At 69.7% G+C, this 57671-nt stretch carries 48 protein-coding genes (1 of these 48 only partly in view); 20 read left to right on the plus strand and 28 right to left on the minus strand.

Annotated elements, in window-relative coordinates; all coding sequences use genetic code 11:
• Window positions 1–109: 109 nt before the first annotated feature.
• The gene (locus tag GA0115234_RS25240) at window positions 110–676 is read left to right on the plus strand and encodes a hypothetical protein (RefSeq protein ID WP_093545830.1); all 567 of its coding nucleotides are present in this window, start codon (window positions 110–112) and stop codon (window positions 674–676) included.
• A 275-nt stretch (window positions 677–951) separates the two neighbouring features.
• Here GA0115234_RS25240 and GA0115234_RS25245 read toward each other — a convergent pair whose 3' ends face one another.
• From GA0115234_RS25245 to GA0115234_RS25255, 3 genes are all read right to left on the minus strand, one after another.
• Entirely contained in the window at window positions 952–2325 is a 1374-nt protein-coding gene (locus GA0115234_RS25245; RefSeq protein ID WP_093545833.1) for an FtsW/RodA/SpoVE family cell cycle protein, read from the minus strand.
• 182 nt (window positions 2326–2507) lie between these two features.
• Window positions 2508–2786, minus strand: a complete 279-nt coding sequence (locus tag GA0115234_RS25250) for a hypothetical protein (protein WP_093545836.1) — start codon at window positions 2784–2786, stop codon at window positions 2508–2510.
• 110 nt (window positions 2787–2896) lie between these two features.
• Window positions 2897–3172: a hypothetical protein gene (locus tag GA0115234_RS25255; RefSeq protein WP_093545839.1), complete on the minus strand. Its 276-nt coding sequence runs from the start codon at window positions 3170–3172 to the stop codon at window positions 2897–2899.
• A gap of 151 nt (window positions 3173–3323) precedes the next feature.
• Between GA0115234_RS25255 and GA0115234_RS25260 the strand changes: the two genes are divergently transcribed.
• The 3 genes from GA0115234_RS25260 (at window position 3324) to GA0115234_RS25270 (ending at window position 8113) form a co-directional block, all read left to right on the plus strand.
• The gene (locus GA0115234_RS25260; RefSeq protein ID WP_093546096.1) at window positions 3324–4205 is read left to right on the plus strand and encodes an aminoglycoside phosphotransferase family protein; all 882 of its coding nucleotides are present in this window, start codon (window positions 3324–3326) and stop codon (window positions 4203–4205) included.
• A 542-nt stretch (window positions 4206–4747) separates the two neighbouring features.
• Window positions 4748–6691, plus strand: coding sequence for a hypothetical protein (locus GA0115234_RS25265; protein ID WP_141718474.1), 1944 nt, complete (start codon window positions 4748–4750; stop codon window positions 6689–6691).
• 84 nt (window positions 6692–6775) lie between these two features.
• The gene (locus GA0115234_RS25270; RefSeq protein ID WP_093545845.1) at window positions 6776–8113 is read left to right on the plus strand and encodes a cytochrome P450; all 1338 of its coding nucleotides are present in this window, start codon (window positions 6776–6778) and stop codon (window positions 8111–8113) included.
• A gap of 138 nt (window positions 8114–8251) precedes the next feature.
• Here GA0115234_RS25270 and GA0115234_RS25275 read toward each other — a convergent pair whose 3' ends face one another.
• Both GA0115234_RS25275 and GA0115234_RS25285 read right to left on the minus strand, forming a co-directional pair.
• On the minus strand, window positions 8252–8794 hold the full coding sequence (locus GA0115234_RS25275; protein ID WP_093545848.1) for a DUF4232 domain-containing protein: 543 nt from the start codon (window positions 8792–8794) through the stop codon (window positions 8252–8254).
• Between the two features lie 428 nt (window positions 8795–9222).
• On the minus strand, window positions 9223–10152 hold the full coding sequence (locus GA0115234_RS25285; protein WP_093545851.1) for an ADP-ribosylglycohydrolase family protein: 930 nt from the start codon (window positions 10150–10152) through the stop codon (window positions 9223–9225).
• Window positions 10153–10338: 186 nt separating this feature from the next.
• Here GA0115234_RS25285 and GA0115234_RS25290 point away from each other — a divergent pair, with 186 nt between their 5' ends.
• Complete coding sequence (locus GA0115234_RS25290; RefSeq protein WP_093545854.1) at window positions 10339–10590, plus strand: hypothetical protein; 252 nt, start codon at window positions 10339–10341, stop codon at window positions 10588–10590.
• A gap of 114 nt (window positions 10591–10704) precedes the next feature.
• Here GA0115234_RS25290 and GA0115234_RS25295 read toward each other — a convergent pair whose 3' ends face one another.
• Window positions 10705–11838 (minus strand): glutathione-independent formaldehyde dehydrogenase, encoded by a 1134-nt coding sequence (locus GA0115234_RS25295; RefSeq protein WP_093546098.1) that lies wholly within the window; start codon window positions 11836–11838, stop codon window positions 10705–10707.
• A gap of 213 nt (window positions 11839–12051) precedes the next feature.
• On the opposite strand from GA0115234_RS25295, the gene GA0115234_RS25300 reads away from it, so the two are divergent.
• Window positions 12052–12243: a hypothetical protein gene (locus tag GA0115234_RS25300; protein WP_093545857.1), complete on the plus strand. Its 192-nt coding sequence runs from the start codon at window positions 12052–12054 to the stop codon at window positions 12241–12243.
• Window positions 12244–12287: 44 nt separating this feature from the next.
• Here the strand turns inward: GA0115234_RS25300 and GA0115234_RS25305 are convergent, their stop codons facing one another.
• The 4 genes from GA0115234_RS25305 to GA0115234_RS25320 form a co-directional block, all read right to left on the minus strand.
• Window positions 12288–13148 (minus strand): carbohydrate ABC transporter permease, encoded by an 861-nt coding sequence (locus GA0115234_RS25305; protein WP_093545860.1) that lies wholly within the window; start codon window positions 13146–13148, stop codon window positions 12288–12290.
• A gap of 42 nt (window positions 13149–13190) precedes the next feature.
• On the minus strand, window positions 13191–14105 hold the full coding sequence (locus tag GA0115234_RS25310; RefSeq protein WP_093546101.1) for a carbohydrate ABC transporter permease: 915 nt from the start codon (window positions 14103–14105) through the stop codon (window positions 13191–13193).
• Between the two features lie 32 nt (window positions 14106–14137).
• On the minus strand, window positions 14138–15403 hold the full coding sequence (locus GA0115234_RS25315; protein ID WP_093545862.1) for an ABC transporter substrate-binding protein: 1266 nt from the start codon (window positions 15401–15403) through the stop codon (window positions 14138–14140).
• 345 nt (window positions 15404–15748) lie between these two features.
• On the minus strand, window positions 15749–16741 hold the full coding sequence (locus tag GA0115234_RS25320; protein WP_256088809.1) for an Lrp/AsnC family transcriptional regulator: 993 nt from the start codon (window positions 16739–16741) through the stop codon (window positions 15749–15751).
• A gap of 275 nt (window positions 16742–17016) precedes the next feature.
• Between GA0115234_RS25320 and GA0115234_RS25325 the strand changes: the two genes are divergently transcribed.
• The 4 genes from GA0115234_RS25325 (at window position 17017) to GA0115234_RS25340 (ending at window position 22054) form a co-directional block, all read left to right on the plus strand.
• Window positions 17017–18417, plus strand: a complete 1401-nt coding sequence (locus GA0115234_RS25325) for a UbiD family decarboxylase (RefSeq protein WP_202554155.1) — start codon at window positions 17017–17019, stop codon at window positions 18415–18417.
• Between the two features lie 149 nt (window positions 18418–18566).
• Complete coding sequence (locus GA0115234_RS25330; RefSeq protein WP_093545868.1) at window positions 18567–19241, plus strand: UbiX family flavin prenyltransferase; 675 nt, start codon at window positions 18567–18569, stop codon at window positions 19239–19241.
• A 249-nt stretch (window positions 19242–19490) separates the two neighbouring features.
• Entirely contained in the window at window positions 19491–20954 is a 1464-nt protein-coding gene (locus GA0115234_RS25335; protein ID WP_093545871.1) for a phenylacetate--CoA ligase family protein, read from the plus strand.
• Window positions 20951–22054 carry a hypothetical protein gene (locus tag GA0115234_RS25340; protein WP_237541718.1) on the plus strand — a complete coding sequence of 368 codons (1104 nt, stop codon included), beginning with the start codon at window positions 20951–20953 and terminating at the stop codon, window positions 22052–22054. Before GA0115234_RS25335 ends, GA0115234_RS25340 begins: the two co-directional genes overlap by 4 nt.
• 105 nt (window positions 22055–22159) lie before the next feature.
• Here GA0115234_RS25340 and GA0115234_RS25345 read toward each other — a convergent pair whose 3' ends face one another.
• Both GA0115234_RS25345 and GA0115234_RS25350 read right to left on the minus strand, forming a co-directional pair.
• Entirely contained in the window at window positions 22160–23704 is a 1545-nt protein-coding gene (locus GA0115234_RS25345; protein WP_093545874.1) for an FMN-binding glutamate synthase family protein, read from the minus strand.
• Between the two features lie 171 nt (window positions 23705–23875).
• Complete coding sequence (locus GA0115234_RS25350; RefSeq protein WP_093545876.1) at window positions 23876–24508, minus strand: GOLPH3/VPS74 family protein; 633 nt, start codon at window positions 24506–24508, stop codon at window positions 23876–23878.
• A 470-nt stretch (window positions 24509–24978) separates the two neighbouring features.
• Between GA0115234_RS25350 and GA0115234_RS25355 the strand changes: the two genes are divergently transcribed.
• Complete coding sequence (locus GA0115234_RS25355; RefSeq protein ID WP_093545879.1) at window positions 24979–26877, plus strand: LamG-like jellyroll fold domain-containing protein; 1899 nt, start codon at window positions 24979–24981, stop codon at window positions 26875–26877.
• Between the two features lie 65 nt (window positions 26878–26942).
• Here GA0115234_RS25355 and GA0115234_RS25360 read toward each other — a convergent pair whose 3' ends face one another.
• The gene (locus GA0115234_RS25360) at window positions 26943–27467 is read right to left on the minus strand and encodes a MarR family winged helix-turn-helix transcriptional regulator (protein WP_093545882.1); all 525 of its coding nucleotides are present in this window, start codon (window positions 27465–27467) and stop codon (window positions 26943–26945) included.
• Window positions 27468–27507: 40 nt separating this feature from the next.
• Between GA0115234_RS25360 and GA0115234_RS25365 the strand changes: the two genes are divergently transcribed.
• Together GA0115234_RS25365 and GA0115234_RS25370 are read left to right on the plus strand one after the other, a co-directional pair.
• Window positions 27508–28422 (plus strand): EamA family transporter, encoded by a 915-nt coding sequence (locus GA0115234_RS25365; RefSeq protein ID WP_237541719.1) that lies wholly within the window; start codon window positions 27508–27510, stop codon window positions 28420–28422.
• Between the two features lie 49 nt (window positions 28423–28471).
• Window positions 28472–29305 (plus strand): NAD(P)H-binding protein, encoded by an 834-nt coding sequence (locus tag GA0115234_RS25370; RefSeq protein WP_093545888.1) that lies wholly within the window; start codon window positions 28472–28474, stop codon window positions 29303–29305.
• A gap of 82 nt (window positions 29306–29387) precedes the next feature.
• Here the strand turns inward: GA0115234_RS25370 and GA0115234_RS25375 are convergent, their stop codons facing one another.
• The 4 genes from GA0115234_RS25375 to GA0115234_RS41915 all read right to left on the minus strand — a co-directional run bounded on the left by GA0115234_RS25375 (window position 29388) and on the right by GA0115234_RS41915 (window position 36005).
• The gene (locus GA0115234_RS25375; RefSeq protein WP_256088810.1) at window positions 29388–30674 is read right to left on the minus strand and encodes a hypothetical protein; all 1287 of its coding nucleotides are present in this window, start codon (window positions 30672–30674) and stop codon (window positions 29388–29390) included.
• Window positions 30675–30689: 15 nt separating this feature from the next.
• Entirely contained in the window at window positions 30690–34055 is a 3366-nt protein-coding gene (locus GA0115234_RS25380; RefSeq protein ID WP_237541721.1) for an outer membrane protein assembly factor BamB family protein, read from the minus strand.
• A gap of 245 nt (window positions 34056–34300) precedes the next feature.
• Window positions 34301–35215, minus strand: coding sequence for a S1 family peptidase (locus tag GA0115234_RS25385; protein ID WP_093545891.1), 915 nt, complete (start codon window positions 35213–35215; stop codon window positions 34301–34303).
• A 358-nt stretch (window positions 35216–35573) separates the two neighbouring features.
• Window positions 35574–36005 (minus strand): hypothetical protein, encoded by a 432-nt coding sequence (locus tag GA0115234_RS41915; protein ID WP_141718475.1) that lies wholly within the window; start codon window positions 36003–36005, stop codon window positions 35574–35576.
• A 311-nt stretch (window positions 36006–36316) separates the two neighbouring features.
• Here GA0115234_RS41915 and GA0115234_RS25395 point away from each other — a divergent pair, with 311 nt between their 5' ends.
• Together GA0115234_RS25395 and GA0115234_RS25400 are read left to right on the plus strand one after the other, a co-directional pair.
• On the plus strand, window positions 36317–37888 hold the full coding sequence (locus GA0115234_RS25395) for a flavin monoamine oxidase family protein (RefSeq protein ID WP_202554156.1): 1572 nt from the start codon (window positions 36317–36319) through the stop codon (window positions 37886–37888).
• Window positions 37885–39270 (plus strand): glutamate-cysteine ligase family protein, encoded by a 1386-nt coding sequence (locus tag GA0115234_RS25400; RefSeq protein WP_093545900.1) that lies wholly within the window; start codon window positions 37885–37887, stop codon window positions 39268–39270. The genes GA0115234_RS25395 and GA0115234_RS25400 overlap by 4 nt, the downstream gene beginning before the upstream one ends.
• A 51-nt stretch (window positions 39271–39321) precedes the next feature.
• On the opposite strand, the gene GA0115234_RS25405 is transcribed toward GA0115234_RS25400, so the two are convergent.
• The 5 genes from GA0115234_RS25405 to GA0115234_RS25425 all read right to left on the minus strand — a co-directional run bounded on the left by GA0115234_RS25405 (window position 39322) and on the right by GA0115234_RS25425 (window position 44569).
• Window positions 39322–40149, minus strand: coding sequence for an aldo/keto reductase (locus GA0115234_RS25405; protein ID WP_093545903.1), 828 nt, complete (start codon window positions 40147–40149; stop codon window positions 39322–39324).
• Window positions 40150–40207: 58 nt separating this feature from the next.
• Window positions 40208–41410: a cytochrome P450 gene (locus tag GA0115234_RS25410; RefSeq protein ID WP_141718476.1), complete on the minus strand. Its 1203-nt coding sequence runs from the start codon at window positions 41408–41410 to the stop codon at window positions 40208–40210.
• An 81-nt stretch (window positions 41411–41491) separates the two neighbouring features.
• A complete protein-coding gene (locus tag GA0115234_RS25415) occupies window positions 41492–42310 on the minus strand; it encodes a class I SAM-dependent DNA methyltransferase (RefSeq protein WP_161275660.1) in 819 nt (272 codons plus the stop codon).
• A gap of 97 nt (window positions 42311–42407) precedes the next feature.
• Window positions 42408–43598 carry a YcaO-like family protein gene (locus tag GA0115234_RS25420; RefSeq protein WP_093545912.1) on the minus strand — a complete coding sequence of 397 codons (1191 nt, stop codon included), beginning with the start codon at window positions 43596–43598 and terminating at the stop codon, window positions 42408–42410.
• Window positions 43595–44569 carry an aKG-HExxH-type peptide beta-hydroxylase gene (locus tag GA0115234_RS25425; RefSeq protein ID WP_141718477.1) on the minus strand — a complete coding sequence of 325 codons (975 nt, stop codon included), beginning with the start codon at window positions 44567–44569 and terminating at the stop codon, window positions 43595–43597. Before GA0115234_RS25425 ends, GA0115234_RS25420 begins: the two co-directional genes overlap by 4 nt.
• Before the next feature lie 1015 nt (window positions 44570–45584).
• Here GA0115234_RS25425 and GA0115234_RS25430 point away from each other — a divergent pair.
• From GA0115234_RS25430 to GA0115234_RS25450, 5 genes are all read left to right on the plus strand, one after another.
• Entirely contained in the window at window positions 45585–46733 is a 1149-nt protein-coding gene (locus GA0115234_RS25430) for a glycosyltransferase family 4 protein (protein ID WP_093545918.1), read from the plus strand.
• 23 nt (window positions 46734–46756) lie between these two features.
• Entirely contained in the window at window positions 46757–48265 is a 1509-nt protein-coding gene (locus GA0115234_RS25435; RefSeq protein ID WP_343335954.1) for a N,N-dimethylformamidase beta subunit family domain-containing protein, read from the plus strand.
• A 343-nt stretch (window positions 48266–48608) separates the two neighbouring features.
• Window positions 48609–49871 (plus strand): nucleotide sugar dehydrogenase, encoded by a 1263-nt coding sequence (locus tag GA0115234_RS25440; protein ID WP_256088811.1) that lies wholly within the window; start codon window positions 48609–48611, stop codon window positions 49869–49871.
• A gap of 30 nt (window positions 49872–49901) precedes the next feature.
• Window positions 49902–50828: an NAD-dependent epimerase/dehydratase family protein gene (locus GA0115234_RS25445; RefSeq protein WP_343335955.1), complete on the plus strand. Its 927-nt coding sequence runs from the start codon at window positions 49902–49904 to the stop codon at window positions 50826–50828.
• Between the two features lie 155 nt (window positions 50829–50983).
• On the plus strand, window positions 50984–52126 hold the full coding sequence (locus tag GA0115234_RS25450; RefSeq protein WP_093545927.1) for a glycosyltransferase family 4 protein: 1143 nt from the start codon (window positions 50984–50986) through the stop codon (window positions 52124–52126).
• A 108-nt stretch (window positions 52127–52234) separates the two neighbouring features.
• Here GA0115234_RS25450 and GA0115234_RS25455 read toward each other — a convergent pair whose 3' ends face one another.
• The 6 genes from GA0115234_RS25455 to GA0115234_RS25480 form a co-directional block, all read right to left on the minus strand.
• Window positions 52235–53449 carry a cytochrome P450 gene (locus GA0115234_RS25455; RefSeq protein WP_093545931.1) on the minus strand — a complete coding sequence of 405 codons (1215 nt, stop codon included), beginning with the start codon at window positions 53447–53449 and terminating at the stop codon, window positions 52235–52237.
• Window positions 53446–54696 (minus strand): NAD(P)-binding domain-containing protein, encoded by a 1251-nt coding sequence (locus GA0115234_RS25460; protein WP_093545934.1) that lies wholly within the window; start codon window positions 54694–54696, stop codon window positions 53446–53448. Before GA0115234_RS25460 ends, GA0115234_RS25455 begins: the two co-directional genes overlap by 4 nt.
• Window positions 54693–55913, minus strand: a complete 1221-nt coding sequence (locus GA0115234_RS25465) for an NAD(P)/FAD-dependent oxidoreductase (RefSeq protein ID WP_256088812.1) — start codon at window positions 55911–55913, stop codon at window positions 54693–54695. Before GA0115234_RS25465 ends, GA0115234_RS25460 begins: the two co-directional genes overlap by 4 nt.
• Window positions 55910–56104 carry a ferredoxin gene (locus GA0115234_RS25470; RefSeq protein WP_093546115.1) on the minus strand — a complete coding sequence of 65 codons (195 nt, stop codon included), beginning with the start codon at window positions 56102–56104 and terminating at the stop codon, window positions 55910–55912. The genes GA0115234_RS25465 and GA0115234_RS25470 overlap by 4 nt, the downstream gene beginning before the upstream one ends.
• Before the next feature lie 219 nt (window positions 56105–56323).
• Window positions 56324–57061 carry a TetR/AcrR family transcriptional regulator gene (locus tag GA0115234_RS25475; RefSeq protein WP_093545937.1) on the minus strand — a complete coding sequence of 246 codons (738 nt, stop codon included), beginning with the start codon at window positions 57059–57061 and terminating at the stop codon, window positions 56324–56326.
• Between the two features lie 212 nt (window positions 57062–57273).
• Window positions 57274–57671, minus strand: the 3' portion of a protein-coding gene (locus GA0115234_RS25480; protein ID WP_093546121.1) for a MarR family winged helix-turn-helix transcriptional regulator. Its footprint extends 76 nt past the window's final position; the window shows 398 of its 474 coding nt (coding positions 77–474); its start codon lies off the right edge, out of view; its stop codon occupies window positions 57274–57276.

Below are 57671 nucleotides of genomic sequence, written 5' to 3' on the forward strand. Positions count from 1 at the left end.
TCTCATGGTTGTTCCCCCACACGAAAAGAGACGCATGCCACGCCGCCTGGCGTGGCTGCGTCAAGGTCAGTCAAGATCGTATGACCACTACTGGCACGGGGAAGCACATATGATCCACTTCACACGTTCGTCCATCCGCTGCGGACTTGCCGCGATTTCCCTGCCGTTGATGCTGCTCGGGCAGGCCGGAGCGGCCCACGCCGATCAGCTCCCCTTCCCCGAGCAGGGGTACGGCTCCGTCGGTGGCCCCGCGGCGCCGGGCGCGGTAGTGGACCTCACGGTCAAGGAACGCCCCGGCAACCCGCACCCGACGGCAGTCGAGGTCTCAAGCCCTGCGCTGACCGACGACACCGCCCTCGGTGACACCAAGAGAGCCTGGGTGGGCGCGGGCCGGATCAAGAAGTCGGTGAAGCCCGGAACATATCCGGTGAAATTCACGCTACGACACAAGGACGTCGACTGCGTGACGGAGAAGGACCGCGACTATGTGTGCGACTACCCCGCGATCATCCTCCGCTCGAAAGTGACGGTCTCGGGTCAGGACGAGACCGCCGCATCGAACGAAGGGCCGGGCTTCGGTGGCGGATTGGCCATCGGTGTCGCGTCGGGCGCCGTGGCGACACTGGCGGTGGGCGGCGTACTGCTGCGCCTTCGCCGCCGCCAGGTTCCGTCCTGACCCTCGAAACGCCGCGCCTCCCTCACCGCATCTGCACACCCTGCCGGGTCGGACTTCGCGCTGCTCGGAGACTTCCCACTGCACGGAGACTTTGCACTGTTCGGATCGAACGGTGCGGGTCTGACCCTGAGATCCGGACCTGCTGCCGCCGGCCGTGCGGCAGTTCGGCCGTTCGGCCCGATGCACCGTTCCGGGCCGCAGCCGACGCCTCCGAAGCACCTCGCCTTCCTTTCCACCGGAACCGGCGGTACGTACGTGAACGTCGTGGGTGCACGCTACGGCGCGGGGCGGCGTGCGGTGTCGCTGATGCGGATCAGGATGCCGATGAGGACCCAGTTGGCGATGACGGAGGAACCGCCGTACGCCAGGAACGGCATCGTCATACCGGTCAGCGGGATCAGGCCCATCACGCCGCCGGCAACGACGAAGACCTGCAGGGCACATGCGCCTGACAGGCCGATGGCGAGGAGTTTGCCGAAGGGGTCGCGGGCGGCGAGGGCGGTGCGTATGCCGCGCTCCACGATCAGGCCGTAGATCAGCAGGATGGCCATGATGCCCGCCAGGCCCAGTTCCTCGCCGAAGGTGGCGAGGACGAAGTCGGAGTTGGCGGCGAACCGGATGAGTTCGGAGTGGCCCTGGCCGAGGCCGGTGCCGAGGGTGCCGCCGGAGCCGAACGCCCACAGTGCCTGCATCGACTGCTCCGAGTGACCGCCCACGCCCTCCCGGCTGAGCATGTATTCGTGCATGGGGTCGAGCCAGGCCTGGACACGCTGCTGGACATGCGGCTCGAAGGAGGCGACGCCGACGGCGCCGGCCGCGGACATCAGCAGACCGAAGACGATCCAGCTGGTCCGTTCGGTGGCGACGTACAGCATGATGACGAACATTCCGAAGAACAGCAGTGATGTACCGAGGTCGGTCTCGAAGACCAGGATCAGGATCGAGAGGAACCAGATGACCAGGATCGGGCCGAGGTCGCGGCCGCGCGGCAGGTACAGGCCCATGAAGCGGCGGCTGGCCAGGGCCAGCGCGTCGCGCTTGACCATCAGATAGCCGGCGAAGAAGACCGCGAGCACGATTTTCGCGAACTCACCCGGCTGGATGCTGAAGCTGCCGACGTGGATCCAGATCTTGGCGCCGTAGACGTCGGCGCCCAGGCCCGGGACCAGCGGCAGCAGTAGAAGGACCAGGGCGCCCACCATGGAGATGTAGGTGTAGCGCTGCAGGACGCGGTGGTCCTTGAGGAAGATCAGGACGACGATGAAGAGGGCGATGCCCATCGTCGTGTACATCAGCTGCCGTGGCGCGGCTGTTCCCGCCTGCTTGATCGACTGCAGCAGCTTGGACTGGTCCAGCCGCCAGATGACGACCAGGCCGAGTCCGTTCAGCAGCGTGGCCAGCGGCAGCAGCAGCGGGTCCGCGTACGGCGCGGCCTTCCGTACGACGAGATGGGCGACGCCGGCCAGCAGGCCCAGGCCCAGGCTGTAGCTCAGCAGGCCCGTCGGCACCTGGCCGTCGATGGCCAGGCCCACGTTGGCGTAGGCGAACGCTGTGATGGCGACGGCGAACACCAGCAGCGCCAACTCGGTGTTGCGCCGGCTCGGTGCGCCGGTCGTGTGGTGCGTCGACGTGCTTGTGGTATGGCTCATCGTGTGACGGGGCCTCTCACGGCTTGCGTGCTGCTGACCGCACAGCAAGGAGGCAATCTTCTGCTCTCCTCCAAAAGGCCGGGCCGGAGCCGGGGCTGAGAGTGGGTGCGGTAGCGGTAGTGGTCTGGAACGGCGGCTCCGAAGCCGCCATGGCCGGAGGCGCTGTTGCCTTGGCTATCGCCTTAGACGTGAAGAAAGCGTGTGCGGTTCCTGTGGTACTGCCGTCCGGTCGAAGGCCGGCCGGTGGTCGGCTCGGTCCGGTCGGTGGCGGCCTTGCGCAGCGCGTACGTGACGTCCGCGGCCTGCCTGCCGGGCAGGGCCGGCCGGCTCGGGGGGACCAGGACCTTGAGGCGGATGTGGGGAACGGTGATGGCCGCCCGGGTGTCGTGGGATCTCGTCCGGGCCTCCAGTTGGTGCTCGGTGGCTGCCTCGGTCAGGGCCGGACACTCCCGATGGAACATCGCCGAGCGGTGCGCGTCCAGGGCGGCCGCAAGTCGGTGACGGCGCCGGACTGGTGAGCTGGTCCTGGCGGTGGCTGTTACCTCGGTGCTCGAATGCGCTCGTTGATCGGCTACTCAAGGGCTCGGTAGTCAGCTGACGGATGAACAAGCTCGGGGTGTTCCCTTACGTACCGCTCGCCGTGGATCGCCAGCATCGCCCAGTGCCACGCCTCGTCGTGAAAGACCAGCCCGCGGTACGGCGCCTCGGCCGGTTGGTACGGGTATCGCTCCAGGGCGGCCTCCTCGGCCTCCTTCGGCGCCAGCCCGCCATGATGCTGCATCACCCATGCGTAATCACGCCGCTCGGACAGCAGGCAGTCGAGATACTCGGCTTCGTTCCATGTCACGGCTCAACGGTAGACCGGTCGACGAAGGGGGGGCGTGTCACTGAAGCACGATCATTTCTCGGAGCAGCTCGAATCCGGCTCGCCCGTAGTTCAGGAGGCCGACGGCCCGGTTGTGTGTGCGTGGCGGCAGTTCGGGGTGCAAGCTACCGGGGTGAATAGGGAAGAGGTTGACGCGCGGTTGGTGGCTCGATTCGGCCCCGAGGCCGAGGGTTGGCTCGCTGAGGTTCCGAGCCTCGCTGCGCGGCTGGCCGCGCAGTGGGGTTTCGTGCTCGGTGAGCTGTTCGAGAGTGGAGCCTCCTCTGTCGTCTTCCGCTGTCAATGGCGGGACGGAACGCCAGCGGTTCTCAAACTCAGCCCGGATCGGGCGCTGTTGACCAAGCAGGTGGAGATGTTGCGCGTGTTCGCGCCGTCGGGCCGGGTGCCGGCCGTACTGTCTGCCGACGCGGAGGCCGGGGCGATGGTGCTGGAGGAGGTTCTGCCCGGCACCGAGGCCGAGGTCATGCCGCAGACGTCGTTGCCGCAGCAGTGGGGAGAGTTGCTTGCCGCACTGCACGCCGTGGCCCCACCCGCGCACTGGCCACTGGATCTGCGCGGTCGGTGTGACGAGGCCTTCGTCCGGATCGGCCGGCGACTGTCCGAGCCGGCCATCGGCGCACGGATCGACCAGGCCGCGTGGCAGCGGGCGATACGGCGCTGCGAGACGTTGCTGGACAGTCAGGCCAGGCGCGTGTTGCTGCACGGCGATCTGCACCTCGGCAACGTCCTGGACGGCGGCCCGTCGCGCGGTCTGATCGCGATCGACCCCAAGGCATGCATGGGCGACCCGTGTTTCGACGCCGTCGACTACGTGGTGGCCGGCGCCGGACAAGAGGGGGTCGAGGCCCGTTGCCAGCGGGTGGCGACCGCGTGCGGGCTCGATGGGGACCGGTTGTATGCCTGGAGCCGAGTGATCGCACCAATGGCAGCCATCGCGCATCTCACCTATGACGGTCCAGAGCCGGTGATCGACGAACTGCTCGCCCTGTCCTGCTGATCCCACGCGCATATCCGTTCCTGACGGTCAGAGTGGCCTCTGTTCTCGTCAGCCCACATGTCGTGCCGCCCGGCGGGTCGCTCCCAGACACCCTGCTTCGGCGTAGGGCTCGGATTTCACGCGCTGACCGAAGTCGGGCGCGTCGGTCATGAGACCGCCACCGAGGTAGGGCCCGATTGGTCACAAGCGCTCATTCGGCGGCTTTTCCGTCACCAGAAACGAAGATCGGCAGTCCCCGGTTCTCTGGGGCGATTCCATAAAGGAATGGCCAGTACATCAGCGGCGCCCGCAATCAGGTCGAGGACATGATCGGGACCGGTCACCGGCAGGCCCAGAGCGCCCTCGACAACACTGCCGTCCCCCGACCGGTACACCGGTACGCACCCGACCGCACCGGCTCACCCAGCACGCCGGCTGCCATCGGACGCTCTCTCATCGCATACGCATACGCATACGCCTACGCATACGCATACGAACCCTGACTGCGATCAGAACAACATGTCCAGTCACGTATGGAACCACAACACTTCTGGAGGGTGATCATGGGTGTTCAGGAAGAGGCGCGGGTGTGGGCGGATCGGTTCCCTGACCCTGTTGTGGTCCGGCAGCGACGGGGCCCGGTGCCGGACAGCCTCGTACGGCTGGCCGACGGCCTCGCCGACCAGGCGTGCCGGCAGAGGCTGGCGCGGCTGACCATGGGACCGCCCGGACACCCCGGCCTGGACGGGGCACAGGTCGTGACCGCCACCGATTACCGGCCGTACGAGTCACCGGGGATCCCCAGCTCGCCGGAGGGCGACCGTCTCTGCGCGGAGTTCATGGACGCGCTGTTCAGCGACGAGGTCACCAAGAGCGTTCAGGAGAGCGGCCCGATGGCGATCCTGGCCGCCACGGACGCCGTCCGGCAGATTCTGGCCCGCCCCGGCAATCCCGTGGGGAACCGGCTGGCCGCGCTCGCCGCCGCCATTCCCGCCAAGGGCGGCGAGGCCGGGCCGGTCATCGCCGAGTACGTCGCGCGGCACGCCATGGACGCCACCCAGGCCGCGTTGATGGCGGTTCGTGACTATTGGGGCAGCATCAACACGTTCTGGCTCCCCCGGGGAGCCGGTGAGTTCCTGGACCTGTTCGGCGCCGTGTTCATCCTCGCCAGCGCCATCGACTACGCCGGTGCCTCCGACGACTCCGGGGCGGGCGGGCGCGACCTGCATGTCAAGGCCGCTGGCGAGGGGACCGTTGCCGTGGCCGGCCGCGCCGCCGACCTCGCGTTCCAGGAGACCGTCCTGACGTGTGGGGTGATGCTCGCCAAGGACGCCCTGCGCGATGTCGCCGACCCGCTCCCCGACCCCCACCGGTATCTGGCCGACGCGGGCGGTGCGCCGACCCCGCACGAGTACCGGTGGGCCCGGTGGTGGGACGCGGCCATGCTGCCCTATTTCCGTCTGGGCTTCGGCTCACCGTCGTACCGGATGCTCGACGACGACGGCACCGGAACCTTCGACGCCGCTTTCCGCTGCCACCGGATCCGCCGTGCGATCGACAACTCCTACCGTTACAACGAGATCATCGGCATCCTCACCGACTACGCCCAGGAGGAAACCTGCAACGAGGCGTTGCTGGCCGTCGCCGCGGGAGGAGTCCGGGCGCTCACCGGATACGCCACGGCGTGCGCCCGAGTCGTCGATGACGTCCTGGTGTGCGACTGCGGCGAAGACGGTCACGAGGAGGTGGCCGAGACGGCCATGGGCGCGCTGGCCTGGTATCTGGTGACCCCGCGCTACGGCGTCCGCGCCCAGCTGAGCGCGCTGTCCACCGCCGGAGGCGACTTTCAGCGGGCGTTCTCCCTGAACACGGCAGGGTCACAGTTCGGCTCGATCGCGCGGACCAGGCTGGCCGACGGAGACATGCTCCACGGCCCCGGCTGGGAACCGCTGTGGCACGAAGACGGCACACCCGAAACGCACTGGGCCGATCAACTTGCCGAACGTGCCGCACGCCGCGTCGTCACCACCGGCACCGGCACCGCACGCGCCTGTGCCACCGCGGCGCACAAGGCCATCAGTGCCTGTGCCACGACCACGCCCGACAGGCTGCCGCAACTGGCATCCCTTTGGCGTGAGCTGTTCCTGACCGCTGCCGCCCTCACCGTCGACACCACCACCGACACCACCACCGACGATGTCGTCACCCGACTCGCCGACCTGACGGCCCGCATCTGGGAGCACGTCATCACCGGCCCCGGAATCGCTCCCAGCCCGCCCGGCAACGCCGACGCCGTCCTGTCGATCGACACCTACCAGGCTGTCTGGGACAGCTACTCCCTGCCGCCCCGGCAGGGAATCCGCATCCGCCGAGCGTTCATCGGCACGCTGACCAGCAGCGTGGAACTCAGTGGAATCGGCCCGTGCAGCCGGCTGATCGACGGAATCGTCACCGTCCTGACACCGCAGGACCGGGACCACGCCCCCAGCCGACGCCGCCTGCCGTGACCAAGAAGGATGCCGGCCGTTCCACGGAGGACATGTGCCATGAACGAAGACCATCCCCAAGGGCAGCGTCCGGAGAACAAACGGATGTCTGATCTGCGGCCGGTCCCCCCGGCCCCCCGCGCGTGGCCTCTGATGGGCCACCTTGTGCCTTTGGTACGGGACCCGTTGGCCTTCCTGAAGTCGCTTCCCGTGCACGGGGCGTTGGTCCGCGTCCGCATGGGCCCTGTGCCGCTGGTCGTGATCTGTGATCCGGAGCTGACCCGTCAGGCCCTGGTGGACGACCGCGTCTTCGACAAGGGCGGCCCGGTGTTCGACCGCTTCCGGGACGTCTTGGGCGACGGCCTCAGCAGCTGTCCGCACCATGCTCACCGTCGACTGCGCCGACTGGCCCAGCCTGCCTTTCATCCTGACCGTCTTCCCCGCTACGCACGGACCATGACCGCCTGCATCCAGGAGGTGACCGGTTCCTGGACGCCCGGACGGACCCTGGACGTGCCCACCGAGATGATGTCGATCACCTCCCGGGTCACGGCCGCCACCCTGTTCTCCGAATCCCTGCCCGCAGCCGAGCTCGGACAGCTCATCGGCGACGTCAAGACCATCGCGGGCGGGGTCTTCCGGCGCATGCTCCTGGTCCCGCCGCTGGACCGGCTCCCCACTCCGGGCAACCGTGCCCATCTGCGCGCACGCAGGCGCCTGCGTCACACCTGTGACCTGATCATCGCCGAGCGGCGCGCCGACGGCACCGACCGCGGCGACCTGCTCTCCGCCCTGGTCGCAGCGCGCGATCTTGAGGACGGCGGCCGCGGCATGACGGACGCGGAAGTCAGCGACACGATCCTCACCGTCTTCCTGGCCGGGACGGAGACGACGGCCTGCACCCTCGCCTGGGCACTGGACCTGCTGGCCCGCCACCCCGAGATCGAACAGAGACTGCACAACGAGGTCGACACCGTCCTGCGCGGAAACCCTGCCGCGCACGCCGATCTGCCCCGCCTGCAACTGACCGAACGCATCATCACCGAAACCCTCCGGCTGTACCCCCAGGCCTGGTTCCTCACCCGCACGGTCACGCACGACACCCACCTGGGCAGGCACCCGCTCCCCACCGGCACCAGCCTCGTCTACAGCCCCTACCTCATCCACCACCGCCCCGACCTCTACACCGATCCCGAAACCTTCGACCCCGACCGGTGGGACCCCAGGCGCCCCCAACCTCCCCGCAGCGCCTTCATCCCCTTCGCCACCGGCGCCCGCAAGTGCATCGGCGACACCTTCGCCATCACCGAGGCCGCCCTCGCCCTCGCCACCATCACCGCCCGCTGGAGCCTGAAGCACCTGCCCGGCCGGCAACAGGTCCGCCCCGTCCTGGGAGCGTCATTCGGACCGGGCGAACTCCGGATGCGGGCAACACCTCGGTAGCGGCTTCGGAGCGCGGTTCGGGGCGAAGACGGAGTCGATCCGATGTGGCCACCACGCCTCCCTGAGGCTTCAGCTCATTCCGGGAGTCCTGCGGTGGCCACCAGCGAGCCGAAGGGAAGCCAGTGGCTGTCCGGTCGGTCAGAGCCCGACCGGGTTGAGGTAGGTGGCCGGGTGGGTGGCGCCGTCCTGCTTGAGGATCTGGCCGCCGAACGGCCACTTCAGGGTGAAGTGCTTCGTCTCGTTCGGCGGGGTGACCAGGAACTTCGCCGGAACGAACTTCTCCTTCTGCGGCGTGGACCTGGCCACCGGGAGCAGGGTGATGCTGAAGTCCACCGTGTCCCCCTGCTCCAGGATCATCTTCACGGGCTTCTTGGAGGAGCGTGCCAGCGACCAGGTGCCGTCGGTCTTCTGAGCGCCGATCATGTCGACACCGGCGAAGCCGGACAGGGTGCAGGTGCGCTTGCTCCGGTTGGTGAACCAGATGTACGCCTGGGTCTGCTTCTCGGTCTGCTCCATCTCCGGCTTCGCGTCATCCCCCATGGCGAAGCCGGCCTTCAGGTCGGCGGTGTGGCAGCGGGTCGGCCCGGCTTTGGCGGAAGCGGCCGAGGCCGGGATGGCGGTAGCGGCAGTACCGGCGACGACGACGGCCGCAAGGGCCACAGCAGTCAGCTTGCTCTTCATGAAGTTTCGCGTTCCCCTCGCATACGAATCGGCGCGCGAAGTCAGCGCGCGCCTACGCACCTGAAGATGCGCAACGCCCCAGGGAGGTTCGGTGTGCCGGAGAACCTTTTTCCGACAGCCAGGCTCCTCGCTGCGCCCGCGTACGGGCGTCGCGTCCACGTGCACCGCCATGGCGTCGCAGCCTCGTCCCCGGCACGGGCACCCGTCCATGCGGACAGGGAGGAATGGACGCCATGGAAGGCAACCGGGGGCCGCTCACCCACGCGGCCCGCCTTGCGCAGGGCACGGCACGTGTCATGGCTCCACAAGACAGTGGAGGCATCAGGCATGCCGTGATCCTGTGGACGGGGACTGCCATCAGCCTTCCGCGGTGACTGCGGCTGAGGGACGGAGTTCGGGAAGGGCGCCCTCGCGGAGCAGGACCTGGTTCAGCTTCCGAGGCGGTGTGCGAGGTGGAGGAGATCTGCCAGGTGCAGCACGCGTCCGTCGAAGCCCGGGAGGGGGACATGGAGCGGCTGGGTCCAGTGGGCGGGTATGGCGTCCAGCCCGTAGTACGCCCCCGCGAGGCCTCCGGTCACCGCGGCGACTGTGTCCGTGTCACCGCCGAGGTCGATTGCCGCGCGTATCGCGTCTTCGAAGCTGGTAGTGGTGCGCAGGGCCCAGACGGCGGAGCCCAGGCAGGGCCAGACGGCACCGTTGAACTCGGTCGCCCGATCGGGATGCCAGTCGGGCGCGAGGACGGTGGCGTAGCGGGCGCGGTGCTCGGGGTGGACGAGAGCCAGGATGTCCGGGAGCGTGGGGAGAGGGTCGGTGCCCTCGAACGTGACGCGGATGAGTTCGTGGAAGATCGCGGTGCCCTCCCAGGCCGCGCGGTCACCGTGGGTGAGGGCGGCGATGCGGCGGGCAGCGTCCATGGTGGCTTCCTGGCCGGCGGCAGCGAAGTGGGCCGCAGAGGTCGATGCCCGCATCAAGGAGCCGTTCCCCGCCGCTCGTTGGTTGACCTGGAAATGGATCGCGGCGGCGAGGTCCCAGGGCATGCCGTTGGTCAGGACGTCTTCGGTCTGCAGGCCGATGTCCTTCGGCTCCGATGCTGCCCACCGCTGGAAGCGGGTGAAGATGTCCGGCAGATCCAGTTCGCCCCGCTCCAGCAACGACTGCGCGACCAGGACGGCCATCTGCGTGTCGTCAGTGGCCTCGCCGGGGTCCCAGCCACCACCTCCGCACATCTCACCACCGGCACCAGGCGCCGGAAACCGTGCGGAGAACGCACCCTGGGGACCGAACTCGAAGGGGCCGCCCAAGGCGTCACCCACCGCTGAGCCGACGACCACGCCGGCGACCCGCTGAATCCGCCTCATCTGCCTCATCCGCGCAGGTTAGCTGTGCCGCACCGACGGCCGCGCCTGACAGAGGTCGCGATGTCCTCGTCGGCAGGACGACGAGGCCGAGCGTTGCCGGGGTGTTCACAACGGCTTTGCGTGGGCGGAACGCGGCTCGGCGCAGAACTCCGCATGTTCTCGGCCCCACCGTGCGAGGATCCGCCGATGCCCTCACCTCTGGACGTCCCCCTTCCCGCATCCGCCGAGATCGAGGCACTGCTCACGGCCTCCGTCGGCGCCCGGGCCACCATCGAGCGCATCGAGCCGCTGCACCATCCCCGGGTGCTGCGCGCCCACCTGGCGGAGGTGGCCGGGCTCCCCGGCACGGTCGTCGTGAGATGCCGCCGCCCCGGGGGATACGGTCTCCGCTCCAGCGTGGAGCCGCCGATCATCCGCAGTGGTTCGGGGCTCGGGTGAGTTCGCGGCCGGCCGGCCGGGACGCTTGTCTGCGAGCTCCTGCTCCAGTGTGGTGGTGCGGCGCTGGAGCTGGTGGCGCTACGGCTGGTCGATGGCGCACCGCCGGGTCCCCTGCTACGGGTGCAGCACGACCTTCGTGAAACCCTCGATCCGCTTGTCGAACTTGTCGTACGCCGACGGCGCCTGGTCCAGGGGCAGTTCGTGCGAGACGACGAAGCTCGGCTGAGCCCGGCCCTCGATGATCATGTCGCGCAGGTACCGGTTGTAGCGCTTCACGTTGCACTGCCCCGTACCCATGCGCAGGCCCTTCTCGAAGAGCTTGCCGATCGAGACGAGCAGCATGCCGTGCTTGGCCTGCTCGTCGGGGCCGCCGGGGTCGGACGGAACGTAGAGGCCCGGCACGCCGAGCGCTCCGGTGGCCCGGACCGTGCCGACGAGCGAGTTCAGGACTGTCGCCGGTTCCTCGTGGTCGGTGCCGCGCGCCGACGCCTGGTAGCCGACGGCGTCGATGCCCTTGTCCGTGCCGATGCCTTCGGTCTGCTCCTTGATCTGCTCCACGGGGTCGCCCTCGGCGAAGTTGACCGGAATCGCACCGATCTCCCGGGCCTTTTCCAGCCGCTCGGGGACCCGGTCCACGACGAAGACCTTCTTCGCGCCGCGCAACAGGGCCGAGTAGGCGGCCATGAGTCCGACCGGCCCGCCACCGTACACGGCGACGCTCTCACCTGGTCGGACCCCGGCGAGTTCACAGCCGTGGTAGCCGGTGGGGAAGATGTCGGCAAGCAGCATGAAGTCGGTCTCGTGCTCTTTTCCTGGCGGCAGCTTCAGACAGTTGAAGTCGGCGTACGGAACGCGCAGGTATTCTGCCTGGCCGCCTGGCCAGGGCCCCATGGCGACATATCCGTATGCACCTCCCGCAAAGCCAGGATTGACGGTCTGACAGAATCCAGTGAATCCCTCGACGCAATTGTCGCAGAACCCGCAGGCGACGTTGAAGGGCATGACCACGCGGTCGCCCGCCTTGAGCGAGGTGACGCCCTGACCGGTTTCCTCGATGATCCCCATGTTCTCGTGGCCGAAGACGATGCCTGGTTCGGCTGCGGTGCGGCCCTCGTACATGTGCAGGTCCGAGCCGCATATCGCGGTGGACGTGATCTTTACGATCACGTCGTTCGGATGCTGGATCCTGGGCTTTTCGACGTCTTCGACCGCCACGGTGAACGGTTCTTTGTATACGACGGCCTTCATGGCTGCCACCTCTTTGTATACGACGGCCTTCATGGCTGCCACCTCCGCTCGGCGCTGCACGCTTTTCCACCCGCCCCCGACTGCTGTATTTCGCGTGACCCATCTCTCATGATTCTCCGGCTTGAACCGATGGACAACCCGGTAATATCGCGATGAATGGATGAATATCCACTGCCCTGGCATCGCACCGAAATCGAAAAGGGAGAGCGCACAGTGGCTGCACAACGCCTCGGGACCCTGCTCGTCCCCGTGCCCGGCCTGTCCGGCACCACGTACCCGCCGGGAACGACGGTGACTGTCCGCGGTCGCGGCGCGACTGTCGATGCCTTCATCAACGGCGACTGGCTACCGCTGTCGTGGTGGGAATTCTCCGACGGCCTCCGCGAGGACATCGCCGACCGCTGATGCCGGTGCGGACGGTGGTCCGCACCGGCTCCTCTGACTCCTGATCATTCATCGATGCCGGAGCGCTCCGCGCCCGCGACGATGTGGCGCTGGAGTACCAGGAAGACCACCAGCAGGGGCAGGATCGACACGGCGGCCGCGATGAACAGCTCGTGCAGGTTGACCGTCTGCGCCGTGGTGAAGGTGGCGAGGGCCACCTGCACGGTCCAGGCGTCGCGCTGCTGGCCGATCACCAGGGGCCAGAGGAACGAGTTCCACGAGCCGATGAAGACGATCGCCCCGACGGCGGCGAAGACCGGCCGTGTGTTGGGGACGACGATCCGCCAGTACGTACGCCAGTGGCCGAGCCCGTCCACCCTGGCCGCGTCCTCCAGCTCCCGGGGAAAGCCGAGGAAGTACTGCCGGAAGAGGAAGGCCGCGAACGCGCTGAAGAGGGTGGGGACGATCAGTCCGCGCAGGGTGGAGATCCAGCCCAGCGACGACACGAGGACGAAGCTCGGGACGAAAGTGACGGCGGACGGGATCATCAGGGTGACCAGGAACGCGTAGAAGACCTGGCTCGCATACGGATACGCGATGCGGGCCAGCCCGTATCCGGCCATCGAGGCGAGCAGCAGGGTGCCGGCGGTCGTGAGGACGGCGATCACGGCCGAATTCCACAGGGCGTGCAGCATGGGGACACTGCTGTCGTCGAACAGTTCCCGCAGGTTGCCCCACTGGAGGCTGCGCGGGAAGAACGTCCAGTCCGCCCCGGTGATGTCCGCTTCGGTGGCCAGGCCGTTGCGCACCAGCAGGTAGAACGGGACGAGGAAGAGCACGGCGAGCGCGATGAGCAGCACGAGCCGCAGTCCGCGCGCGAGCCGCCGGAAGGCATGGGCCGTGGAGAGCCCCGTCGGTAGATCCATCCGTCGATCCGTCGGTTGATCCGTCGAGCGCTGTCGCATACGTCAGTCCTCCTGGCGTCCGAGACCGAACCAGCGTGCCTGTACCACCGCCACGACCGCGATGATCAGTGCGAGGATCACCGCGCCCGCGCTGCCGAGGCCCAGGTTCTGTCCCTGCCCCAGCGCCACGTAGTACAGGTAGACCAGGGGCGGCCTGGCGTAGGGCGGGTAGCCGCGTGCCGTCGACAGCAGGTTGTAGAACTCGTCGAAGGCCTGGAAGGCGTTGATCACCAGGAGCAGGACGACGGCGACGGAGGTCGCCCGCAGTTGCGGGAAGGTGATGTACCTGAAGACCTGCCAGCCGGGGCGGGCGCCGTCGACGGCCGCCGCCTCGTAGAGGGTGCGTGGGATGCGCTGGAGTCCGGCCAGCAGGATCACCATGTAGAAGCCTGCCTGGAGCCACAGGCGCACGGTCACGATGACCAGCCAGTACCAGGGCGGGCTGGTGGTCGACAGCCAGGCGGTGTCCGAGCCGCCGAACCATCCCAGCACCGTGTTCGCCAGCCCGAACCGTACCCCGTTGAAGATCGACAGCTTCCAGATCATCGCGGCGACGACGTACGAGCAGGCGGTCGGCAGGAAGAAGACCGACCGGAAGAACGCCTGGGCGAAGCGCAGTCTGGCGACCATCAGAGCGAGGGCGAGCGAGAGCCCGTAGGTTGCCGGAACGATGAAGAGCGAGAAGACGACGAAGGTGACGAGGCTGGAGATGAAGGACGGGTCGCCAAGGATCTCGGAGTAGTTGTCCAGGCCCACGAAGTCGATCGGTGTCACCGTGTTGTGGGCGTCGAAGAAGCTGAGCCACACGCTCCACAGCAGCGGTACGTACGTGAAGAGGGCGAGCCCGGCGGCGAAGGGGCCGACGAAGACCCAGAACCACAGGTAGCGGTTCTGAGGGCCCAGCAGTCGCCGTCCCAGCGGCCTTCTGGCGCCTTCGGTCGTCTGCGTGGCTATGACCGCACCCGCTTCAGCTCGGCGTTCGCCGTCGCGACGACCGCCCTGATCTGGGCCTCCGGGTCGGCGCCTTCGGTGATGATCCGGCTCAGGGCGTCCTGGTAGGCGGTCTGGCTCCGGGCGGTCCACAACAGGGGTTGTGCGTAGCCGTGTTCGGTCGTGAAGCGGACGGCTTCGGCCGCCGCGCCCTTGGCGAGTGCGGCTGCCTTCTTCGCCAGCGAGATCCGGGCGGGAATGTGGAAGCCGTAGGAGAGCGCGAAGTCTTCCTGGTAGTCGGTCCGTTCCACCCACAGCCACTTCACATACGCCTTCGCCGCGTCGATGTGGCCGCTGTGCGCGCTGACGGCCGACCCGTAGGCGCCGACCGGTACCGAAGGCCTGCCCCGTGCCCCGTCGCGGGGGAAGGGCAGGACGCCGAAGTCGTCGCCCAGCGCCTTCTCGATCTGCGGGAGGGCCCACAGTCCCGTCCACTGCATGGCGGTCAGGCCCTGGAGGAACGCGGACGGGTCGGACCAGTCGGTGGGGGCTCCGAGCAGCAGGGAATCGTCCTTGTGGAACCGATGCAGTTTGCCGAGGGTCCTGGCGGCTTGCGGGTCGTCGAATCCGACCGCTCCGTCGGAGGTCACGAGTTCCAGGCCCGCGGCGCGCAGCGGGGTGGCGCCGAGCACGCCGGCTCCCCCGTCGTTGCCGAGGAAGAGGCCCTTGACGTCCTTGGTCGTCAGGGCCCTTGCCGCGTCGACCAGTTCGTCGAGGGTCTGCGGTGGCCGGACTCCGGCCTTGTCCAGCAGACTCTTTCGGTAATAGAGCATCTGCATGTCGATGGCCTGGGGGATGCCGTAGACCTTGCCCTTGTACGTCTTGGGGGTGAGGACCGCGGGGTTGAAGTCCTCACGTACCCCGTCCAGGAGGTCGGTGAGATCGGCGACCTGACCACCCTGGATCTGGTCCAGGGTCGGACTGCCCTCGAAGACGTCCGGTGCGTTCTTGGTCAGCAGTGCCGCGGCCGTCTGCTGGTCATAGTTGCCGGGCCGCCATTCGATCGTGATCTCCGCCCTGCGGTACGCGGCCGCATAGCGTTTCACCGCCTGCTCGGTCCCGGCCTCACCGTACTGGTGGTACCACTGGTCGAGAGCGGGGCGATCGCCCGCTCCGCCGGCACGGCCGGTGTTGGAACCGCAGGCGGCCGTGAGTGCGAGTGCGCCCGTGGCGGCCAGCAGATACCGGCGGCTGATGCTGTTGGCTGAGGTGCTTGAGTGGGGCATGGTTCATCAGTGTGGCGCCGATACGTGTATGAGTTGTTGCCCGCCCATGAAACGGCCAGTTTTGGCCGAAGGGGCGGTTCGATCAGAGTCTTCAACGATCAAATACAGCCAGGGATGTTCAGGCCGTCGCCGTCATGAGTCGGCGGCCCGGCTCTGCGAACGCCGAGCCGCCGGAAGAGACAAAGGCATCGGGCCCGCGCGACGCGACGCGCCCGTCCGTGCCGAGCACTGGATGTACCTCCTCGCCGAGATCAAGAACTGCGGCGTGAACGGCGCCCTGATGCTCCTCCGCGATGCGTTCGAGTGTCGGCGGTGTGTCGCGGGCGGCGGTTCCCCGCCACTCGGTCAACGGCGCTCACCCGTCCCGGGGCTGTGGTTGCGTGCGACTGCGCCGTCGCGCTTGAGCGTGCGGATGATCGGGGCGGTCTCGACCGTGTCGATGCCCAGGAGGGTACCGATGCGGTCGGAGAGGTACGCGTAGAGGGACTCGTCGTCGGAGCAGAGGACATGGGCCAGGAGGTTGGTCCGCCCGGTGGTGGCGGCGGCGTAGGCCACTTCGGGGTGGCCTGCCAGCGCGGCGCCGGTGGCAGCGAGCCGCGAGGGCTGCACCGACATCCAGATGGCCGTGCCGGACGGGTCACCCAGCAGACGCTCGTCCACGTCCAGGACGAAGAAGAGTGCTCCGGCCGTGCGCAGGTGCGCGATGCGGCGGCGCACCGTCGACTCGTGACAGCGGGCCTCGACGGCCAGCGCGGCGTGCGAGGCGCGGCCGTCGCGGTTCAGCGCGGCGAGCAGGATGTGGTCGAGATCCGTGAGCCGCACCGGAGCCGCCTGGGCGTGAGGGGGCGGGTACGAGGGCGCGAGGGCGTCCATCTGTTCCCGGCTCAACGCGGCGGTGGGACCGTCCCAGGTGGTCGGGCCGCCCTTGAAGAGCCGCAGCATGCGGTGCGCGGTGATCGAGGTGACCCGGCGGCTCGAAGGGAGCCTGTCCATCAGCAGCGCGTCCCGGTCGCTGTCACTGTGCACGGCGAGATGGCAGATGATCTCGGTTCCGCCGGAGGCGAGTTGGACCCATCGTGTGTCCTCGCGCTCGGCCAGTGACTGGGCCAGACCGAGCGAGGCGCTGGGGACGCACTGCAGCCGCAGTGCCCACACGGTCTGCCCGACGGGCCGGGGGTTGAGCCGGCCGACGACACGGAGCCCGGCCGTCTCGCGCAGCCGGGCGTAGCGGCGGGCGACCATCTGGTCGGAGACGCCCAGCACTGAGGCAATCCGGCGCAGTGGTGCGCGGCCATCAATCTGTAGTGCATGAATGAGCTGGAGATCGATGCATTCCACGTATCCCGAGTCTATCGCGCGCAGTATCCGGCATACGCGTCCGGACTCGTTGCCCCTCCTCCCGGCCGGTCCGGATCCTGGCGGCACAGGCCCGTGCGGTGGCTGTCCTCGCGAAGCCACCTCCCCTGCGGGCAACTGCTCCGGGCGCGGCCGCCGCCGTCAGGAAGCCGCCGTCAGGAAAGAGAAGAAGAGGAGGACGGGAGGCCCGGACGTACTGCCCGGCTCCCCGACGACACATGAACGCATTCCGTGACCTTCGGCACTACATCGATCACATGACGGAGACGCTCGGGAAGGACGAGGTCCTCCGGATCGACGGCGCGGACCGGGACCTGGACATCGGCGGGATCACCGAACTGATGGCGGAGAAGGAAGGCCCCGCACTGATGTTCGACAACATCCCCGGCTTCCCGGCGGGGCACCGCGTGTTCACCAATTTCATGGGGACCGCCGCCCGGACCGCAGTGGCGCTCGGACTGCCGGCGGACACCTCGAAGCTCGACATCGTGCGGGCCTGGAAGGACCTGAGCAGGCGGCTCGAACCCGTCCCTCCGGTGGAGGTCGCCTCGGGTCCGGTCCTGGAGAACGTCCTGGTCGGCGATGACGTGGATCTCAACATCTTCCCCACGCCGCAGTGGCACGACGGGGACGGCGGCCGCTACATCGGCACGGCCTGCATGGTCATCACCCGCGACCCCGACAGCGGCTGGGTCAACGTCGGCACCTACCGGGCCTGCGTCCAGGGCCCGGACCGGCTCTCGCTGTGGATGCTCGGCAACCGGCACGCCAAGGCGATCGCCGAGAAGTACTGGGAGCGCGGCCGGAGCTGCCCGATCGCGGTGGTGGTGGGCCAGGACCCGATCCTGTCGACCGCCGCGGCTATCGCCGCGCCGTCCGGGATGTCGGAGTACGACCTGGCGGGCGGACTCCGCGGGCAGGGCGTCGAGGTCCTGTACGCACCGGGCAGCGACCTTCCGGTCCCGGCGTACGCGGAGATCGTGATCGAGGGCGAACTGCCTCCGGTCGAGGAGGAGTCCGTGCTGGAGGGACCCTTCGGGGAGTGGACCGGCTACTACACGCACTCGGGCCAGGAGACCGTGGTCCGGGTCGACCGGATCATGCACCGGAACGACCCGATCATCCTGGGCGCACCGCCGATGCTCCCGACCGTCCCGGCCGGTGACCAGGCCGTCCCGCTGTACTCGGCATCGGTGACGTGGGACCACCTGGAGGCCTCCGGCGTCCAGAACATCAAGGGCGTGTGGGCGTACGCCCGCCAGCTCATGATGGTCGTCTCCATCGAGCAGACCGGCGCGGGCGACGCCATGCACGCACTGCTCGCGGCGGCCGGGCGCAAGCGCACCGGCGGCATGGAGCGGTACTTCGTCGTGGTCGACGAGGACATCGACATCACCGACGTCAACCACGTCCTGTGGGCGATGTTCACCCGCGTCGACCCGGCCGAGTCCCTCCAGGTGCTGCGCGCGCCCACCACCGCCATCGACCCGCGGTTGTCGCCCGCCAAGCGCGCCGCCGGCGACCTGTCGATGGGCATCGTGCTGATCGACGCGTGCAAGCCGTTCGCGTGGAAGGACCAGTACCCGGCGGCCAACCGTGTCGACGAGGCGACCCGCGACGAGCTGCGCAAGCGCTGGGCGGGGCTCCTGGCGATGTAGCCCCGCACTGCGCGGGAGGGGGCGGCGCAGCACCGCGGGGAGGGGCAGCGCAGCACGCCCTCTCCCTCGCAAGGCTGTCCCCTCCCCGCCGGTCCGTCCCCTGCTCCTCTTCCCTCCCCCTCCCCTCCCCGCCGCGCCAGGAGCCCGCTGTGACCCCCTCTTCCCCCACCCGCCTCATCGTCGGAGTCACCGGTGCCACCGGTGCCCCGCTCGCTGTTCGCCTACTGGAGATCCTGCGGGAGGTACCGCAGGTGGAGACCCATCTCGTGCTGAGCACCTGGGCCCGCTCCACCATCGAGGTGGAGACGCCGCACACCAGCAGGCACTGCGCCGAACTCGCCGATGTGACACACAAGTTCGGCGATCTGGGCGCCACGATCTCCTCCGGCTCCTTTCCGGTCGCGGGCATGGTCATCGTCCCGTGCAGCATGAAGACGCTTGCGGCGGTACGGCACGGCCTGGCCGACAACCTCATCGCCCGCGCAGCCGATGTCACGCTCAAGGAACGCCGCCCGCTGGTCCTCGTGCCCCGGGAGACACCGCTCAGCGAGATCCATCTGGAGAACATGCTCGCCCTCTCCCGCATGGGAGTCCGCATCGTCCCTCCGATGCCGGCCTTCTACGACATTCCGAACGGCATCAGCGACCTCGTGGACCACATCGTCATGCGGATCCTCGACCAGTTCGATCTGCCCGTGGGCACCGCGGACATAGCGGAGCGGTGGCAGGGCCTGGCCCATACGCGCAGCCACGGACCCATGTCAGGAGACGGCGCGGGAGCGAGGAGGCGGCGAAGCGAATACCGGGGATTCAGTTCGTCGTGAGAAACCATTGATCGCTCAATTTCCCTACTCTAAGGTCGCGTTAATCGAATGGCCGTTCCCGGCCGCGAGTGCACCACCAGGAGCCCAGCCGCCCCCGGGCGGCGCGGAACAAGGGAGACCCGTCATGGTCAAGCACTACGTCAAGTACGCCTTCAGCACGCTCACCGCGGCGATGTTCGCCAGCATGGTCTGACGCTCGGCCCCGGCCTGGACCGGGAAGACAACCCGGTCCAGGCATCAGGAGACCCCTTGTTCGGTACCGCCCTCAGCCAACTCCGCTACGGCATGGCGATCTTGCGCAACCGTCGCATCCGTCCGCAGGATCTGGAGCGCATAGCCCGCGACCTCATCGCGACCCTGGCCGAGTTCGGCGAGCCCGGGGCGGACTCGGCCCTGCTCCCCGGCCAGGCGGGGGCCGTCGACCCCGCCGTACGACGGACCGTCACGGAGCGCAGCCTACGGGCCACGGCACGGGCCGCCACCCGGCACACGGCCCACTACCGGCGGACCTTCGACGCTCTGGGAATCGACCCGAGCAGTCTCACCCCCGAGACCTGGGACCGCGTACCGGTCACCCCCAAGGAGGCCCTGCGCGCTCTGCCGGCCGCCTTCGTGTCAGCCGCCTCCGCCCCTGCGCTGATGGCGCTCACCACGGGGACCAGTGGCACACCCACCGCTGTCTGGTTCTCCAGGGCCGAGGTGGAGATCTCGGTCGCCATGAGCACCGTCTCGGCCGTGCTCGGCATGGGCCTGCGGCCCCACCACACCATGGCGTACGCGGGCTGCTCCCGGGCGACCCTGCCGCTGCTCAACGTGGAGGAGTCGGTGACCCGGATCGGCGCCTCGTTCGTCCAGATCGGCACGGTGGACCCGGCCGTGGCGCTGGACCGGCTGGCCACCCCGCTCGGCCTGCGCGGCAAAGCCCCGCAGATCACCCATCTGACGGTGTCCGCGTCCTACCTCTCCGCCCTCGTCGAAGAAGCGGAGAGAAACGGCTGGCGGGCAAAGGACTTCGGCCTGGAGTCCATCGGCGTCGGCGGCGAGGTGCTCTCCGATCCGCTGAGGGAGCGGGCCGCGGTCGCCCTGGGCGCACGGATCTCCACGGCGTACATGATGACCGAGGCCCTCCCCTCCGGCGGCACACCGTGCGCCGAGGGACATCTGCACCACACCACCGAGTTCGGGCACATGGAGATACTCGATCCCGTGACACACGAGCCGACTCCGCCCGGTGCCGTCGGCATCATCGTGCAGACGCCGTACGTCCCCTACCGGGACTGCACCCTGCTGCTGCGCTACGCGACCGGCGACCTGGTCCGGCGTCCCGGGGCCGAGCCCACGTGCGAACTGGCCCATCTGCCCGCGACCTCGCCCGTACTCGGCCGCTGGTCGGGTCCGCGGAGCATCGCGGTACCGACCCGGTCGGTGCTGAACCTGCTGGAGTCCGAACCGGACATCCCGCTGCCGGCGCGTTACGCCCTGGTCGACCGGCCCGGGGGCCCTGTCCTCCACGTCCTGGTCCGCCGGACGCCCGCCGCCGCCCTGCTCGGCAGGCTGGAGGAGCGGGCCACCACGGCGGGCCTCGCGCTGGACGGCATCGTGCTCCACGACGATCCGGCCACGCTGCCGCCGACCGGCCCGGTCCGCGCCGATCTGCGCGAGCACACCTTCGAGTCGGTCCGCCCCGCCGTGCGCGTCGCGGGGCAGGCATGAGTACGGCCCTCGCCCTCGTGGGCCTCAACTGCGCCGTCGCCGCGATCACGGCGGCAGGTGCCGTCTACTTCACGCGGGTCCGGATGCCCCGCCCGCCGGTCGGCAGGTACGAACTGCCCGATGTCGCCGTGATGGGCGTCGTCGTGGTGGCGGCTCCCCTGGTCTATCTGGCAGCGCCCCGGACCGCGGTGGCCGTCGTCTTCGGCCTGGTCCTCTGCGCGGCACTCCAGTTCACCCTCGCGCCGCTGATCGGCGGGGGGCGGGCCTGGTCGGCCGCGGGGGCGCTGGTGGCCGCCACCGCCGGGTGCGCGTTCGCGGACCTGCCAATCGCCGTGACCGCCCTGACCGACGTACTGCTCGCCGTCGCCGTGGTGGGAGTGGCCAACATGTGGGCACAGAGCGGGATGCGCTCCGCCCACGCGGCGTGGTTCGCGGGCATGCTCTGCTGCTACGACCTGGTGGCGACCGGACTCACCTCCGTCATGGACCGGTTCGCCACCCAGGTCATGGGACTGCCGTTCGCCCCGCTGCTGGCAGTCACCCAGGGCCGCCCACCGGTGGCGCTCGGGCTCGGCGACCTGCTGCTCCTGGTGCTCTTCCCGCTGGTGGCGCTCAAGGCCTTCGGACGGGCCGCCGCCCTTCTCGCGGCCGGAGTCGGACTGGCGGTGTCCGCGAGCGTCAGTCTGCTGTTCGGCCTGGGAGTGCTGACGGGCGCCTTCCCGCTCCTGACGGCGCTGGGACCGCTGATCGTGTTGCAGCACGTGCTGTGGTCGCGGTCCAGGTCCGGCGAGCGGACCACCGCCGAGTGGCGCGCGGGAACACCCCGCTCGGTGGCGGCCGACGCCCCCACGGACCCCGACCCGGCGCTGCTCCTGGCCCTGGAACCGACCGACGTGGACGCGCTCCGGGCGGAGCTGTCCCGGGGCGACTGGCTCGCGGTCGTCGACGGCCGGGCGGTGGGCAGCGGGAAGTCGCCCGGTCAGGCCCGCAGGGACGCCCGGCTCCGTGGTTGTGAATCGGTGCCTGTGATACGCCAGCACTGGGCCGGGCCCGCGGCTGGGGAGACGACCGGCGACACCGATACCGGCCGACTCCCGTGAGACCCCTCGGCATGTGAACCCATGGCATGGCCGACGACTGCCGGCACGGCCGACCGCCCCGTACCACCCGACCTCGCGGATCACGCACCGGCGACGCGTCGCACGTCAGTCGACAGGCTTCTGGAGAGGGGTCGGTCCGGTGGTGAGCAGCGTGGTGATCTCCTGGGCGAGCTCCGGGCCGAGTTCGCCCCAGCCGTCCTTGTAGCCGTAGACGCTCGCCAGGGTGCGGGCGTCGTAGTCGCCGTTCATGATCTCGATGTCGGTGGTGGTGATGAGCGCCGGGTGGGCGACGCCGACGGCTCCCGAGACCTTCAGCAGTTCCTTGCGCAGGGTGCGCAGGTAGACGGCGGCGCGGGTGGCCTTCGAGGGCGCGTCGACGCCACGCACCAACCACGGGTTCTGAGTGGCGATGCCGGTGGGGCACTTGTCGGTGTGGCACTTCTGCGCCTGGATGCAGCCTATGGACAGCATGGCCTCGCGGGCGACGTTGATCATGTCGACGCCCAGGGCGAAGGCGACGGCGGCGTTCTCGGGCAGGCCGAGTTTGCCGGATCCGATGAAGGTGAGGTCGTCGGTCAGGCCCTGCTCGGCGAACGTGCTGTAGACGCGGGAGAAGCCCATCCGGAACGGCAGCGACACCGAGTCGGTGAAGATCAGGGGAGCCGCCCCGGTGCCGCCCTCGCCTCCGTCGATGGTCACGAAGTCGACTCCGCGATCACCACGCGCCATCAGCGTGGCCAGCTCCTGCCAGAAGCTCATCTCCCCCACGGCGCTCTTGATCCCGACCGGCAGACCGGTCTCGGCAGCGATCAGCTCCACGAAGTCGAGCAACGAGTCGACGTCGTGGAACGCGGTGTGCCGGGAGGGGGAGGCGCAGTCCTTGCCGGCCGGGATGCCGCGGATCCCGGCGATCTCGGGGGTCACCTTCGCGCCCGGCAGCATCCCGCCGAGCCCCGGCTTGGCGCCCTGGGAGAGCTTGATCTCTATCGCCTTGACCGGGGCGCCTGCGACCACGTCCTTGAGCTTGTCGAGGCTGAAGGTACCGTCCTCGTTGCGGCAGCCGAAGTACGACGTGCCGATCTGGAGGACGAGGTCACCGCCGTTGCGGTGGTACTGCGAGAGGCCGCCCTCGCCTGTGTTCTGCATCGCGCCGGCCAGCGCCGCACCCTTGTTGAGCGCCGTGATGGCCGCGCCGGACAGCGATCCGAAGCTCATCGCCGAGATGTTCACGACGCTCGCCGGACGGAACGCCTTGGCCCGCCCGCGCGGGCCGCCCAGCACCTTGGCCGAGGGCAGCGGTGCCTGCGGGTCGTGGAGATCGGGCAGCGTGCCGGCGAACGTCCGCTGCTTCACATACGCGTGCCCTTGCACATGCTCGACGTCCACATCGGTTCCGAACCCGAAGTAGTTGTTCTCTTCCTTCGCCGACGCGTAGATCCAGGTGCGCTGGTCACGGCTGAACGGGCGCTCTTCCTCGTTGGACGTCACGACGTACTGGCGCAGTTCCGGCCCGATCGTCTCCAGCAGATACCGGGCGTGCCCGATCACGGGGAAGTTCCTCAGCAGTGCGTGCTTCTTCTGGACGAGATCGCGGGCGGCCACCAGCGCCAATGCTGTTGCGGCGGCCGCGCCGATGCTCCGAGCGCGCATGAACGTTCCTCTCCTCGGCTGCTCCGTACCCGACTCCACCGCTGTGCGGCGGACGTCGTGAGCGTTGGGCGGCGGACACGGCCGGGCAGGCATCGGCGTCCGACGACGAAACGCCACATGATGGTAGAGGTCTCGCCGATGGGCGAACGGGGCAGGGTGCGTGAACCCGGCTCAGGGACCGCGCCAGATGTTGGCGAAGGCTGCGTTCTCGATGGTCCGCCTCTGGCGTACGGCCTCCAGCTCCATCACCGCGTCGTGGACGGCGGCCACCACGGTCGTCACCGCCTCGTCGTCGAGGCCGGTCGCGTCGTCGGATCGTTCGTCGTCGAGGGCGGTCTCATCGTCGGGCCGTTCGTCGTCGATGCCCACGACCGACGCGAGGGCGGCCAGGACGGGTTCCTTCTCTTCCCAGCGGTCGGCCGCATGGCGGCGCGCGGGAGTATCGACCGGTTCCACGCGTTCCGAGCCGAAGGACAACCGGCCGCTTCGCTGCGGCTTCAGCTCACCGTTCTCCTCCAGGGCGGCCTGGTACGCGGCCGAGAGGTCCCGGCCCCGGCGCCACAGCCAGTCCTCGATCCGCTCGTAGGGCGCCTGTCGAGTGAGTCCTGCCGCAGCCTCGCCCATGAACCGGTCGTCCGGCGTCGGCGCTGCACCCGGCACGATGCGGTCGAGGTCCACGGCGACCACCCCCGCACCGATGAGATCGATCAGCTCGGCTCCCGCGAGTGCGAGGGACAGGTCGCCCTGTCCCACGGAATGCTTCAGGTCCATGGCGATGATGAACAGGTCTTTCGCCGTGGTCATGAACGGCTCCCCTCGGAGACATGGACAAAGGTGCGCCCTGCCGACCGGGCCCGCGTCCGAGGCCGGCCCGGCGGCGGGGCGACTGTCACGACCAGTATCGTCCCGCTCGGGCGGCCGAAGCCCTTACCGGCGTCCTCGGTGTCGGCGATCTCGCCTCGGACAGGTCCCGGGCGTGCCCCGGGCGGCCTAGTCCTCAGCCGGCCCGCCCGCCGAACCGCACCGAAGCACGAATCAGGCGCTTCCAGGTGATCTCGATACAGCCGCTGCCCGTGCGGTGGTCACGTACCCGGAACCGCGAACGGCCCCACCGCCGGCCGCAGGCCCCGGAGCGGGCAATTCATGGAGTCTTCGCCCGGATGTCGCCCTTACGGGCCATTCCTCCCCCGGTCCCGCGGCTAGCTTGCAGACGATCACCACTCGACGATCGCCCCTCGACGATCACCCCCGACGATCACCTCCGCGGAGACACCATGTGCAGCCCCCTCCACCAGCCCGACGGACCGCTCCTGCCCGACGCCGGACGTCGTACGTTCCTGCGGGCCGCCGCGCTCACCGGTGCCGCCGCCGCGGCCACGGGGCTCGTGTCCGCCGCCCCCGCCGCGGCTCTCCCCCAGCAGAACGCCGGTGCCGCCACGGCCCGTTGGCGACCCGACCCGGAGAACCCCCGGTTCACGCTCGTCGTCATGCCCGACACCCAGTACCTCTTCGACGGAGCGAGCATCAACAAGGCCCCGGTCGAGGCCTCGTTGCGTTATGTCCTCGATCACGGGCGCGACGAGAACATCGTGTTCCTGTCCCATCTGGGCGACCTCACCGAGAGCGGCCGGGCCGACGAATTCGAGGCGATCGGCGAGGCCTTCGAGCTGCTCGACCGGCGGCAGGTCGGCTACAGCGTCGTCGCGGGCAACCACGACATCAAGTCGTCCACCGACGACGGGCGCGGCCGCACCCCGTACCTGGACACCTTCGGCCCGCGGCGCATGCGGCGGCTGCCCACGTTCGGCGGGGCGACCCCGGACGGCTACAACACGTACCACGTGTTCCGCGCCGCCGGGCGGGAGTGGCTGGTGCTGGCGCTCGACTGGCGGCCGTCGGCGGCGTCCCTCGCCTGGGCCCGGAACGTCATCGCCGAGCACCCGGACACACCGGTCGTCCTCACCACCCACGAGCTGGTGTACACCGACGCGGACGGCGACGAGGCCACGTTCTCCGACCACGGAGAGCATCTGTGGAACGAGCTGATAGCCGAGCACGACCAGATCTTCCTCACCCTCAACGGCCACTACTGGCCCGCCGGGCGCACCACCCGCAAGAACACCGCGGGCAACGACGTCCATCTGCACCTCACCAACTACCAGAACCGCTACTACGGCGGCAGCGCGATGATCCGCCTCTACCGCTTCGACCTGGCCAGGAACACCATCGACGTGGAGACGATCTCGCCGTGGATCCTCGGCCGGGCGGGCGAGCGGCTCAATGAACTGGAGCGCGGCGAGATCGAGCTGACCGGCCCGCAGGACCGGTTCGCCGTCCCCATCGACTTCGAGAAGCGGTTCGCCGGCTTCGCGCCCGTGCCGGTGCGCGGCCCCCGCCCGGCAAAGCGGCTGCTGATACCGGGCACCGTCGCCTACTGGCGCTTCGACTCACCCGCGCACCCGGACGGTTCCGCCGCTGCCGCCGATCTGCGCGTCCCCGACCTGTCCGGGCACCGCAACGACCTGGTGCGCGAAGCCGTGCCCGGAAGCGCCCCCGACGCGCTGCGCTGGTCCACCGGTCACCACCCCGACCAGCCCGGCCACGGCAGCCTCTACTTCGACGGCTCGAAGCCCCCGCTGCGGGGCGCGTATCTGCGTACGGAGACCAACGCACCGCTCAACACCAAGACCTTCAGGTCCGGTTACACCATCGAGGCCTTCCTCCGTCTCCCCACCGACTGGGACGCCGGACGCAATGCCTGGGGCGCCGTACTGGGCCGCCGGGGCACACTCGAAGCCGCGGGCAAGACGTCCGGCGATACGGACGAGCCCGTCGCCACCCTCTCCGTGTCGGACGGCCCCGGGCTCCAGTGGGCCGCGGCGCCGCTGAACCAGCCGGGAGCCGTCACCAACTGGAGCCATGAGCTGCCGCGCGACCGTTGGTGGCATGTGGCGGTCGTCAACGACGGCAGACACACGACGATGTACGTCGACGGCTGCGTCGTCGCCCGCAACCCCGCCACCCGCACCACCGGTCTCGCCACCGCGGGTCTCCCCTGGCTGCTCGGCGCCTATGAGTACGGGGGCAGGCTCGACCAGTTGATGCAGGGCTGGATCGGCGATGTCCGGATCGTCGAACGCCCCCTGCGCGTGCGGGACTTCATGACGTCCTGACTCGGCCGTCCCACTGACCGGGCGGTCGGTTGATGTGCTGGTCGAAGCCCGGACAGGGGTGCGGCTCACTCGCTGTCGGCAGGGTGCGGATGTTCCCTTCGGGAGAGCCAGGTCGTGAGCAGTGATTCCAGCGTCCTGGCCTCCGTGGGCGTCAGCGGACTCAGCAGACGACGTTCGTTGCGCACGTGGTCGGTGAACGCGCGGTCGATCAGTTCACGTCCGGGTCCGGTGAGGGCTACGATCCGGCCCCGTTGGTCGTCGTCGGAGCGGCGGCGGGTGACGAGTCCGGCTCGTTCCAGCCGGTCGATTCTCTTCGTCATGGCGCCGGTGGTGACCATGGTGTGCGCGGCGAGTTCGCCGGGTGCCCGTTCGTAGGGCTCACCGACACGGCGTAGTGCGCACAGGACGTCGAACTCTCCCTCGCTGAGGCCGTAGCGGCCGTACAGGAGGCAGAGCTCTCCGGTGAGCTGGTCCGCCAGGCGGTGCAGCCGACCGATCACTCCCAGCGGAGTGACGTCGAGGTCGGGCCGCTCGCGGCGCCAGTCGGCCTGGATGCGGGCTACGCGGTCCAGCGGCTGCGAATCTTCCATGGACACCACGATACCTTCCCGGGAAGCTATATTGCCTTCCATGGAAGCTAATATGCGGTGGGTGGCGCTGACCGCGGTCGCACCGATGGCCTGGGGGACCAACTATTTCGTCACGCACGAGTTCCTCCCCGCCGACCGCCCGCTCTACGGGGCCGCCCTGCGCGCGCTGCCCGCCGGCCTCGTCCTGCTGGCCCTGTCCAGGCAGCGGCCGCGTGGCGCATGGTGGTGGCGATCCGCGGTGCTCGGGCTGCTCAACGTCAGCGTGTTCTTCGTCCTCGTCTACGTCGCTTCCCAGGTGCTGCCGACGAGCCTCGCCTCGACCGTCATGGCGGTCTCCCCGCTGGCGATGATGCTCATGGCCTGGCCGCTGGTGTCCGAGCGGCCCCGGACCGCCCACCTGGCAGGCGCCGCGATCGGGCTCGCCGGAGTGTGCCTCATGCTGCTCACGGGGACGGAATCGGTGAGCGTGCCGGGAGTCCTCGCCTCCGTCTCCGCCGTACTGGTGTCGTCCTTCGGCCACATCCTGGCCAAACGGTGGAGCGCCGATGTCGACGTGCTCGCCTCCACCGCCTGGCAGCTCACCGCCGGAGGCCTGTTCCTGCTCCCGGCCGCCGCAGTCGTGGAGGGCCCTCCTCCCGCACTCTCCGTTCCGGCGTTCCTCGCGTTCGGCTACGTCACCCTGGTCGCCACCGCGCTGGCCTTCGCCGCCTGGTTCACCGGCCTGCGGCACCTGCCCGCAGGGACCGTCGGCCTGATCGGACTGCTCAACCCCGTCACAGGCGTACTGCTCGGCACAGCGGTCGCCGCCGAGGTTCTGACCGTTCAGCAGCTGTGCGGACTGGTCCTGGTCCTGGCCGGAGTCGTCCTCGGCCGGCCCACGCGCGCGGGCCGACGCGGCAGCGGACAGGTACCCGCCCAAGCGGCCGGGCGGCTCCTTGACCTGAAGCATGATTGAGGTTCTACCGTGTCGTCAGGTTGATCATCCGACGACGGGAAACACACTCATGATCCTCGTGACCGGAGCCACCGGCAACATTGGCAGTGCCCTGCTGGAGGAACTGCACGCACGCGGCGTCGGGCCGCTCCGAGGGCTCACCCGTGATGCCACACGGGTCGCCTTCCCCGACGGGGTCGAGGCCGTGGAGGGCGACTTCGCGGAGCCCGCGTCATTGAAGCCCGCGATGGCCGGGGTGCGCTCGCTGTTCCTCGTGTCGCGTCTGGGCCCGGACGCCGACATCCTCGACGTCGCCCGGCAGGCGGGCGTGGAGCACGTCGTACTGCTGTCGTCGATCACCGTCCGGACCCACCCCCGCCTCGGCCCGGCCGGCGAGAACCTGGCGGTGGAGCAATCGCTCAAGGCAAGCGGCATGGCCTGGACGATCCTGCGACCGACGCAGTTCGCCTCGAACGCACTGATGTGGGCGGCCTCCGTCCGTGGCCACGGGACCGTCCGCGCGCCGTACGCGGACACCGCACTGCCCACCATCCATCCCGCGGACATCGCAGCGGTGGCACGGGTGGCACTGACCGAGCCCGGCCACCGGGGGCACACCTACGCCCTGACGGGACCAGAGCCGGTGACCGCCCGCCAGCAGGTCGAAGCCATCGCGGCAGCACTGGGCCGGGAGGTTCCCTTCGCCGAGATCGGCCGCCAGGAGGCCCACGCGCAGATGGCCGCGGTCTTCGGGGCCGAGGCCGCGGACGCGGTGCTCGACGTCACCGGCGGAGACGTGAACGACGAGTTGCTGATGGTGCGCGACACGGTCTCACAGGTCACTGGAGCACCGGCCCGACCGTTCCGGCAGTGGGTCTCGGAGCACGTCAACGCCTTCCGCTGAATCGACCGAATCGACCGAATCGACCGAGCCTGGGTACGTTGATCCGTACTCAGGTCAGAACCCTCACGGATACCCACGGAGATCACGGAGCGAGGAGGTGGCCTGCGGCAACCGCTGACGCCACCGTCCCTCCGGCCACCACCGCCGAGGCCGCGAACAGCGGAACCCTTGGAGCCCACGTCCGCAGCGTCCTGGAGCGGGAGACGCGGTCCAGCAGGGCGTCCCGGCCACGCAGCACGATCAGGCCGACGCCCGTGAGCGTCAGCGCCATGCCGAGGCCGAAGGCGACGACCATCGCGAGGGCGATGCCGACCTTGTCGGTCAGCAGGCCGGTGAGCAGGACGAGGAAGGCAGAGGGTGAGGGGAGCAGGCCGCCCGACGCGCCGAGAAGCACGAGGCCTCGCCAGGTGAGGAGCGACGGGGCATCCGGGATGTGATGGCTGTGCCCGTGACCATGCCCGTGGCCATGCACATGATCGTGGTCATGCCCGTGATCGTGATCGGGCCCGTGATGGGCATGGTGGTGGCTTCGGTGGCGCAGATGCCGCCGGAGCAGACTCACCCCCACTCCGGCCACCACCAGCGCCGCGATCAGCTGGAGCCACCCCGTCAGCGCCGCGATGTCCGGCGTGCTGTTCGCCACCAGCCACCAGCCGACCGCCAGGGCGGCGACCGAGAACGTGTGCATCACTGCGACGATCCCGCCCAGCCACACCGCATCGCGCGGCCTGCCCTTGGCGCCCACCAGATACCCGGCGGCCAGCGACTTCCCGTGCCCCGGCGCGCAGGCGTGCAGCGCACCCACGGCCGCGGCCACGAGCAGAGCCAGCGGGAGGGCCGCGCCGTGGTCGAGCAGTGAGGTCAGGTCGGTTGTCCAGGCCCGCAGGCCCGAAGCGGCCGGTGAGACCACGGCGGTTCCCGCCGCCGCCGGTTTCAGGGTCAGCGTCCGCGTCGGCTCCTGTGCCGTGTGCAGCCCGCCGGAGCCCGTGTCCGTCACCGACAGGGTCCGGTACGCCGGGTCGACGTCCGTCAGCGCCGTGACCGTCAGTTCGATGCGGTCCACCGGTCGCGGGCACACGAAGTGGAGCTTCACGCCGTCCGCCCGGTTCACCCGGCAGGGGCGGCCGTCCTGGCGTACGACGATGTGCGAGCGCAGATAGCCCGTCTCGTCACCGCCGGACTCGTTCTTCAGGACGGCGATGTCGTCCCGCTGCGCGGACCAGGTCGCGTCGACGGCGGCGCCCGCCGCCTCGATCTTCACGACGGGAGGGGTGCCGAAGGGGTGCGCCTGCGCCGTCCCCGCGCTGCCCAGGAGCAGCGCGAGGACGGCAGCCAGCAGGAGCAGCACCCCGCTGCGAGGTGATCGCACGGTGGTGCTTCCCTTCTACTTCCGGCGTGCGGCGAGCGCGTGGACCGTGCCGTCGTCCGTGAGGGCGAAGACCCAGTCACCGCTCACGGAGAGGGCCGAGGCCACTCCCGCGCCGAGGTTGTACGAGGCGACCTGCGTCCCGTTCGCCCGGTCCAGGACGAGCAGGCGACCGTCCCACGTTCCGACGTACACATGGGACTTCGTCACCAGCGGGTGCATCGTCGGCGAACCGGCACCGGCCGAACAGCCCATGGCGACCCGCCACTTGTCGTCCAGCGGGCTCTCCCCCGCCAGATAGCCGGACTTGGTCTCCCACACCGGCTTCGACGGATCAGTCGCACTCGTGTCGTACGCGCGTACGACGCCGTCCCGGCCCGCGACATAGGCGATGTCGCCCCGGACGGCCGGACTGGTGAGCGGAGCGCGCCCCGGCTCACAGGTGCTGCCGCCGCCCAGCTCGGACTCCCAGGTCACCGCGCCCGTCTTCGGGTCGTGTCCGCGGATGCCGGACGCCGTGAACGTCACCAGCTTCGCCTCGCCCGTGGCCGGGTCGGTCAGGGCGGGCGAGGAGTGGCTGTCGATGTCGCCCGCGGTGTCCTTCACCCACAGCTGGGTGCAGGTCGCCAGGTCCATGCCGATGATGGTGTTGCTCGACATGGAGTGCAGGTAGGCGGTGTTGGAGCCGGGCTCGCGGATCACCGTGCTGTGGGCCTGGCCCCAGGAGAACGCGGCGTCGAAGCCGCCGGGCAGCGTCCCGCCGGTCGCGGCGTCCCGGCAGCGGACCGTGTAGGCGTCCTGGTAGACGGCGACCGAGCGGCTCTCCGCGCCCGCCAGCGCGAAGACACTGACGGGTCCGCCCGCGCGGCCGTAGCGGCGCACGGTGTCCCCGTGGGTCTCCTGCCGGTCGATCGACTGCCAGACGATGCGGCCGCTCGCCGCGTCCAGCGCGTAGATCCGGCCGACGCCGGTGGTCAGATAGACCATGGAGCCGTGGAGCGTCGGCGCCGACTCGGCATCACCGTCGAGGTACGTACGCCACAGCTCACGCCCGGAGGCGATGTCGTAGGCGAGCATCATGCTGTACGGCGAGTCGAAGGCGCGGGACGAGACGATGACCTTGCCGTCCGCGACCACCGAGCCGTTGAGGTTGAACTGCTCGCCGGTGTGGCGGGCCCACCTGAGGTCGAGCTTCGCGCCGGGCCCGTCGCCGCTCGCTGACCGCCCGGCCTCGTCGCCGCCCTGCCGCAGCCAGTCCTGCCCGGTCCTGGGCTTCGCGAGCTCGGAGTCGCGCACGATCTCGAAGGTGTTCCTCACGGCGGGGAACCGCTTGCCCCGGGTGTCGTACGCGACCGACTCGGCGGTGTACGTGCCGGGCCTCAGCCCGTGCAGCGTGCCGCTCGCCCGTGTCCAGGCCCCGCGTGCGTCGGGGCAGGGCTCCGGCCTGCCACCGGCCGGGGTGTAGCAGTTCTCGACGCCGGGCCGGGACGCCCCCTTGCCGAAGCGCACGTCCTGAAGCCTCACCAGGTGCCCTCGGCCGTCGCGGACGCTGAGTACCGCCTTGGCAGGCGTGCGGCCGTCGTCCTCCGCGTACACCTCGACGGGCACTGCGGCCCTGGCGCCGTGCACACTGCCCTGCGCGGGGCTGACCAGCGCGGTGTCGTCGTCGATGTCGAACTGCCGGTGGATGCCGGTCACATGGCCGGTGTCCTCGTTACGGCGCGTGCGCGGATCGTCCGTGATCGCGCTGAAGTCGAGCACCTTGTAGTCGGGGTGGGCACCGTCGATGCCGTACGTGCCCTGGTTGTTGATCTCGACGGACCGTTCGAAGGCGCCGCGCCGGAACTCGGCCTGCTGGTTGTGACCGGCGGCGACCATCCGTACGTCGTACTTGGCGAGCTCGTCGATCGTCGGCTGCATGCCGGCGCCCGGTCCCCACTGGGTGAACAGGGAGCGGTGAGCGAAGACGAACACCTGCTTGCCGACCGCGTGCCGGGCGAGGTCCCGACGCAGCCACTCCAGCTGCGGCTTCAGCCCGCTCGCGTCGTAGTTGTCCTCAAGGACGACGATGTGGCGGCCGTTGCGATCGAAGCTGTACCACTCGGGGGCGATATTGCGGCGGTAGTACTCCATGCTGCCGGCGTATCCCTCGGAGGTCGCCGTGCCTCCGAAGTCGTGGTTGCCCATCACCGGATAGAAGGGGTGACCGAGCCGCCCCTCCTTGAGGCCCTTGCTGAACAGGTCGTACCCGCCCTGGCGGCGCGGCTCGTCGGCGTAGTCCGTGACGGTGAGGTCACCGGTCGCGATCTGCATCGTCGCGCCGTCGACTTCGGACATCGCCTGGACCTGGCCGGTCCACTGGGGCAGGGTGCTCCGGGCCTGGGCGTCGGAGGTGTTGCTGACCTCGGGGTCGGAGTTCATGACCCACTTCTCGGTGGGGTTCGAGGCATTGCGGTCGGGCACGAGCGCGAAGTCGACGTCCTTGCCGCCGGTCTCGGGGACCTTGTGGAAGAACTGCGGGATGTAGTCCTTGCGCAGCGCGGGCGTGTATCCGTCGGGCGAGACGATGCTGACGAGGTCGGTCTCGCGCCGCTTCGGATCGATCCGCAGGCTGTACGAGCCGTCCGCGCCGGTCGTGGTCCACACGGCGCCGTCGGTGACGTCGATGCCGGGTACGGGCTGTTCGCCCCTGTCCCGCTCGCCGTTGCCGTTGCGGTCCTTGAAGACGGTGCCCTCGACGGTGACGGTGTCGGCCTGATCCGCACGGCCGTCGGCGAAGGCCGCCTGGGGCACGAGGAAGGTCAGCGCGACGGCTCCGGCGGTCGCCAGCTGCCGACGCCGCCGGTGACGGCGCACTCCGCGGACCAGGGACGGCAGTCGCCGGGCGACGAGCAGCAGTACGGCACCGGCGGCCGTGACGAGCGCGACTGAGAGCCACGGGAACGACGGCAGGGCGTGCGCGCCGCGGACGTCGACGAGCGGGGTGGCGGCGGAGGCGTCGACCGCCGTGCCGTCGAACTCGACGACGACCTGGGTCAGTCCGCCCTCGGCGATGAGCGGGCCCAGGTCGAGCGAGTCGACGTGGCAGCTCCACGCCAGCTCGATGACGACTCCGCCGGGCACGCCGCCGTTGTCACCGGGCACGCCCGAGCCGGTGGCCGGGCAGGGGGCCGAGAGCAGCCCGGCCGCCCACGCACCGGCCTGCTCGGGAGCCACGACGGCGTTGTGCACGATGAGGCGACCGCTGGTGACGTTGTCACCGGGCGCGACCACGAGTTCCGCATGCTCGCGCGTGACATGCGCGGACGCGGCCTGGGCGCCGATGCCCAGCACGAGGAACAGCAGCGCGAGGGAGAGCCCGGCTGTTCTGCATATGTGTTTCATAAAGCGGACGTTAATGATCCGCTGTTCGGTTACCGGTCGGTCCTGAGCGACTTCACGGAGCCGCCCGGAAATGTTCAGCGTCCCGTTCATGACCGTTGCGTCACACGGGACGCTCGAGACGTGCCACCAGCGCTTTCAGATCCTCGGCGACAGGGACCTCGAGAACGGAGAGGCCGACATGGTACGAGGGTCGCCGGGCCGTCGCTGGTCGTGGACGAGCCTCTGCCTGCCGCTCAGGTGTCGACTCAGCGTGCCGCTGCCACTGCCGGCTTCGCGAGCGTGCAGCCCGGGGCCGACAGGTTGAGCTTGTTGCCCGTCGTGAAGCAGGCGGGGATGGTGTAGGTCTCCTCGGCGTACCCGGTTCCCTGATGGATGGTGACGGCTCCCTGCTCGTCCACCTCGCAGGGGTTGTCAAGGGTGCAGCTTTCGCCGTTCTCATTGATGGTGTTGTTGATCGCCGTGACCTGCCCGGTCGTCGTATCGATGACCGGGGAACCCGAGGTGCCCCCGATGACCTGGCATTCCGGGGTGTAGCGGACGGCGTCCTTCCACGTCCACTGGCTCTCCTTCAGGCGGTACGCGAATCCGTCGACGGAGCAGGAGTAGACCTGCTTCCAGTAGCCGGAGACCACGTCGATCGCGTGCCCCTGCACCGGGTGGGCCGCGGACAGCGTCAGCGGCGCTATCCCCGTGGACTGCTGTATCTGGGCGTAGGTCTTGGTCAGTTGGTAGAGCGTGACGTCCGTGTCGGTCATCGTCGCGTAGACGACTTTGTTCGCCTTGAGCGTTCCGGCGGTGCCGGCCGAGGCGTTGAGCAGCGTGAAGCTGCGGGTGGAGGACTGGTTGGTGATGACCTGACCTGCGCTCGGGAGGCCGGTTTCGAGGCAGTGGCCGTTCGTCATGACCAGTCCCGGGTCCGTCGCCTGCGAGTTAGGCATGCGGATCAGGGAACCTGAACAGTTGCTGAGCGCCACGGTGCCGGCGAAGGAGGAGGCCGTCAGCGAGGCGGGCGTACCGACAGGGTGCACGGCGGCCGTCGCGGCAGTGGGGGTCGCTCCGCTCACGCGGTCGGGTGCCGCGGCTGCCGTGCCCGCGGTGACTGTCAGGGCGGCGGCACCGAGGGCGATGGCGGTGAGGGTGGCGAGGAGAGGCTTGCGCATGGTGAGGGTCGGTCCTCTCGGTTCGGCCCGGGAGCACGGTGGCCCCTGGACGGTGAAGGGTGACCGCATTGTCGGCGTACAGCCAAGTTCTCCGCTACCCCGCAGCTCCTCCCTGGCTCCTTTCGCCCTCTTGACGGCCGCCGCACCGGGACCGTCCTTGGTCATGGGCACACAGCGGCCGACCGCGCAGGCGCCTTGAGCCGGCCCCGATGTCCTGAAGCGTGTCGCGGAAGGCTGTGGGCGGGCATTTCTCCTGTATGGGTGGGGTGTCGCGTGCTGGCCCGTCGAAGGGCTGCGGCCGCACGGAACCGGACCACCGGTCCTCGGTGGTCCGGTTCCGTGGCCGGGGCCCGTGCGGTCAATGGGTGACGGAAGTGATGCGGCCCGGTGCCGGGGGAATGGCCGGGTTGTCGGCGGTCGTGGTCTTGAGGTGGTCGACGAGCGCCTCAAGCTCCGTGACGTCGCCCCCTTGCCGCGTGGTGATCTCGCCGAAGACGGTGAAGCCGTGCCGCCGTTGGCCAGGAACTCGTTCAGGGCCATCTTGTACGTGGCGTCCCGGTCCACCGGCTTTCCGTCGACCCGTACGGTGTCCGCGAGGAGGCGGTCGGCACCGGTCCGGCTCATGTCGACGGACCTTGCCTGCGGCGACCTGGGCATCGGTGATGAAGCTGCCCAGCGGTGTCTCGGGCAGGGGCGAGCCACGGCCCGGCATGTCTGCCGAGATGTGGCCGACGACCCGGTTCGCCACGTCCTCTGAGCGTGCCTGCCAGGCCTCGATCAGCTTGGCCATGGCCGGCTGCTGCGGGGTGCCCACCGGAACGGGGCGGAATTCCGCCCCCTACGGTGCTGCGCACCACCTCCCCGGCGGCGTCGAGGTCGAGGCGCGGGTCGGCGAATCGCTCATTGCGAGCCGGGACCGGATCGGCCTCACCGCTCACGGCGAATTCCTGGCCTCCGAGCGAGGTCGTCAGCGGTTGAGCGTTTCGTCCGTGGTGCTGATGACCATTCATATTCTGTGCTCGTGGTCCCGGCGAACTCCGTCACGGCGGGCACAGACCGCCTGATATCGGGAGCAGAACACAAATAGAGGAGTGTGAGGGGTTGTTCGATCAGTGCTTTGCGTTTCCGGACGAATTACGTGTGGCGGGGCCGGCCTACCCCGCGCGCGTGGGAATCATCGGCGGCGGTCTGGCCGGTCTGGTTTCGGCCTATGAACTCCAGCGGCGTGGGGTGGACGCCGTGATCCATGAGCGAGCAGAGCGCCCTGGGGGGCGGGTGCGCACGCATCGGTTCTGGGACGGCACCTACGCCGAGGTGGGCGCGATGCGCATTCCAGGAAATCACGAATGTGTACTCCACTACGTGCAGGAGTTCAGGCTGCAGACTCGCCCCTTCATCAACCTGAATGAAGAGGGGTACTACCATCTGCGCGGGCAGCGGGTGCGATTGGGTCAAGCGCAACAGCTATATCCGGCCTACGGTCTCGATATCACCGAACAGGACGGACCGAGATCGTGGTTGGACCGTGTACTGCGCACAGCGTGGGACGCACTCACCCCCGCTCAGCAAATGGGTGTACTGGAGGGCACCTGGCAGGACGCGGCCCTGGACGAGTTGATGTCGACCTCCTTGTGGCAGTTCGCGCGCCGGCATTTCTCCGAGGACGCCTGGGACCTGCTCGGGCACGCCAGCGGACTGGTGCACTACGAGCACGCCTCTCTTCTTGAGGTGCTCGTCGACTACTTCGGTCTCTTCCACGCCGCACCCCTCGAAATCGTCGGCGGGATGGACACGCTGGTCCGTGAGTTCGTACGGCGCCTGCGACCGGGAACGCTTCGCCTGTCCACGCGCGTCGACGCCGTGCATCTGTTCTCCGACGCGGCACGGATCAGCGGCCAATGTGTGGGCCGACCCGTCGACGAGTCGTACGATGCCGTGCTGGCCTGCGTCCCGCTGACCACGCTCGACCAGATCACCATCACCCCGGAGCTGCCCCACCGGCAAGCGCAAGCCGTCCGCGGCCTCACCTATGCGAGCAGCACCAAGACCCTTGTGCACCTCCGTCGGCGAAGCTGGGAGCTCGACGACGGCATCTACGGCGGCGGGAGTTTCACCGATCTCCCCATTCAGCAGTGCTGGTACCCGTCGGACAACGCCCGCGTCGCCCCCGCTGCCGGCGGGTCCTCACCTCGGCGGCTGATCGCCCGGAGTACCGAGCTCTCGCACGAGCCAGGGGTACTCACGGGCGCCTATCTCTGGGGCCCGCACGCACGGCGGTTCACCACACTGACGTCGGCGGAGCGCGACCGGGTCGTGATGCGAAGCCTGGAACAGTTGCATCCGGGCATCTGCGACGACATCGACGACATCCTGCACTGGGACTGGGACAACCAGCCCGGAATGAGCGGAGGGTCCTTCGCCTACCTGGCTCCAGGGGAGCACACGAGATACCTCGACGGCCTTGCGACGCCGCACCCGGCGGGCAGTCCCCGTCTCTTCTTCGCGGGCGAGCACCTCACAGCCGCTCATGCGTGGATGCAAGGTGCCGCCCAGTCCGCGCTCCACGCTGTCGGCCACGTGCTCGATCGTCTGTCCGCGACGGCGGAAGGGCTGGGCAAGCAGCGCACGCAGCTCGAAGCGGATGACCTCATCAGACAAGGAGCGGCATCATGAGTACGCGAGGCGAGGAGAGCGGTCGCAACCGTCTCCCTCTGCGCATGTCGGACCTGCACGAAGCGTTTCTCGCTCCTCCAGGCACGCACGAACGCATCGGCCTCGAAGTCGAGGCAGGTGTGCTTGACGAGACGACCGGTCTCGCCGCTCCTTACGCCGGGCCACACGGCATGGCCGCCCTCCTGCACCAGGTGTCGCGGGAGTGGGGCGGTACACCGCAGTGGGCCGGAGACGTCCTGACAGGGGTTCACCTTCCGGACGGGACGAAGCTGACGCTCGAACACGGCGGCCAGTTGGAATACTCGTCCCCTCCCGCAGACGACCTTGTCACTCTGGTGACGGCCATGCGCGTCGCCATGGAGGCCCTGGCCGCTCTGGCGCAGCAGCACGGGCTGGCCATCGTTCCCGGGGGAAACCTCCCCTTCAATCGGGTCGACACCGCCACCTGGGTACCCACCGTGCGCGGTGGAGTCATGCGGACGTACTTCGCCGGCCTCGGCCCGGAAGGCGAGGGGGCACCGCACATCATGAGGCTGTCGACCTCGACCCAGGCCACACTGGACCATCTTTCCGAGGACGACCTGGCCTCGAAGCTGCGCGTTCAGGTCGCCGCCTCGCCCGTCGTCGCGGCACTGCTCGTCAACTCACCGCTGTACGCCGGACGCCTCGACGGCGTCCTCTCGCACCGCTGCCGCGACTGGCTCCGCATGGACCCCAGGCGAGTCGGTTCCCCGGGCCCCGCGCTCCGGACCCCGCTCACGGCGAGGGCCCTCACCGACTGGGCACTGAGCATGCCCATGATCTATCGCCTTGGCCCCGGCGGCTACTGCCTTGCCGGACCGCAGACATTCGCGGACCATCTCCGCGACGGCTTCGACGACGGCACCGCTCCGCATTGGGAGGACTGGCTCTCCCACCTCGACCAGATCTACACCACCGTCCGCGTACGTCGGACTCTGGAGACCCGCGCGCCGGACGGCCCGCCGTACCCGCACATTCCCGCAGTGCCGGCCCTGTGGACCGGACTGACGTATCACGCGCCTTCGCGCGCGGCTGCCTGGGAGCTTCTCCGGCACTACACGCCCGAGGAGAGCGACGCGGCGCAACAGGCTCTGCCCACGGCCGGACTGGCCACTCGTCTGGGCGGAGACAGTGTTCGCGACCTGGCCCGTCACCTGCTCGGGCTGGCACGCGCGGGCCTGCGGGCCCGCGTCCACTCCGGGCTCGAACAAACCGAAGCGCTCGCCTTCCTCGACCCGCTCGACGAGATCCTGGACACGAACGAGACTTTCGCCGAGCAGACCGCCCGTCGCTGGCAGACGACCTATCGCCACGACCCCGCCCGCTACATCGCGGCTCATCGGATCCCGCCCGCCACCTGATGCGGATCCCGGTCGAAGCCGGCGTCCAGGCGGCCGGCGCGGGCCGCTCGCTCAGCCCTGACGGCCGGCTCCGTCCGGGTCGGGGCCGATGCGGCCGCCGTTGTCGAGGGCGGTGATGTCGCTCAACTCCTGTGGGCTGAGGTCGAAGTCGAAGACCCTGAAGTTCTCCTCGATCCGGGCGGGCGCCATCGACCTGGGGATCACCACGTTGCCGAGTTGGAGGTGCCAGCGGATGACGACCTGGGCCGGGGTCTTCCCGTGCGCCTCGGCGATACGGGTCAGCGTACGTTCGGCGAGCAGCGCACCGCCCTGGGCGAGCGGGCTCCAGGCCCCCGTGGTGATGGACCGCTCGGCGCAGATCCCGCGCATCCGGACTTGCGGGAAGTAGGGGTGAAGCTCGATCTGGTTGAGTGCCGGCACGATGTCGGTGTTCGCCAGCAGGCGGTCCAGAGTGGCGGCGGTGAAGTTGGATACGCCGATCGCCCTGGCGCGTCCCTCGGTGTGGATCCTCTCCAGAGCCCTGTACGACTCGACGTACAGATCCTGTTCCGGTGCGGGCCAGTGGATCAGGTAGAGGTCGACGTAGTCCGTGCCCAGGCGGTGGAGACTTGCGTCGAAAGCACGCAGTGCGGCCTCGTGGCCCTGGTCGGCGTTCCACAGTTTGGTGGTGAGGAAGACGTCCTGACGGCGGATCCCGGCATCACGGACCGCACGGCCGACGCCCGCCTCATTGTTGTAGACGCGGGCGGTGTCGATGTGCCGGTAGCCGGTGACCAGGGCGTGGGATACGGCGGCGTAGGCCTGCTCGTCCGTCAGCGGCCAGACACCGAGGCCGATCTGTGGGACGGTCACGCCGTTGTTGAGGGTGAGGCACCGCATGGGTGAACCTTCCGGGTGCGTGTGCGGGGCCATGGCCTGTCGACTGGGGCGCCCCCGCTCACCAGGTCACGGGCAGGCTGCGGGGGGCCCTGGTCTTCAGCCCGGTCTTCCATACCGGCGGTGCCGCGGCCCGCAGTTCTGGGAAGCGGTGCAGGAGCCCGGTCAGGGCCTCCTGGAGTTGGACGCGTGCGACCTGCGCCCCGACGCAGTGATGGGCGCCGTGCCCGAACCCCAGATGAGGGTTGCGGTCGCGGTCGAGGTCGAGCAGGTCAGGGGTGTCGAAGACGGTCTCGTCGTGGTTGGCCGACGAGTTCACCGCCATCACGGCTTCGCCCTCGGCGATCGTGACACCACCGAGACGCATCTCCTCGGTGGCGACACGAAGGTTGGCCTGGACATTCGTCTGGGCGTAACGCAGCAGCTCCTCGACGGCCTTGGGGACCCTCTCGGGTTCGTCCCGGAGGCGCTGGTACAGCCGGGGGTCGTCCAGCAGGAGGTGCACCATGCCGGCGAGCCGGTCGGCAGTGGTGCCGTAGCCTCCGGCGAGCAGTACCAGGCAGAAGGAGATCAGTTCGTCCTGGCTGAGCCGGTCGCCCTCGTCGCGCGCGGCGATCAGGGTGCTCAGGACGTCGTCGCCCGGATGCCGGCGCTTGGTGGCGACGAGCTCGGTGAGGTATCCGGTCATCTCACCGACGGCGGTGGTGACCTCGGTGTCGGCGATGGCGGTGAGGCTGCGCAGGGTGTCGCACCAGGCGTCGAGCAGGTCTCCGTCCCGTCGCGGCACACCGAGGAGATCGCAGATGACTGCCAGCGGCAGCGGCCGGGCGAACAGCGCGACCAGGTCGGCCGGGCGGTCGTGTGCCGCGAGTTCGTCGAGGAGTTCCCCCACGAGCTGGGCCACGTCCGCCCTCATGGCCTCGGCGCGACGGGCGGTGAAGGCCGGGGCGACCAGCTTGCGCAGCCGGGTGTGTTCCGGAGGATCCGCGGCCAGGATGGAGTCCGGCAGGGTGGGGACCCGCGCCATGCGAGGTCCCGCTCCCCGGGTGGCGCGCGTACGGCTGAAGCGAGGATCGGCCAGTACGGTGCGCACGTCCGCATACCGGGTCACCAGCCATGCCGGGTCGCCACTGGGCAGTACGATCCGGGCGCATGGCGCGTCGCGACGCAGGGCGGCCAGTTCCGGCAGGGGTCCGAGCCCGTCGTGGTGCGGGAGGGGAAAGTCCGCGGTGGGGACCGGGCAACCGGATTCTTCGTCTGTCACGACTGCTCCGAGATGGTCTTCGGCGGTGCGGCCGTGAGGAGTCGACGGCCACGTGGGGCAAAGGGGCGCTGCGTACCCGCGTCAGCGGCGTTCGTAGACGGAGACGTGGTAGGTGCTGTCACGGGTGAACGGCAGGCCGGACCACGAGCCCTGGCGCCGGCGAAGCCGTAGTCCGGCCCGCTCCGCCATGAGGTCCAGTTCGCCCGGCGACGCGTAGTGGAAGCGCACCCGCAGGTGACGGGTCCGGTCCGCCTCGTGGATGAGGTAGTGGGACTGGTACGTCTGGGTGGACGGGTCGATCCTGCGATGGCAGAGGATCAGATGCTCGTCGGTCTCGGAGACGACCTCGGGCACGCCCGAGGCCGCGGCGACAGCGAGGGCTTCGGGCACATGCGCGTCGAGGACGAACACGCCGGTCGGCGCGAGGTGGCCGGCCACGGCGGTCAGACAGCGCTGCAGGTCGTCGTGGGACCTGAGCTCGAAGAACGTACCTCCGACGGCGTGGATGAGGGAGAACGTGCCATCGACAGGTACCTCGGCGAAATCGCCGGGAGTGATTCCGATCCTGTCGCCGCCGGGCTTCGACCGGAGCCGTGCCGCCATCGCGTCGGACGCTTCGACGCCATGGACGTCGAAGCCGCGGGCGGCGAGCGGCAGGGCGACCCTGCCGGTGCCTATGCCGAGTTCGAGCACGGGGCCGTCGCCGGCGAGGCCCGCGAGGGCGTCGACGGTTGCGTTGGTGATACCCGGTTTGGCGAACCACCGGTCGTAGTCGGCGGCGTGGACCTCGGCGTACCCGGAACCGCCCGCTGTGGTGGCGGTGTGGTCGCCCCCGCTGTCCGAGGCGTCGTCGAGGTCGGCTCTCGTCGTGGGTTCCGGATGGTCGTAGGACGTGGACATGCCGGTCTCCTCGGCCTGCGGACGGTCCGGTCGCCGCGGTGCGGACCGGGCCGGGGTGGACAGGGGCGCTGGGCGGGCTCCGCGGGTATCCGCGGGATCATCCGAAGGGGTGTGGGCCGGGTGTGGCGGAGAGGCCGCGTTCACCGTCCGGGCCGGTGGGCAGGGCATGGGCGCCCGGGGCCACGACCCGTATCACCGTCGATCCCAGGGTGCGTGCCGGTCCACGGGTGGTGTCCACGAGGACGAGGTCCCGGCCGGTGTGGGCGGACAGCGCGGCGGTGCCGGACCGCTGGGGTCCGGCCGGAGCCGGTGCTGGCCGGGAACGGCGCTCCGGGGGCCGTGACGTCCACAGCCGGAGGCTGTCCTGCCGGTGAAAGGTCCACAGTGCGTGCTTGACGGCGGAGTCCGGCGCCGTGGCACCCTGCCAGTGCGCCCATGTTCCTTCTGCCACCGGTGTGTCCATGCTCCAGCGCACCATGAGTGCCTCGTAGGCGGCCTTCTCGATCAGCGGGTCGATGTGGCCGTCGTCCGGGCCGCAGCGCGCTCCGAAGGTCTGGCGGGTCCGGTCCGGGGCGTGGAGCGACACCGCGACACAGCGGGAGCCGGTGGGCGCCGGGACGTCGAGCGCGGTGGCGATCACTTCCGTTCCCTTCAGAAGCTCCGCCAGCGGATCGGGCAGACCGGCCGCCGGAATCACCTCGGGGGCGGAGGACAGTCCATACCAGCTTCTGCGGACGAGGTCGCGTTCCAGGATCTCCCAGGCGGCGTGCTGGGTGGCCGCCTCCGGGTCCGGATGCGCGGCGACACCGGTGGAGCCGACACCGGGGCCGGGGTCGCAGCCTGGCGGCGCCCGGTGGTGCAGGAAGACCGCCCCGGCGGGTACGTGGATGTCGGCTCCGGAGTGCAGGGAACGTCCAAGTACCCAGAGCCGGCGGGTGTCACGCGAATCCTGAAGGGTGGCCGGGGCGCCTTCCGGCACGAGCTCGGCAGGGTCCACGGCGGGTATCCCCTTGCGGCGCAGTTCGCTGTGGGTGGCCACGACCGCGGCATCCGACTCCGCCGCACGGCCCGCGAGGATGTTGCCCACGCGTTCGAGGAGTTCGCCGCGCGCGCTCGCCACGACCCGTTCCGCGTGGTGCCCGGCAGCACTGCCCACGACGACGGGGCGGTCCCCTGCGGCACAGACGGCGTCGAACTGCGGCGAACGGGCCGCGACGCGGGCGAAGACGACCTGCGGCCAGGGCGCGTAGGGAGCGAAGACCTGAGGTGACCAGGGAGACACACTCATCGCACACGCGCCCGTGCCACCTCGGCGGCGTCCTCCAGGACCGTTCTCCCGTGGTCGGTGAGCATGTCGCGGTGTTCCGTCATGGTGCGCACCGCGTCGACCGCGGAGAGGGCCAGTCGATCGTGGCGTGCCCGCACGGCCGCAGCCGCGCCGCTGTCGGCCGTGTCCCCCGCGAGCAGGTGCCGGTACAGCAGGACGCTTCGGGCCAGGACGACCATCTGCTGGAACAGCCCGGTGAGCGGCCGGGGGTCGAGCCTGAGGGGTGTGGATACCATCGGGCCGTCGTCTTCCACGGGCCGCAGGAAGGGCTGTGCAGCCACGGACGCGGCATTGCACCGGGTGTGCGCGCCCTCGTGTACGAGCGCTTCGGCGAACCGGACGGCCCCCGGCAGCCCGTCCGGGTCCGGTGTGAGACGGCTGCGCCGGATGAAGACGGCACCGTGCACGGTGAAGTCGGTGAAGCCGTCGACGGCAGGCCCGTCCAGAAGCGCGACCTGGAAGAGGACTTGGCTCAACTCATCGCAGATCGCAGGCCAGTTGGCGGCCAGGAGGGCGATCGTCTTGTGGATGTCCGCCGCATCGCGTTCGCGCCATCCGACCACGGCGGAGCCGTGTGTCGTGCCGGGTTCTCCGCCCCGGTCCGGGATGGACTTCAGTGCGCGGACGACGCTGCGCTCCAGATGAGGTCCGGGTGACGCGAGTCGGGCGGACCACGGCAGTCCGGACGCGGGGGATGCCGTGATGTCCGACCGGGCCCGGTCGACCATGCCGCTGAGGCGGGCGAGGCGTTCCGGGGCGGGCGGGCCGGTCCGCAGGACGTACTGTGCGACGTGTGCCGCTTCGATGATCGCGGGGTGCGTGGCTTCCTCCGGGGAGACCGTCAGTCCGGCCCGTTCCAGGGCCGACCGGGTCATGCGCGCCAGGGCGGAGCATTCCTCGGCGCTCTGGCGTACGTCGGGTTCCACTCGCACCGTGAGTACCTCCATGAAGCCGGATGGGGTCGGGCGACGGGCCGGATCGACCCGCCGCCCGGAGTGACGCTGCGTCAGCTGGGTACGTCGACCATCAGCGCCAGGTCGGGAAGTTCCTCTTCGGGAATCTGCTCGATCTCCTCGTGCATATCGATCTCCCTTCGGTGACCGGCTCCTCCGACATTGACGGGGAGTCACGGCGCTGCCACGGTACGCACGGTTCCGAAGTGATCACAAGATGCGCCGTGGCCACCCCCACGGGTTCGCCGCGGCGCATGCCGGCCAGGTTCCGCAGGGTCGTACCTGATCTTCGCCGCACTCCGTGGACAGGGCGACGACGACCGCCCGACCCTCCCGACCTGCTGCTTCCTGCCCGGCCGACAGAAGTGGACTCTCGTGCGAGGCCCGGTCGGACCGAGGCGCCGCCCCCATCCCGCCCTGTGTGGCGACCCTCCGGGTCCCGGTCACTTTTCTGTCCGGAAGGTGCCGGGAGGACCTGCCGCGCGGAGTGCCGGACCGGGGCACCGAGGTGCCCGCCGTACGCGTGCCCCCTCGGCTCCGCCTTCCCGGCCCTCCGGGGGCGGCCGCAGCGCTCCCCCGCCGAGGACACATCGGAAATGCGTCCGCACGCCTTCCACCCCGCCCGCGTCCTCGGCATCCGCCGGAACGAGGGGAACGCAACGGAAATCCGGCCTCGGGAAAAGGCCGAAACGCCACTCTTGGAAAGTGGGCCACCGCCCACGATGATGATGCGTCATCTGCCGCGTACGGCAGAGCCATGTGAGCCGCCCGTCCCTGCGTGTGGTTCATCTCCGACCAGCAGTCTCTCCGCCCCATGCGACTCGCAGGGCCCGGCGACCGGGCCATTGCCGCAGCACTCACGTGACACTGCCCCAGCGCCGCGGCCCATCACGAGGAGACGCCCGTGGATTCGACGGATACCCTGCCCCACCGATCCCCTGCCACCGTCAGCCACGCGCTGCCCGCGAACGAACCCGTGCGGGCGTAGGCCGGCATGCGCATCGCGTACATGCACGGCGGCAGCATCCCCTCCCGCTTCGCCAACGGTGTTCATGTCATGCGCATGTGCGACGCGTTCACCGCGGCCGGACATGAGGTCACCCTCTACTCCATGCCCGGCTCGGACGAGGACCCGTACGCCTACTACGGCGTCCGCCACCGCTTCCCGATCCACCTCGTCCCCTGCCCCGACTCCGACTACACGCCGGCCGGCTACTGGAAGCGTGCCGAGGCGGTCCGGGCACTGGTGACGAACGGCCCTGTCCCGGACCTCGTCTACGGACGCGACCCCTACGCCCTGGCCACCCTCTCCGGTCTGGCGCCCCTCGTGTACGAGGTCCACCAACTGCGCGAAGACCTGTCCCCGGCCGGGACCGAGGGAATGCTCCTCGGCACGCCCGGACTGGCCCGCGTGGTCACCATCACCCACGCCCTCGCACGCGACATGCAGCGGAAGTACGAGACGCTGGGCACCCTGCCCATCGTTGTCGCGCCCGACTGCGCGGATCCGCCCTCCCCCGCCGGGACGAGAGGGACCACACGGCTGCCGGGTCGCTCGAACGTACTGCGCGTCGGCTACGTCGGGCACCTCTACGACGGGCGCGGCATCGGCCTCGTCCTGGAGCTCGCGGACCGGTTTCCCGGCCTGGACTTCCATCTGGTCGGCGGCACCGACGAGGACCGCGCCCGCTGGGAACAAGCCTGCCGGTCCCCTCATGTGTACTTCCACGGGCACCGGCCGCCGTCCGCGCTCCCGGACTACTACACCCTCTTCGACGTCGTCCTCGCCCCCTACGAGCAGAAGGTGTACACCTGGGGCCGGCTCGGCGAGACCGGACGCTGGGCCTCTCCCATGAAGGTGTTCGAGTACATGTCCCACGGCTGCCCCATGATCGCTTCCGATCTGCCGGTTCTGCGCGAAGTCCTCCAGGACCGGGTCAACTGCCTGCTGCGGCCACCCGAGGACCCGGCCGCCTGGGCGGAGGCTCTGGACGAACTGATCGCCGACGACGTACTGCGCCGAGCGCTCGGCGCCGAGGCCCGGCGGCAGGTCCTGGAGCTCTACACCTGGCGCCGTCGGGCCGATGTCGTCCTCGCGGGCCTCGACCGGCCGGAGTCCGGGAGAACCAGGCCCCTTTCATGAGGGCGCCGTCAGGAGAGGACGCCGTGCAGGGGACCGACTCCACGAACGGAACACCGGCACGTCCCGAGAGCGGCGCGGTCCGCACCGGCGGCCCCGGGAACCGCACCGCCGGAAGCCGCCCGCCCCGTGTGCGGGGCAGCACCGAAGAGCCCTCCGCCGGGGTGGTCGTGGACGGATACCCCGGCCGGCCGAGCGTCCGGGCCGGCGGGACTCTGCGGTTGCACGTCTCGACCCGTGCGGAACGGTTCCGGGCCGACTTCTACCGCTGCGGCGCCCACCCGCGTCTCATGGGCAGTACCGAAGGTCCGGGCAGGTACGCGAGGCCGGGCAGCCACGACGAGGACTGGAACTGGCCGGGCCACGACTTCACCATCCCCGAGGAGTGGCCCTCAGGTGTCTACATCGCGGTGCTCGGCCCCGGTACCGCACAACCGGCCGTCCCGCCTCCGGCCGATGCCGCAGCCCTGGACGCCCGGCACTCCCGGATGCTCTTCGTGGTGACGCCCCGCGAACCCGCCCGGACCACCCGCATCCTGTACAAGGTGCCTGTCTTCACCTACCACGCCTACAACAGAAGCGGTGGAGCGAGTCTGTACGGGGCTCTCCCGTACGACGAGGCGCACCGCACCGTCACTCTGCGGCGCCCCGGCGGCGGGATCGGCGGCCCGGTGAAAGGCAGGCCGGACGCCCATGACCCGCGAACACCCCGCCAGACCTTCGCGCATTGGGACGCGCCCTTCATCTCGTGGCTGGAGAGCTCGGGATTCACCGCCGACTACTGCACCGACCTCGACCTCGACGAAACCCCCCATCTCGCCGACGGCTACCGGCTGCTGCTGTCCGCGGGACACGACGAGTACTGGAGCCCGCGCACCCGCCGGCACGTCACCGCCTTCCGCGACCAGGGTGGCAACATCGCCGTCTTCGGGGCCAACACCTGCTGGTGGCGGGTCACGCCGAACGACGACGGCACCGCCATCAGCTGCGCCAAGTACCCTCCCGGAGTTCCCCAGGGAGCCGACACCGACCGGATGCGAGGCGCCCCCGACCACTGGTGGGAGACCGAACCCGAGAACCAGCTCATCGGCGTCAGCTACCGCAACGGCGGCGGCTACTGGGACGGTCCGCGCGAACCACTGGGCTTCACCGTTCAGCACACCGGACACCCGGTCTTCACCGGCACCGGACTGTGTGATGGCGACATCCTCGGAGCGGAACACTCCCTCGTGGGCTACGAATGCGACGGAGCCGCGTACCGGCGCGACAGCCACGGGCCGGCGGTCCCCACCGGCAGCGACGGCACACCCGACGACTTCACCATCCTGGGCGTCGCGGATCTTCCCACCACCCCGGACTCCGGGTGGAATACCACCGCTCGCGAGAACACCGACCCGAGCAGGGCCGCGACCTTCGGGCTCTACACCCGGGGCGGGACGGTCTTCAACGCGGCCACCACCGACTGGCCACGGCTGCTGCGCCCGGATCCCCGGATACGCGCCATCACCCGCAATGTGATCAACCTGCTCACCTGACGACCGGACACCGCCGCACCCGGACCGCGCGCCATGCTCGGCCGGGTACCGAGGGCGGAGCACCGCACGCCCGCTCCGGGTGCGCCGCCCGGTCGGTCAGGACCCGAGCCGTGCCGGTGGCACCGGCGCACCGGCCGTTGCGGGCAGGTCCACTGTCCTGCGCCACTTCACGGGGGCGAACTGCCCGGAGGGGAATACCTATGCCAGTACGGCCCGGCCTCCACGGCCGGAACGGCCCCGCAGGAATCGCGCGGCAGAGCTGCCGCCCCGTGAGATCCCTTCCCCGGGACCGCGTGACCGGGGAGGAAGGGTGAATCATGCCGCACCTGGAGGTGCAGGCCGCGTGGTCGTCGTCGGGCAGGGCTACGTGGGGCTGTCGCTGGCGGTCCGGGCCGCGGAATCCGGGTACGAGGTCGTCGGACACGACGTGGACAAGGAGCGGGTCGGCCGCCTCGTGGCCGGAGACTCGTACATCGAGGACGTCTCCTCCGCGCGGCTCGCCCCGCTGCTGGCCTCAGGGGCCTTCCGGGCCAGCCGGGACCCGGCCGACTGCGAGGGCTTCGACATCGCGCTCATCACCGTGCCCACGCCCCTGCGCGACGGGCTGCCCGACCTCTCCCACATCGTCGAATCGGCCCGGATGCTGAGCGGGTTCCTCCGGGTGGGAGCCACCGTCGTACTGGAGTCGACCACCTACCCCGGGACGACCGAGGAACTTGTCGCGCCCCTCCTGGAAGCGGCGTCCGGCCTGGTCGCGGGCCGGGACTTCCATCTCGGGTACAGCCCGGAGCGCATAGATCCCGGCAACACCCGCTGGCGCCTGGAGAACACCCCCAAGGTGGTCTCCGGCGTGAACGCGGCCTCACTGGAGTCCATCGGGAACTTCTACGGTTCCCTCGTGGACACGACGGTGCCGGTCAGCAGCTGCCGGACCGCCGAGATGGCCAAGCTGCTGGAGAACACCTTCCGCCACGTGAACATAGCCCTGGTCAACGAACTCGCCATGTTCGCCCACGACCTCGGCGTCGACGTGTGGGAGGCGGTCGACGCAGCCGCGACGAAACCCCACGGCTTCCTGCGCTTCGTCCCCGGACCGGGCGTCGGCGGGCACTGTCTGCCGATCGACCCGTCCTATCTGTCCTGGTGGGCCGAGCGCGCGGTCGGTCGTCCCTTCCGCTTCGTCGAACTCGCCAATGACGTCAACAGCCACATGCCCGACTACGTGGTGGGGCGGCTCGCAGAAGCGCTCAAGCGGCGCGGAAGAACGATCGAGGGCTCCCGTGTGCTGCTGCTGGGACTCGCCTACAAGGCAAACACCAGCGACGCCCGCGAAACCCCCGCTGCGCGCATCGCCGAACTCCTCCTCGCCATGGGGGCGGACATCGCGGCGGCGGACCCGCATGTCGCCCGGTCCGTGCCCCCGGCTTCCGGGGTACTGGACGGAGTCCTCAGGGTGAGGGCCGACGCCGACGAACTGTCGGCCGCCGACGCGGTGGTCCTGCTCGCCGATCACGACGCGTTCGACTACGGCCTCATCGCCAGATGCTCCGCCTACGTACTGGACTGCCGCCGACGGCTCGGCGGCGACAACATCGACGTCCTCTGACTCTGATCAGGAGTGGTGAGCTTGAAGATCGTGATCACCGGAGGTGCCGGCTTCATCGGCAGCAATCTCGCACACGTCCTCACCCGGCGCGGCGAGGTGTCCGAGGTGCGGGTCGTGGACGACCTGTCCACCGGCTTCAAGGACAACCTCGCCGGACTCGATGTGCACTTCACCGAGGGCAGTGTCCTCGACGGCCCACTCCTCGACCGGGTTTTCCGGGGCACGGACACGATTGTGCACCTCGCCGCACTTCCTTCCGTGCCCCGGTCGGTGGCGAATCCCCTCGCCAGCCACCATGCCAACGCCACGGGCACGCTCACTGTCCTGGAGGCCGCCCGGCGCGCGGACTCGGCGCAGGTGATCGCGGCTTCCTCGTCCTCCGTCTACGGCGCCAATCCCGGTATCCCCAAGCACGAGGACCTGCGTCCTGTCCCCCTCAGCCCCTACGCGGTGAGCAAACTGGCCTCCGAGGCGTATCTGGCCGCCTTCCACCACTGCTACGGCCTGCCGGTCCTGCCGTTCCGCTTCTTCAACGTCTACGGACCCCGTCAGCCCGCCGGGCACGCCTACGCGGCGGTGGTGCCCGCCTGGATCAGCGCGCTGACCACCGGTGCCCCGGTCGTCGTGCACGGCGACGGCCGCCAGAGCCGCGACTTCACCTATGTCGAGACCGTCTGCCGGGTGCTCACCCAGGCGGCGCTGCGCAAGGTCGTCTCCTGCGATCCGGTGAACCTCGCCTACGGCACACGCACTTCGCTCGGAGAACTGGTCACGGAGCTGGAGGCGGTCCTCGGAACCCCCCTGAATCCGCAGTATGTGCCCCCTCGCCCGGGGGATGTGCGGCACTCCCACGCGGAGAACTCCCGGTTGCTCCGCCTCTTTCCCGAGATCGAGCCCGTCCCCCTGCGCGAGGGGCTGGAACGAACCGTCGAATGGTTCCGGAGCCACTCCCGGTAGCCGTCCACACCCTCGCAGCGAGCCAGGCCCACCGTCCACCGCGCACGGCATCGGAGGCATCCGTGACATCCACCCGCTCAGCACCGCAGCAGCCGACGGCCTACGGAGCACGGCCTCACCACCCGGCGCCTCTGCCGATCGGGGTGTAGGGCGGCATGCGCATCGCGTACCTGCACCCCGGGAGCGTCCCCTCCCTCTATGCCAACAGCGTCCATGCCATGCGGATGTGTGACGCGTTCACCGAGGCCGGCCACGAGGTCACGCTCTGCACCTTCCCGGGTACCTACACCGTCGACGATCCCTACGCCTACTACGGGGTCCGTCACCGCTTCTCCATCCGAACGGTGCAGAGCCCCGACTACACACCGGCCGGCTACCGGGCACGATCCGAGCGCGTACGCGCCCTGCTGGCCCGCGAGGTCGTCCCCGATCTGATCTACGGCCACGACCTGTACAGCCTCACTGCCGCAGCCGATGTCGCACCCCTCGTCTACGAGACCCATCGTCTGCGGGACGACCCGAACACCCTGCGCATCGAGCGGTGTCTGCTCGGGGCGAGCTCGCTCGCCCGCGTCGTCGTGATCACCCACGCGCTCAAACGTGACTACCGGCATGCGTACGGCCACCTGGGAGACCTGCCGATCCTCGTCGCCCCGGAGGGCGCCGACCTGCCCGATGTCCTTGTCCGCCCCTCGGTCGCACCGGAGTTGCCAGGGCGGCCGGACGTGCCGCGCATCGGCTATGTCGGGCACCTCTACAAGGGGCGCGGCATCGGCCTCGTCCTCGCCCTGGCCGACCGGCTTCCCGGCCTCGACTTCCATCTGGTCGGCGGCACCGTTCAGGACCTCGCACGCTGGAACGACTCCGACCGGCCCGCGAACGCGTACTTCCACGGACACCGCCCGCCGGGCACCATCCACGCGTACTATCCGCTGTTCGACATCGTCCTCGCCCCGTACCAAACGAAGGTCTACACCGCCGACGGACACTGCGAGACCGGCCGCTGGGCCTCGCCGATGAAACTCTTCGAATACATGGCCCACGGCCGCGCCGTCATCGCTTCGGACCTGCCCGTCCTGCGCGAGGTCCTCCAGGACCGCGTCAACTGCCTCTTGCGACCGCCCACCGACACGGATGCCTGGGCCGATGCGGTGCGCGCGCTCGTCGCCGACGAAACACTGAGGACCTCACTCGGCGAGGCGGCCCGCCGCCAAGTCCTCCACCACCACACCTGGCGGCACCGGGCCGACCACGTTCTCGCCGGCCTCGGCACAACAGGCGCCCGAGCGGTGCGATGATTCCCGCCGAACCGGCCACTCGCTATGACACCCCCGTGACTCCTGCCAGGCCACCCTCACCACGCGTCAGTTCTGCTCCGGATCCGACCTTTCAGGACGATCTCCAGGTCAGCGGGTGACCATGAGTTTGCGGACGCCGTAGTTGGTGCCGGTGAAGTCCATGGGGACTTCTTCCAGCGGGGTGGCGAGCCGCAGGTCGGGGAAGCGCTGGAAGAGCTTGGGCAGGACGGTCTTGAGTTCGGCGCGGGCGACGTTCTGTCCGAGGCAGGCGTGGACGCCGTAGCCGAAGCCCATGTGGCGGGCCATCTTGCGGTCGATGTCCAGGGTGTCGGGGTCCTGGAAGGCGCGGGGGTCGCGGTTGGCTGCGTTCATCGCGACCACGACCAGGTCGCCCTTCTTGATCCGGGCGCCGGCGAGTTCCAGGTCTTCCTTGGCCACCCGGCCCAGGCCGAACTGAACGATGGTCAGGTAGCGCAGCAGCTCCTCGACCGTGGTGCCGATCTTCTCGGGGTGCTCCATCAGCTCCTTGCGCTGCTCGTGGTGGGTGAGCAGGGTGAGGGTGGACAGGCCCATCATGGCGGCCGTGGTGTCGTGTCCGGCGAAGAGCAGCAGGACGCCGAGTCCGATGAGCTGCCGTTCGCTCAGTACGGCGTCCTCACCGTCGGTCTTGCCGATGAGTTCGGCGAGGATGCCGTCGGTGGCGTGGGTGCGGCGCTTCTCGGCGACCAGGTCGGTGATGTAGTTGATCAGCCAGTGGGCCCCCTTGTCGCGTTCCTCCCGGCTCTTGCCCATGTCCATCATGTCCACGGTGGCCTCGTGGAAGCCGTCGCGGTCCTCGTAGGGGACGCCGAGCAGCTCGCAGATCACCAGGCACGGGACGGGCAGCGCCATCGCCTGGACGAAGTCGAAGGTCTCCGGGCCGGCGGCGATGGCGTCCAGGTGCTCGTCGACGATTCGGTCGATGTAGGGCTGGAGCTTGTTCTGTACGGCCTTGGGAGTGAACCGGGCGGTGAGCAGCCGGCGGTGTACGCCGTGCTCGGGCTCGTCCATCATCACGAACCCCGCGTCGAACGGCGCGGCCTCGTCGGCCTCGTCGACCTCGCCCTCGGGGGTGTCGTGGCGCGGACGCTTCGCGCTCAGGCGCGGGTCGTTGAAGACCTGGCTGCCTTCCTCGAAGCGGGTGACGAGCCAGCCGGTCGAGCCGTTGGGGAAGCGGACCTCGACGATGGGCTGGTCCTCGCGCAGCCGGGTGTACTCCGTCGGCGGGTCGAGGGGGTGGTGAGGGTCGCGGGTGACGGGCTGGTCGACGAGGGGCTCGGTCATTTCTGCTCCTGCTCGGTGGGGGGATGGGCGGCGGTGTGCGCGTCGATGGCGGCGGTGACGCCCGCCTGGGTGGCGGTGGCCTTGCACCAGCCCGTGTAGACGGCCAGATGCAGCACGGCTTCACGGAGCTCGTCGGCGGTCAGCTCTCCGTTGACCAGGCCGCCGTTGGCGATGATCCGGACGAGCTCCGGACGGCCGACGGTGGCGGCGACGCCGAGGGTGAGCAGTCGGCGATCGCGTACGGACAGGCCCTCGCGGCCCCAGACCTGGGCGAAGAGGTAGTCGACGGTCTCGGTGGTGAAGGGGTCGCTGCTGCCCTGGACCGCCGTGCTGAAGCCGGGGCCGTAGACCTGGTCCATCATCTCCAGGCCGTACCGGTGGAGATCGCGCCCGGCCGGGGAAGGTTCGTCGCCGAGTTCCAGGGTCTGGCGGGCCCGGGTGCGGACCACGTCCACCAGGGGGACGTCGACGGCGAGAGCGGCGGCCAGGTCCCGGGCGGCGTCGAGGTCCTTGGTCATCAGGGGCTCGACCTGACGGCCGACGGCCTCGGGCAGGATGCCGTCGGGGCCGTGCATGCGCAGCAGTTGCAGCAGGGTGCGTCCCTCGGGGTCCGCGGTGTCGATGACCTCGGCGAGCCGGTCCGGATCCACGCCCGCGGCGCGGGCCAGCGCGGTGGCCTCGGCCACGGTGCGCCAGCTGCCGTAGGTGATGACATTGCGGGCGATCTTGGTGGCCATGCCGGCGCCGGGCGGCCCGCAGTGCACGACCTTCTTGGCCCAGTCGTCCAGGACGGGCCGTGCCGCGTCGACGGTGGCCTGCTCGCCTCCGACGATGGCGACCATGCCGTTCTCGGCGGCCTTGTCGCCCGGTGTCACTCCGCAGTCGAGGAAGCCCACGCCGTGCCGGGCGCACAGGCCGGCCAGCTCGTGGACGACCGGCAGGGCGACGGTGGCCAGCAGGACGATGGTCAGCCCCGGGTGCGCGGCCGACAGCAGGCCCTTCTCGCCGCCGATCACCTCGCGTGCCTGGTCGGCATCGACCACGGCGACCATCACGACGTCGCCGGCCTCGGCCACCTGGGCGGGAGAGTCCAGCGGATCGGGGACGCCGGCCAGGTCGGCCGAGGCGTCCGGCCGGATGTCGTACACCGCGGGGACGCGTCCGCTGCGGGCCAGGCTGACGGCCACACCGCCGCCGATCATGCCCAGGCCGACGACACCGGCCCGGGGAGTGTGCTTGTCGGTCATGCCGCGCTCCTCGCGGTGAAGGGGGCCGCTTCGGCCACCTGGGAGCGGTAGTCCCGCAGGGCCCGCATCATGTTGACGCCCACCGCCGCGCAGACCCGACCGTCCTTGCCGTACAGGGCGATCAGCTTGCGCTCCGCCGGGCTGCCCTCGACGATCCGCACCTCGTCGGCGCCCCGGGTACGGCCCCAGATCTGGATCCTGAGGTCGTACTGGTCCGACCAGACGTAGGGAACCGTCTCGAACGGGCGCGCCTGCTCCGGTCCGGCCAGTACGTTGCGGGCGACGGCCAGTCCCTGCTCGGCGGCGTTCGTACGGTGCTCGACGCGGATCCGCTCGCCGGTGAGCGGATGCGGCCACGAAGCCACGTCACCGGCTGCCCAGACTCCTGAACCGGCGTACAGCGTGACGTCGCACGTCACCCCGTTGCCGACAGGGACACCGCTGCCGGTGAGCCACTCCGTGTTGGGCAACGCGCCGATGCCGACCAGGACGGCTTCCGCGTCGATGGTGCGGTCGTCGGCGAGACGGACACCGGTGGCCCGCCCGCCCGCTGTGAGTACCCGGTCGACGAGCGTGCCGGTCTCGATCCGGACTCCGTGCTCGGCGTGGACCGCCCGCAGCATGGCTCCCAGCTCGTCGCCGAGCGCGTCGCCCATGGGCTGGGCGGTGTCGGTGACGAGGGTGACCTCGCAGCCCAGACCGCGGGCCACCGCGGCGGCCTCGGCGCCGACGAAACCGCCGCCGACCACGACCAGGTGTGGCTTTCCGGCCAGGTCCTCGCGCAGGGCGACGGCGTCCTCCAGGGTGCGCAGGACGTGCACCCCACGCACCCCGTCGGTGCCGGGCAGACGGCGGGCCCGGGTGCCGGTGGCCACCACCAGCGCGTCGTAACCCACGAGGCTGCCATCGGCCAGGGCGACCTCCCGGTCCTGGGTGTCCAGCGCGATGGCCGGCGAGCCCAGACGCAGCCGAAGACCGAGGGCTTCGATGTCGTCCGCACCGCGTAGCCGGAGCCGGCCGGTGTCCCACGCCCCGGACAGCACCTGCTTCGACAGCGGGGGCCGGTCGTAGGGCAGGTGCGTCTCCTCGCCGATGAGCGTGAGCGGGCCGCCGTAGCCCTGGCGCCGCAGGGCCTCCACGACGCACAGACCGGCCGCGGAGGCACCGACGACGGCGATCCGGGACGGGGGCGCGCCGGTCACTGCCGCACCGGTCACTGCTTCACCTGGATGACGGCAGCCGGGCAGACGGCCGCCGCCTGGGCCACGTTCTCGGCCTGGTCTGCGGGCGGGTTGTCGTCGAGCAGGACCACGATGCCGTCCTCGTCCCGCTGGTCGAAGACGTCCGGAGCGGCCAGCACGCACTGGCCGGCACCGCAGCATTTGTCGAAGTCGATGGAAATCTGCATGGGGGGATACACCTCCGTCAAGCCCCTTCGGGGGGCGACGCGGGTCAGACCCAGGTAGTTGCCCTAGGCACCTAACTTAGTTCAGTGCCGACTGTACCCCTGGGCAGGGAGTGCGGCAACCAGCGTTTTTGAGACAGGTGTTGAGGCGGTGAAGGGAGTATGAGCAGCTCGGAATCCGCCCAGCCGCGCATGGCAGAGGGGCGAGCGCTCGACGCTGTTCTACGGCTGCGGTTCGCCCTGCTCCGGCCCGGTTCGCAGGTCACGGATCCGACGGGACGCCTCCGTCTGCGCGTCGGCACCGGGGAAGAGGGGCGAGGCACCGGGAACGGCGGAGACGAGTACGTCCACCAGCCCGTCCGCCATGTGCAGGACCAGCGTCTCCGACGACTCGGCCCGGTACAGACTGTGGTGCAGCGCCACCATGCCGTGCATCCCGGCCCACAGCGTCTGCGCCGCCTGCTCCACCGGCAGCGACAGCGCGTAGCCGGCCTCCTGGCATCCGATCAGCCCTGCTCGGAGACTGGCGGAAACATGGCGTGCGGGATGGCCGCTGATGCGTGACGGCTCCACCGTCGGCTGGCGCACCTCGAACATCAACCGGTAGTGGCCCGGATCGTCCAGTGCGAACAGGCAGTACGCGTGTGCCTGGGCGCGCAGCCTGCCCCGCGGGTCCGCAGCGTCACCGGCCTTCCCGGCCTCGGCCATCCGCGCGACTAGCTCGTCGTACCTGTCCGCCAGGGCCGCCCACACCAACTCGGTCTTGTCGGCGAAATGAAGGTAAATGCTGGGCGCGGCGATCCCGACCTCCCTGGCGACCGCACGCATCGTCAACCGGTCCGAACTGCCCCACTCCCCCAGCAGCCGCTGAACGGCGGCCACGATCTCCCCACGCCGGGAGGAACCCTGACCACGCTCCGGCCCGTTCCGCGCCTCGCTGCTCACCGGCCGTGTCGCCATCAGGTGCCCTTTCCCTCTGGCTCCAGGTTATCCAGACGGCCAGGCCGGTCCGACGCCGGAGTGATCGGCGGGCGGCCTTGATGCGGGCCAGGACCCTGCCGCGCGATTCCCGGGTCAGGCTGCGAGGCGGTGGGCGAGGCGTTCCAGGCAACTGCTGCGGGTGGGGTGCGGGCCGTGTCCCTGGCGGAAGGCTCCGCCCGAAGAGACCGCGCTCAGCCTCCTTCGAGCTCCTGGCGCACGGTAGCGGCGATGCGGGTGAGTGCGGCCGCGAGGTGGCGGCGCTGAGCGGCGCTGAGCGGATCGAACACGAGCCGCTTCACCTGCGCGACGTGCTCCGGTGCGCTCTCGACGAGCTTCTGCCGGCCGGCATCGGTCAGGGCGGCGAGGGTGTACCGACCGTCGCCGGGGTCGGGGCGGCGGGCGACCCAGCCGCGGGCTTCGAAGCGGTCCATCGCCTTCGACAGGCGTGGCTGGGTGCTGTCGCACACCCGGGCCAGGTCACTGAGCCGCATCGCGGCCTCGTCGGCCATGGACAGCTGGGCCAGGACCCCGTACTCGAAGTTGGAGATGCCCGCATCTCGCTGCAGTTGGCGATCGAGGGCCGCCGGGA

Source organism: Streptomyces sp. DvalAA-43 (assembly GCF_900091725.1).
GTDB classification, from domain to species: Bacteria; Actinomycetota; Actinomycetes; order Streptomycetales; family Streptomycetaceae; genus Streptomyces; species Streptomyces pulveraceus.

Coding starts and splice junctions, on each gene's coding strand:
- GA0115234_RS25370 (WP_093545888.1), top strand. CDS start 28,472: ATGATCCTCGTGACCGGAGCCACCGGCAACATTGGCAGTGCCCTGCTG.
- GA0115234_RS25475 (WP_093545937.1), bottom strand. CDS start 57,061: ATGGCGACACGGCCGGTGAGCAGCGAGGCGCGGAACGGGCCGGAGCGT.
- GA0115234_RS25305 (WP_093545860.1), bottom strand. CDS start 13,148: ATGGATCTACCGACGGGGCTCTCCACGGCCCATGCCTTCCGGCGGCTC.
- GA0115234_RS25455 (WP_093545931.1), bottom strand. CDS start 53,449: ATGACCGAGCCCCTCGTCGACCAGCCCGTCACCCGCGACCCTCACCAC.
- GA0115234_RS25295 (WP_093546098.1), bottom strand. CDS start 11,838: ATGAAGGCCGTCGTATACAAAGAACCGTTCACCGTGGCGGTCGAAGAC.
- GA0115234_RS25325 (WP_202554155.1), top strand. CDS start 17,017: ATGACGGAGACGCTCGGGAAGGACGAGGTCCTCCGGATCGACGGCGCG.
- GA0115234_RS25275 (WP_093545848.1), bottom strand. CDS start 8,794: ATGAAGAGCAAGCTGACTGCTGTGGCCCTTGCGGCCGTCGTCGTCGCC.
- GA0115234_RS25250 (WP_093545836.1), bottom strand. CDS start 2,786: ATGTTCCATCGGGAGTGTCCGGCCCTGACCGAGGCAGCCACCGAGCAC.
- GA0115234_RS25460 (WP_093545934.1), bottom strand. CDS start 54,696: ATGACCGACAAGCACACTCCCCGGGCCGGTGTCGTCGGCCTGGGCATG.
- GA0115234_RS25380 (WP_237541721.1), bottom strand. CDS start 34,055: ATGAAACACATATGCAGAACAGCCGGGCTCTCCCTCGCGCTGCTGTTC.
- GA0115234_RS25360 (WP_093545882.1), bottom strand. CDS start 27,467: ATGGAAGATTCGCAGCCGCTGGACCGCGTAGCCCGCATCCAGGCCGAC.
- GA0115234_RS25265 (WP_141718474.1), top strand. CDS start 4,748: ATGGGTGTTCAGGAAGAGGCGCGGGTGTGGGCGGATCGGTTCCCTGAC.
- GA0115234_RS25420 (WP_093545912.1), bottom strand. CDS start 43,598: ATGAGTGTGTCTCCCTGGTCACCTCAGGTCTTCGCTCCCTACGCGCCC.
- GA0115234_RS25355 (WP_093545879.1), top strand. CDS start 24,979: ATGTGCAGCCCCCTCCACCAGCCCGACGGACCGCTCCTGCCCGACGCC.
- GA0115234_RS25270 (WP_093545845.1), top strand. CDS start 6,776: ATGTCTGATCTGCGGCCGGTCCCCCCGGCCCCCCGCGCGTGGCCTCTG.
- GA0115234_RS25285 (WP_093545851.1), bottom strand. CDS start 10,152: ATGAGGCGGATTCAGCGGGTCGCCGGCGTGGTCGTCGGCTCAGCGGTG.
- GA0115234_RS25290 (WP_093545854.1), top strand. CDS start 10,339: ATGCCCTCACCTCTGGACGTCCCCCTTCCCGCATCCGCCGAGATCGAG.
- GA0115234_RS25400 (WP_093545900.1), top strand. CDS start 37,885: ATGAGTACGCGAGGCGAGGAGAGCGGTCGCAACCGTCTCCCTCTGCGC.
- GA0115234_RS25340 (WP_237541718.1), top strand. CDS start 20,951: ATGAGTACGGCCCTCGCCCTCGTGGGCCTCAACTGCGCCGTCGCCGCG.
- GA0115234_RS25450 (WP_093545927.1), top strand. CDS start 50,984: ATGCGCATCGCGTACCTGCACCCCGGGAGCGTCCCCTCCCTCTATGCC.
- GA0115234_RS25405 (WP_093545903.1), bottom strand. CDS start 40,149: ATGCGGTGCCTCACCCTCAACAACGGCGTGACCGTCCCACAGATCGGC.
- GA0115234_RS25365 (WP_237541719.1), top strand. CDS start 27,508: ATGGAAGCTAATATGCGGTGGGTGGCGCTGACCGCGGTCGCACCGATG.
- GA0115234_RS25245 (WP_093545833.1), bottom strand. CDS start 2,325: ATGAGCCATACCACAAGCACGTCGACGCACCACACGACCGGCGCACCG.
- GA0115234_RS41915 (WP_141718475.1), bottom strand. CDS start 36,005: ATGGCCAAGCTGATCGAGGCCTGGCAGGCACGCTCAGAGGACGTGGCG.
- GA0115234_RS25470 (WP_093546115.1), bottom strand. CDS start 56,104: ATGCAGATTTCCATCGACTTCGACAAATGCTGCGGTGCCGGCCAGTGC.
- GA0115234_RS25430 (WP_093545918.1), top strand. CDS start 45,585: ATGCGCATCGCGTACATGCACGGCGGCAGCATCCCCTCCCGCTTCGCC.
- GA0115234_RS25350 (WP_093545876.1), bottom strand. CDS start 24,508: ATGACCACGGCGAAAGACCTGTTCATCATCGCCATGGACCTGAAGCAT.
- GA0115234_RS25345 (WP_093545874.1), bottom strand. CDS start 23,704: ATGCGCGCTCGGAGCATCGGCGCGGCCGCCGCAACAGCATTGGCGCTG.
- GA0115234_RS25415 (WP_161275660.1), bottom strand. CDS start 42,310: ATGTCCACGTCCTACGACCATCCGGAACCCACGACGAGAGCCGACCTC.
- GA0115234_RS25385 (WP_093545891.1), bottom strand. CDS start 35,215: ATGCGCAAGCCTCTCCTCGCCACCCTCACCGCCATCGCCCTCGGTGCC.
- GA0115234_RS25240 (WP_093545830.1), top strand. CDS start 110: ATGATCCACTTCACACGTTCGTCCATCCGCTGCGGACTTGCCGCGATT.
- GA0115234_RS25315 (WP_093545862.1), bottom strand. CDS start 15,403: ATGCCCCACTCAAGCACCTCAGCCAACAGCATCAGCCGCCGGTATCTG.